Below are 52,626 nucleotides of genomic sequence, written 5' to 3'. Positions count from 1 at the left end.
GGCGCTCGGCGCGGCGCACCGGGCGGGCGACCGCGGCGGCGGTCCGGTGGGCCGGGGCGGCCGCGGGCTCGGCGGTCACCGCGCAGCGCACCAGCCAGGCGGTGACCGGCAGCAGCAGACCGGCGCTCCAGGCGTGGCCGCCGAGCGGGTCGTCCCCGCCGGACAGCCCGAGCACCATCAGCACCCCGTAGCAGAGCGCGGGCGGCATCAGGCGGTGGGAGCGCAGCAGCAGCTCAAGTTGATAGCGGATCAGGGCGGTCACCGGGCCTCCTCCGGAACGGCCTGCACGTCCTGGGCGTCCTGTCCGGCATCGCCCCGCGCGTCGTGGGCGTGCCCGTCGGCGGCCGGCCCGGGGACGGCCACCAGACTGCGCACGTGCACGCCGCGGTCGCCCGCGAGCAGGGCGCGCAGCAGGGCGTCCGAGTGCGCCCCGGCCACCTCCAGCCGGACGGCCCCGCCGGGCAGGCCGGTGCGGCGGGGTGCGCCGGGCAGCCGCTGGGGCAGCGGGCCCGGCCCGGCGGTCTCCACCTCGACCAGCACGGTCGCACCACCGGCCGGCCCGGTGCCGACGGGCCGCAGGGCGCCGTCGTCGAGCTCGTACGCGGCGGTGGTGAGCCCGGCGAGCCGGGCCGGGTCGTGGTCCACGAAGAGCACCCGTCCGCCGCGGGCGGCCCGGTCGGCGGCCGCCTCGTCGAGCCGGGCGCGGGCGGCGGGGTCGAGTCCCGTCCAGGCCTCGTCGAGCACCAGCAGGTCGGCGTCGGCGAGCAGGGCCTGGGCGACGGCGACCTTCTGGCAGGTGCCCTTGGAGAGTTCGGCGAGCGGGGTGCCGGCCCGGTCCGCGATGCCGAAGGCGTCCAGCCAGTGCTCGGCCCTGCGGTCGGCCTCCGCGGCGTCCATCCCGCGGACGCGGCCGAGGTGCCGCAGGTAGCCGCGGGCGTCGAAGGGCAGTGCGGGTGGGAAGCGTTCGGGCACGTAGGCCCGTCGGGCGGGCAGCTCGGCGGTGCCCTCCGTGGGGCGCTCCACCCCGGCCGCGATCCGCAGCAGGGTGGACTTGCCGCTGCCGTTCGGGCCGCCGATCCGCACCAGCGCACCCGCCTCCACCGCGAGCGCCACCCCGCGCAGGATCCACGGCCCGCGCCTGCCGTACCGCCGTCCAACCCCGTCGAGCCGCATGCGCCCCCTCCCTCCGCGGAAGCCTAGACGGTGCTCCGACCCGGTGGGCCGCGGTGCTCCGATCCGCACAATCCGCTTGGTTCGCACAGGCCCTGCACATTGGGAGAACCGAATTGATGATCCATAGGATGCGCGCGTGACGACTACCCGACGACGAACGGCGACCCGCGCGGCGGGGCTGCTGTCAGCACTGGCGATATCCGCCGGCATGCTGCTCGGCACCCTCCCGGCGTACGCCGACGAACCCAGCGGCACCGCGGCCGCCACCACCGAGGCACCCAAGGTCGACCTCGTCCTCGACGTCAGCGGCTCCATGCGGGCCACCGACATCGAGGGCCGGAGCCGGATCTCGGTCGCCCAGCAGTCCATCGGCGAGGTGATCGACGCCCTGCCCGCGGAGACCGAGTTCGGCATCCGCACGCTGGGCGCCACCTACCCGGGCAACGACAAGGCGGAGGGCTGCAAGGACACCAAGCAGCTCTACCCGGTCGGGAAGACGAACAAGGTGGAGGCCAAGACGGCCGTCGCCACCCTGCGTCCGACCGGCTGGACGCCGATCGGCCTGGCGCTGCGCGGCGCGGCCCAGGACCTCGGCAACGGCCCGACCACCCGCCGGGTGGTGCTGATCACCGACGGCGAGGACTCCTGCGCCCCGCCGGACCCGTGCGAGGTGGCCCGCGAACTGGCCTCGCAGGGCATCAACCTGGTGGTCGACACGCTGGGCCTCGCCCACGACGACAAGACCCGCCAGCAGCTGCTGTGCATCGCCAACGCCACCGGCGGCACCTACACCGACGTGCGGACGAAGGAACAGCTGACCGACAAGGTCAAGCAGTTGGTCAACCGGGCCGGCGAGACCTACCGGGTGACGCCCGCCAAGGTGGCCGGCGCCGACGCCTGCCCGAACGCGCCGGTGCTGCGGCCCGGCGTCTACAGCGACCGCGAGAAGTTCTCCGAGCACCGCGTCTACCGGGTGCCGGTGAAGGCGGGCGAGGAGCTGCGCGCCTCGGTCAGCGTCACCCCGGACCGGGCGGTCGCCCGTGACTACGGCGTGCTGCTGCTGGCCACCGACACCCGCGGCCAGGAGCTGGTGCGCGGCACGGACGCGGGCAGCGGCCGCACCGACGTCGCCTCCACCGGTCTGCGCTGGTCCGCCCCGGCGGCGGACGAGGACGCCACGCCCTCGCCGTCCGGCAAGGGTGCGGCCACCGACGGCGTCGTCTGCCTGGTCGTCAGCAACTCCTTCGCCGCCCAGGCCGGCGTGCAGGCCGAGCCCGGTCTGCCGGTCGAGCTGACGGTGGACGTCGCCAAGGCCTCGCCGTCACCGGACGGCCCGGCCATGGGTCTCGGCCGCGGCTGGATCCTGCTGCTGGTGCTGACCCTCGCGGGCCTGCTGGCCGGCCTGCTCTTCGGCTGGGTCGCGCGCTGGCGGATCGCTGTCTGGCGGGAGAACTGACGATGCGTGCACCGATGATGCGTTCCCTGATGCTGCGTTCGCGGGCCGCCCGTGCCGCGGCCGTGCTGCCGATCGGGCTCGGCGCCCTGCTGGCGGCCGCGCCGTCCGCCGCCGCGGCCTCCCCGTCGCCGGCGCCGTCCGGCTCGGCCGACACCGCTCCGGTGACGACCGCAGGGACGACCTTCCTGACCGCGACGCCGCTGCCCGCCGGGCGGACGGCCGCGGTGTCCGCCTCCACCGGCGACTACCTGTACTGGGCGTTCGCCGCCTCCGAGGGCCAGACCGACACCGTGCACGTCACGGTGGCGCTGCCGCCGTCCGGTGACCGGCACGGCGCGCAGACCTGGTCGGTGGAGCTGTTCGACGGCCTGCGCCGCCGGCAGTCCTGCACCGCCGGTCCGCAGAACGCCACCGCGGACACCGGCACCGCCTCGGTGTCGATGAGCTGCGCGCTGCGGCAGATCCGCTCCTGGGCCGAGCCGTGGTCGGGCGACCCGCTGCCGGGCACCTACTACGTCCGGCTCTCCGTGGCGGACGTACCGCAGCAGGACCTCGGCCTCGCGGCCCAGGTGAAGCTGCAGGTCTCCGCCAAGGGCGGGGCGGACGACGCCCAGCCGGAGGGCGGCGAGCTGAAGGCCCCGCTGGTGCCGCCGGTCAACGCGGGCTCCACCGCGGCGCCCGACGCGACCGCGGCCACCCCGAGCGCCAAGCCCTCGGCCTCCGCCCCGGCGGCGCCGGGCACGGTCGAGGTGGCCGCGCCGGCCGAGCCGGAGTCCCACTGGTACAGCGGCCTGTTCTCCGGCTGGAACACCCGCTGGTACTGGACGGTCGCGGGCGGCGCCCTGGCCGCCCTGGCCGGCCTGTGGGGCTACACCCTCACCCGCCACCCGCGCGGGCGCCGGCCCGCCGGACCGGCCCCGGTGCCTCCGCAGGCGCCCGCGCCGCAGCACCCGCAGTACCGCAGCTGACCCTCCGGGTCGGCAGCACCGCGCAGGGCCCGGCCCCGGCGACACCCCGTCGCCGCGGCCGGGCCCTGCGCCGTTCCCGGGCCGTCCGCCCGGTCAGCCGACCGCGACCGGGACGGGCGCCGCGGCGCCGTCCTCCTGCACCGCCTGCACCGGCCGCCCGGCCTGCGCTGCCTGCGCTGCCGCCTGGGCCTGCTCCAGGCCGCGGACGGCGGCGACCAGCGGCGCGAGCTCGGGGCGGCGCCCGGCCGCGTCCAGGGCCTCGCGCAGCGCGTGGTCGTTGGTGGGCCTGGCCTGCTCCAGCAGGGCGAGCCCGGCTTCGGTGACGTCGGTGTAGATGCCCCGGCGGTCGGTCGGGCAGAGGTAGCGGGCGAGCAGGCCGCGGTCCTCCAGGCGGGTGACCAGCCGGGTGGTGGCGCTCTGGCTGAGCACGACGGCGTCCGCGAGCTGGGCCATCCGGAAGTGGCCGCCCTCGCCGTCGTGCTGGTCGCTGAGCACGTCCAGGACGGAGAACTCGCGCACGCTCAGTGCGTGCTCCGCCTGCAGGGCGCGCTCGATGTACGTCTCGATCCGGCCGTGCAGGGCCGAGAGGGCGCACCAGCCGTGGGCCAGGCCCGGTTCGGGTCGCGTCATGGGGACCACTGCTCCCTTCGCTGCGGTGTCCGTTCCAGGGTAGTCCAACTCCGAAAAAGCCCGCGTTTGCAACTATCGGCGTCTGCAATTAATGTCGAAGCCCGTAAGACCTGCACGCAACCATTCGGAGGGCCACCCATGCCTCTCGCACTCCTGGCGCTCGCCATCGGCGCCTTCGGCATCGGCACCACGGAATTCGTGGTCATGGGGCTGCTGCCGCAGGTGGCCCAGGACTTCGGCGTCTCCGTCCCCACCGCCGGGCTCCTCACCACCGGCTACGCCCTCGGCGTGGTGGTCGGCGCCCCGCTGCTCGCCGTCCTCGGCACCCGGATCAGCCGCAAGCGGATGCTCATGCTGCTGATGGGGCTGTTCGTCGCCGGCAACCTGCTCACCGCCCTCGCCCCCACCTTCGGCCTGGTGCTCGCCGGCCGGATCACCGCCTCGCTCGCGCACGGCGCCTTCTTCGGCATCGGCTCGATCGTCGCGGCGGGCCTGGTGGCCCCGGCGCGCCGGGCCGGGGCGATCGCCATGATGTTCACCGGCCTGACCGTCGCCAACGTGGTCGGCGTCCCGCTCGGCACCCTGGTCGGCCAGCAGGTCGGCTGGCGGGCCACCTTCGCCCTGGTCGCCGCGCTCGGGGTGGCCGGCCTGGCCGGCATCGCCGCCCTCGTCCCGGCCGACCCGCGGCCCGGCACGGACGGCGCGCACCGGCCGGGGATCCGCCGCGAGCTGGCCGCCTTCCGCAACGTCCAGGTCGTGCTGGCGATGCTGATGACCGTGCTGGGCTTCGGCGGGGTCTTCGCCGCGATCACCTACATCGCACCGATGATGACCGGCGCCGCCGGCTACGCGGAGTCCTCCGTCACCTGGCTGCTGGTCCTGTTCGGGCTCGGCATGGTCGCCGGCAACCTGATCGGCGGCCGGTACGCGGACCGCCGGCTGATGCCGATGCTGATGACCGCCCTCGGCGCACTCGCCGTCGTGCTCGCACTGTTCGCCTTCACCGCGCACGACAAGGTGCTGGCCGCCCTGACCGTGCCGCTGATCGGCGCGCTCGGCTTCGCCACCGTCCCGCCGCTGCAGAAGCGCGTCCTGGACCGGACGGCCGACGCCCCGACCCTCGCCTCCGCCGTCAACATCGGCGCCTTCAACCTCGGCAACGCGCTCGCCGCCTGGCTCGGCGGCGCCGTCCTCTCGGCCGGCTTCGGCGCCACCGCCCCCAACTGGGTCGGTGCGCTGATGGCCGCGGCCGCCCTCGGCCTCGCCGTCCTCTCCACCGCGCTGGACCGCCGGTCCACCGCGGCCCCGAACGCGGCCCCGGCCACCGTGGCCGCACCCGCCGACCCGCGGGTGCCCGTCCACCACTGACCGACCGTCCGCCCCTCCTCGCCCGCACCCGGCGCACGATCCACCCGCACCACCGAACCGAACCGGAGCACCCGATGAACCCGCTGACCACCGCCGACGCCGACCGCCTGATCACCGCCGCCCACCGGGCCGCCGGGGCCGAGGGCGTCCGGATCTCCGCCACCGTGCTGGACGCCGGCGGCCACCTGCTGGCCTTCCGCCGCGACGACCGGGCCGTGCTGATCGCCGGCGAGACCAGCACCCGCAAGGCCTACACGGCCCTCCAGCTGGACGCCCCCACCGCCGACCTGGTCGAGGCGGTGCAGCCGGGCGGCGTCTTCCACACCCTGCCGACCGCCCTGGACCGCCCGCTGCTCTTCCTCGCCGGCGGCATCCCGCTGCACCGCGACGGACGGCTCGTCGGCGCCCTCGGCATCGGCGGCGGCGCTCCCGCCCAGGACCACGGCTTCGCCCTCGCCGCCGCGGCGGAGGCCGGCCTCGGCTGACCCTCGCTCAGTTCGGGCCCGACCGCAGAAAACAGAAATCCCGTCCGGTCGACGACCGGACGGGATTTCGTTGGTGGAGCTGAGGGGATTCGAACCCCTGACCCCCTCGATGCGAACTACCGGCAGAGCGGTCGCTGGGGTCTCCGGCCAGGATCACGCGGCTGTTGCGTTGGCCAGCAGTCTCCTACGGTCGCCCTGGTTGCTGTATCCCTCTGCTGTACAGAACCCGCTCCGGCCAAGTCTGCGTCCGCTTCGTCCCGAAGCAACCGGACACCTCCTCAACCTGGTGTCAGACCGTCGCTCACCCACGCACACAGTTCCCAGACGTCCGCTATTGCCACCGAAATGTGGTGCCGGCGGAGCACAGAACAGTTTGTAGCCGTACAGTACGCATAGAGGCTAGTCCACAAGACCTTCAATATCCCTAAGGAGTGACGTCATCTCAGGGTCGAGTTCGACTTCGGTTGCTGCGCTCGCGATAGCCAGAAATGAAACGGCCTTATACTTCCGCGACTGCAATTCCGAATTTACACCAGCAAGAATCTCCTTGGGTGGGCAGGTGGCAAGCCTATAGTCTTCATTGCCCCACTTCCGCGCAACCTCATTCAAGACGTCTTCATTGATAGTTGCAACGCTTTTCCCGCTGGACCTCTCCGACGTGAGACGCTCCGCGATCAATCGAGACGTAATTTTAGTGCGCATTCCCTCCATTACCTGAACCAGGATGGAATGAACCTCACCTGCCGGGCACCCGGAAAGACGGGCGATCACTTCGGGGAGAATTAGGTAGCTCTCAAGCTCCTTCTTGCCCCAGATGTGCGCCCGCAGGTTGACTGCGGAAAACTGCTTAACCACTTCAGCAACCTGCGAATCTGCCCTGTAGTCGCGATCAAGCAGAACCATTGCCTTTACCGACGCTCCGAGAAACTCCTTAAGGAACCAGCCAAAAGCCTCTGCGTGATCCCTATTTGAGTAGCCATTCATTGGAACAATGGCCAGCGACGTCTCGGCAGAAAGCTGCGTGAGTGAGAGCGAGTTTGCGAGACGCTTGAGGATTTTCACATCCTTACCCTCTACAAAAAGCACTCCTTTTGCCCTCAGCGCTTTCGCCATAGCCAAATTGAAGGACGTCCCAAGGGCGGAGTTGAGTCCGCTCAGATTCTCATCCTGGGGGGCTCGAATGGCTTTTTCCTGAGACTTGTCAATCCAGACAATTGACCTTGGGTCAGCCTCAGCAAGGACCTCGGTTGAGTGCGTCGCCAGTATGACCTGAGTATTGAGAGATTCCAGAAGCCGCACCAATCGACGCTGGAGATCTGCATGCAAAAATACTTCCGGCTCGTCGAGAACGAGAGTCGGCATCTCGGCAGATCGGTAGATATGCAGTAGAAGCTGAAGCCAGATCTGGACGCCGTCACCAGCCCAAACCAGCTCCTTCTCTACTCCACTCTCCGCCTCGGTGAAGTAGACATCAATGCTTGATGAGTCGTACTTGAGAACCGGCTTCTCCAGCCTGATTCCGGCAAGCCACGGCGAGGCAAACTTGAGGAATTCCTCCCATTTTCCCGCCTGCGTGAGCATTCGCAGCTGATTCCGGAAGTGCCTGCTACTCAGGCGCCCCGTCTGGTTTCGCTTAACGGTCTCATCTTCTAGGATTCTCTCTGCATGCTCCAGCGGAGACAGAGTTGGAATTACACCAATCGTAGAGAATCCAGCCTTTACCGCGGCGGGCGTCCTGGGCGTGCTTCTCGACTTATCCAGCAGGTAGAAGAATGGGTCCGGCTCATCCTCGCCTCGGGAAATCTCTGGCCACACCACCCGCATCTTGGAGCCATTTTTCCACGTCAGTTCGAGACTGGTTTCGTCGTCGCGAAAATTATGGCGAACGCTCTCATTGAGTGCTTCGAAGTCGCGAATTGGAACCGGATACCCCTGATACCAGGAACCTCGATGCTGAGCGGGGATTGACGGACGAGTCCGCTTTGCAACCCTGAGGCACGATTCGGCGAGTTTCAAGGCAGACAGAACAGTACTTTTACCTGCACTATTGGGGCCAACCAGCAGGGACGATTCCTGAAAGCCGATAGAGAATGACTCGAAAGCCTTGAATTTCCGAAGTCGAATTTCCCTAATCAACTTGCGCCTCGATTCTCAATTTCGTGAAGGCCTGGTCCGCACGGCGTGTTGACCGTCATACCATGAGGCCATGCCATGGCGCTAGAAAATTGCGCATCATCCTGCAGCCTGATACAGGTGGATCCTTTCGCGCTCCGACGCACAGAGGGCGGTGGAGCGGTTTTGGCCGGTGTCCTGTCTGGTCTGGGTCCGAGCATGATCGGGGGGCCGTAAGCTGTTGCGACTCGGTCAGGGCTTTTGGGGCCTGACCGCAATTTGGCCGAGTGGCCCCCCGGTCTTGCTCGGTGCGGGCCCCGGTCCGGGCAGGTGGGTAAAACCGTGGAGCCGCCCGCCCCGGCCCCGGTGGGGTTGGTTCTGGCGTGATGGTGTGCGCTGGCCTGTGCCCCGTTCCTCCGCTGTGCGGGGTGGAAGTTGGACCTGTCCGTTTATGCCCCGGTCTTAGCTTTTCGCCCCCTTTGCGGGCGCGGCCGACGACGGCGAAGCCCCAGCCGGGGCGCAGACAGGAGGCGGGGCGCGCGCCGGAGGAAGGCCGGCGCCGCCCGCGCCGTGCGCGGCACCCCGAACGTACTGTGAGGCTGCTCTTGAGTAGTTCCAGGAGACCCGGGAATCCTCGCCGGATCTCGATCCGCCCGATGATGTGCCTTCCTTGGGCTTCGCCCACCTACCCCGCCGAGCGGAGCGAGGCGCCTTGAACCCGTAGAGAAGAGTTTTACGCGCCCCTCCCCCATCGCCGCCGGCCTATGGCCCCGGGTCGAGGCGCCCGTATGCTCACGAGTACGGCTGACGCTCTTTCACATCGGCTTCGGGGGACCATGGATACGATCACGCAGCTGGTGACCATCGCTGCCGTGGTGCTGGGTGGACTGACGACCTACATGACGAACCAGCTCATGGAGCGGAGCAAGCGCAAAGACTCGCTGCGGGTCCGCTGGGACGAGAAGAAGCTAGACGCCTACGTCGAGTACGTGGGCAGCGTCCGCTCCTGCATCTACGCGGCTGTGCTGGCGTACGAGGTGACTCACGACCTCCGGGCCATGCCCCGCACCGAGCACGAGCTGCTGATGGACCTCACCGAGGCAGAGGGGCGCCGTGCTCTGGCGTTCGAGCGGCTGATGATGCTCGCGGGTGACCCAGTCATCGACGCCGCACACGCGGTGAACTCTGCGACGCTCGCGATCGACTGGCGCGCCCGCCGGCTGGTCGAGGGTCCACTGGAGGAGTGGCGGGCACTCCACACCGAGATCTTCCGCGCGATCAACGTGTTCCACGAGGTGGCTCGTGCCGACCTCGGAGTGACCGGCGGCTTCGTCGGGGACCGACACACTTCGCGTGGGCTGATCCTCCCGGAGACCCGCACCCCCTCGCCCGGCGAGTAGGGCCCCGGGCAGCAGACGACCCCGGCAGCGGAAGCCCTCCGTCACCGGGGTCGTCGTCGTTCTCAGGCCGCGTCGATCCGCCAGTGTTCCAGCGCCAGCAGCGCCTCGGCCCGGGCCTCGACCACGGCCATGCGGGCCATTCGCTCGATCTCCTGGCTGTGGGCTGCCTGGCTGGTGCTCTGCCCCGGCCACTTCCGGTAGAGCAGTCCGGTCTCGGCCGTGAACCAGCCGCGGCTTACCGCGTTGAGTGCCAGCAGCAGCCCCGTGTCCTCGGACGCTGGCAGCGCCATCCAGCCGCCGAGCGCGAGTACGAGCTCCCGCCGCGCACAGAGGGTCGCCGGGTGGACCTGAGCCCGGAAGTCGTGGGCCTGCCAGTGCCGCAGTACCTCGCCGCGCTCGATCGGCCCCTCGGGCGGGTCCTGGTCGAATCCGACCGTCGAGCCGTCCGGCAGGAGGTCGAGCACCCGGGAGGTTGTCCACGCGATGTCCGGTCGACCGGTCAGTGCCTCGAGATCCCGCGCGAGCGCGCCCGGGGTCAGCATGTCGTCCGCGTCCAGCACCCGCACGAAGCGCCCGATCGCCCGCGACATACCCATCGTCCGCGCCATGCCGGCGCGCCCATGGCGGCCCTGGCCGAAACTGATCCGCGCGTCGTCCGGGACATGCGGCCGGACGTCGTCTGTCTCGCCGTCTTCCTGGATGATCCACTGCCAGTCCCAGCCCGCCGGCAGCTCCTGCTCCAGCAGGGACTTGTACGCGTCGCCGAGGTACTCGGCCGACGGCCCGTGGACGGCCGTGATCACGCTGATGACGTTGCCCATGGTCACCACCTGTCCAGCTTGGTCGTGTAAACGATCTCGGTGCGGTCGCCTGGCAGGACGACGTCGGAGATCTCCACCACGCGGTCGGTGGTGTCGATCGAAGTCTTCCGGAGGATCACCACGGACACACCCACCGGCAGGCCGAGAGCGATGGCCTCGTTGTCCATCGGCGGGCGGGCGCGGAAAGTCTCGACGATGCGGTCGAGCTCGATGCCGAGGGTGAAGAGCTGGTTCTGGGTGCCACCGGGCCACGGTTCGAGCTCCTCGCGGAGCAAGTCCGGGTTCGCCTCGACCAGTTCGAGCGGCAGGTACGACCGGGAGATGTTGAACGGTGCCCGCTCGTTGCTGTGCCTTGTCTTGTAGGTCCGCTTCAGCAGCATCGTGCCCTCGGGCAGCTTGAACGCCGCCGCGAGATCGGGGGAGGCCGGCACCTGCTCGTACTTGGCGTCGAAGATCAGGTCGTCCACGGTGAGGCCGGTGTCGTGCTCAGTGGCTCCGGTCTTGAGTCGCTCGGACTCGGGCTCGCGCGCCCGATCCTTCTCCCACTGGTGGCGCAGGTTGCTGCGGACCGCCGGGGTGGGCTTGCGGCGGACGAAGGTGCCGCGTCCGTGCTGCTTCTCGAGCAGCCCCTCGGACTGGAGCACGCCCACGCCCTGGCGGACGGTCGGGACGCTCACGCTGTAGTGCTCCGCCAGCGCGGTCTCCGCTGGCAGCCGGTCTCCCTCGGTGAGCTCGCCCGAGTCGATCTGGCGTCGCAAATCAGCGGAAATCCGCTCGTACTGGTTGGCCATGTCGCCGGTCACCGCCCCTGTCGTGGTCTCGGACACATCTTAAGTCCTAAAGAGGAGTTGACGACTAGCTGATGCCGCGTCATAGTTCATTGCAACTCCTCAAGAGGACTTAAGGACTAGAGGAGTTGAGGACTTGCGGCACTTGCCGTGAGCAGGGTGATCCGGGGGCGGATGTCCTCCGGGGTCAGCGAAGGAGTACGCGACATGCGCTTCATCCCCGTCGACACGACCGGCGCGCTGGTGATGGTGGCCCAGGAGCCGCGCCCGAAGCTCAAGAACCGGCAGACCGGCGAGATGGCCCTGGACACCGAGACCGGCGCCCCGCTGATGACCATCGACGTGACCTTCGTAGCCAACGGGCAGGCGGACATCCTGTCCCTCACCGTGCCGCAGCCCGGCATCCCCGAGGGGCTCGCCCCGGGCACCCTGGTCGCGCTTACCAAGCTGATCGCCCGGCCGTGGGAGAACGAGTTCAACGGCCAGAAGCGGAGCGGCATCGCCTTCCGCGCCGAGGCGGTCACCGCCACCATGCCGCTCGCGTTCGCTGGCGCGCAGGGCTGATCGCGATGGACGCGCTCACGACCTCGCTGCTCGAACTCGGTCTCCCGACCGTCGCGCTCGGCGCCGGGGCCCTGTACGCCAAGGCGAGGCACCCGCGCGCGTACTGGACCACTATCGGCCTGCCGCTGACCATCAGCCGGATCCACCGCGACTACGACGCCGTGATGGAAGCCTGCGGCCTGACCGTCGAACCGTCGTTCTGGCGGGCGATGGCGGCACAGGCGGCCAACCGCGACTCGAAGCCCGAGATGCCGAAGATCCGGGGCTTCCGGGGATCGGCGACCGGCCTTCGGGTCCGGCTCCGCCTCGCCCGGGGCCAGGAAACCGCCGACGTGCTCAACGCGACCGAGCGTCTGCGGCATGCCTGGGGAGTCCACGCCGTCTACGCGTCCGAGGTGAAGCCGGGCGTCGTGGACCTCCGGATCGTCGGATACGACGTGCTGCGCACGGTGCAGATGCCCCGGCGGGCTGTGGCCAGGGCCGGTGGGCTGCTCCGGATCCCGGTCGCGCTGCGGTCGGACGGCACTCCGCACGTCCGGGATTACTGCGAGGTCCCGCACGGCATGAACCTCGGGGCGAACCAGTCCGGCAAATCGATGTACACCCGCAACCTGATCCACGGCCTGGCACCTCAGCCTGTCGCACTGGTCGGCATCGACTGCAAGGGCGGCGTCGAACAGCGCCCGTTCACCCGGCGGCTCTCCGCACTGGCCACCAACCAGGCGGACGCACTCGGTGTCCTGCTCGCCCTACTGGTCGAGATGGACGACCGGTACGACCTGATCAGGGCCTACCAGGGGCTCCCCGGTTCGGTCGCGGCCGAGAACGTCACGGCCGACATCTGGGGGCTTCCTGAGAAGGTCCGCCCGGTGCCGATCATCGTCCTGGTGGACGAGATCGCCGAGCTGTTCCTGGTCGCGTCCCGGGACGACGAACCGCGCCGCAATCAGCTCGTCACCGCGCTGATCCGCCTGTCCCAGCTCGCCCGAGCGGCCGGCATCTTTCTGGAGATCACCGGCCAGCGCTTCGGCGCCGACCTCGGCAAGGGCGCGACACTGCTCCGTTCCCAGCTCACCAGCCGTACCGTCCACCGGGTCAACGACGTCGAGAGCGCCCGCATGGGCCTGGGCGACATCTCCAACGACGCGATGGACGCCGCAACCCGGATCAGCCCGAGCATGCCCGGCACCGCCGTCACCGGCGACACCTCGGGCGTCTGGCACCAGATCCGCACCCCGTACCGGTCGCTCGCTGAGGTCGCCGCCCAGTGCGCCAAGTACGCACACCTCACGCCCGACCTGCACCGCCTGGCGGCCTTCCGCCCGGCCACCGCTCCGGCCGTCGTCCCGCCGCAGCCCTCGGCCCCGCCGATCTACGCCCCCGCCTCGGTCGCCGAATAGCGATCACCACCCGGCCGGGCGCGGCCCACAGCGCCAAGTCCGTACTCAGTCACGCCCGAAACCAGAGGAGTACCGCGATGTCCCGCAAGCCCACCCTCGCCGAGATCGGCGCCTTCCTCGCCCACGTCCGGGCTGCCTCCCCCGGCGCCGACCCCGGCCCACTCCTCTCCGAGAAGGCGGATCTGTTGGAGCGCATCGCCAACGCCAACCCGGGTGACCAGGACGCCGCCGACGTCGCCCGAGAGGCCCGCGCCGCCGCCGACCGCCACAACCGGAACGGTGGGTGACCCCGGTGCCCCGCCGAGCCCACACCTCCGCGCCCAAGGCCCTTTCCTGCACCGAGTGCTCCGGCTCCGGCCAGATCACGGTCCCCGTGTTCGCCGGCCGTGGTGCCCGCCGCCGGCAGCTCGCCAAGCAGGAAGCGACCTGCCTGGACTGCCTCGGCACCGGCATGGCGCTCGGCGAACCGGAGTGACCAGAAACGCCGCCAAGTAGGCCAGCTTCGGCCGGAGTTGGGAGCACTACGGACACCGCGCCCGCTCCGGCCCCAACCACCCGGAGGTGAACCGACATGCGCCACCTGCCCAAGCCCGACGCCATCCTGGTACAGGCTGTGATTGCCGCCGCGCTGTCCTTCGCCCACCTGCACGACCTCGCCGAAGCCTCGGGACAGACCGGCTGGAAGGCGTGGGCCTACCCGGTCTCCGTCGATCTGCTGCTCGTCGCCGCATGGCGCCGACTCCGCGCCCGGACCTCGACCGCACTGGCCTGGGTCTGGTTCGTCATCGCGCTCGCCGCATCGCTGGGCGCCAACATCGGCACCGCCGGCCTGCTCGACCTCGGCCAGACCCCGGCCTGGCTGCGCATCGTCGTCGCCGGCTGGCCCGCCGCTGCGTTCCTTGGCGGCACGCTGCTCGTGCACCAAACGGAGTCCGCCGCTTCCGACACCGAGCGGGTCCCCTTCGTGGAGGACACCGAACTGCCGCCGCTGTACGAACCGGAGCCCGAGCCGATCGAGCCCGCCGCACCGCTCCCGGCTCTGGCGCCCGCTCCCCTGCCGGAGCCCCCAGCCCCGTCGCCCCCGCCGGCCCCCGCGCAGCCGGTCACCCCGGCCGCGACGGCCGTTCCTGCACCGCTGCTCCAGCACGCCCGGAAGGTCGCTGAGGACCACCGCACACGCACCGGCGACCCGATCGACGCCGCCACGCTGCGCGCCCGGCTCGGCATCAAGGACCCGCTCGCCTCGGCCCTCGCCGCCGAGCTGATCTGAGAGGTACCGCCCGATGAACATCACGCTCCCGCTGACCCTCGTCCTGCTGATCGTCAGCTGGCTGATCGTCCGGCACCTGCGACTGCGCTGGTGGGCGGTCACCGCGCTGGTCCTGCTCGGCTTCTACCTCGCCACGTCCTCGGTCGCGCCGCTGATCGACAGCACCACGCACGACGGCGTGCAGGTCATCAACAACACCACCACCAAGTAACCGAACGGAGGTCCCGCCATGGCTGCCAGCCTGCTACTCCCCGACTCGCTGCTGCTCACCCCGGACGGCTCCACCCTCGTCGCCGAGATCGAGGCGTACCTGGCCTCTCTCCCGGCTTCCGCCCGGCTGACCGTCCCGTACGTCTGCCCGCTCGGCTCCACCGTCCAGCGCTGGAACGCCGGGCTCCCCGTGCCCCGCCCCACACTTCTGGATCGCCTGGTCCACCGCCCGGCCCGGCCGGTCGAGGTGTCCGTCTCGGACCACCTGCGGCTCGCGTCCCGGTACCTCGCGGAGGTCGGCTGGGTCCAGGGGGCCATGTGGGACTCGGCCGGCCGCGTCTGCCTACTCGGCGCGCAGGCCGCCGTCCTGGCCCACGGCTACGGCACCGCGTACACCGTCCGACGCGCCCGCGTGCAGGTGATGGAAGTCCTCCACGCCACCGGTCGGCCCGTCAGCTCTCCCGACGTCTTCAACGACCTGCCAGCGACCCGGCAGAGCGACGTCCATCAGCTCCTCGACCGGGCCAGCGCCCGGGCCCTGTCGCTCGGCATCTGATCGGCCCTCGGGGCGGCACAGCCGGCAAGCACACACCGCCCCGAGGACCACGTCCCTTCCCGAACCGAAGCCCACGAAGGAGAGCACCATCATGCCCCAGCACCGCCACGCCCGGATCCGCGTCTGCCACCACTGCGACGGCTTCGCCTCCGCCGTGATCGCCACCGGCTCCCGCCACCTCGACGGCACCCGCCGCACCATCCCCGTCGCCTGCCCGGCTTGCCGTGGCCTCGGCACCCTCGCGCGCCCCCTGGTCACCGCCAAGGCGGTCTGACCGTGGCCGTCTTCGACTGGCGCGACTCCTCGCACTGGGCCAGCAAGCCCGCCCCCTGCGGCGTCTGCGACAAGCCCACCAACCTCCGCTCGGACCGTGGCAAGCCCGCCCACAAGGTCTGCGCCGAGACCTGGACCGACCAGCACACGAAGCCCGCGTCCGACCAGCCCTGACCGCGCCGCCCCGGGGCCGTGACAACACCGCCCCGGGGCCTCCGCCACAGAGGTGAACCAGTGCTCCACCAGCTCCCCGCCCGCCCCGCCAACGGCCTGCGCGTCCTAGACCTCTTCTGCTGCCAGGGAGGCGCCGGCACGGGCTACCGACTCGCCGGGTTCGACGTCACCGGCATCGACATCACCCCGCAGCCCCGCTACCCCTTCGCCTTCCACCAGGACGACGCCCTCGCCTACGTCGCCGAGCACGGCACCGAGTACGACCTCATCCACGCCTCACCGCCCTGCCAGCGCTACACCAACGCCCAGCGCATCCAGGGCAACACCCACCCCGACCTCATCGAGCCCCTGCGCGGCCTCCTGGTGTCCACCGGCCGCCCGTACATCATCGAGAACGTCCCCGGCGCGCCCCTCCTCGACCCCGTCGAGCTGTGCGGCTCCATGTTCGGCCTGCGCACCTACCGCCACCGCCTCTTCGAGACCTCGTTCCCGGCCGGCGCACTCCACCACCCCCGCCACCTCGCCCCCAACGCCAAGATGGGCCGCCCCGTCCGCGACGGCGAGAACATGCACATCGTCGGCAACTTCTCGAACGTCCCCCTCGCCCGCGACGTGATGGGCATGCCCTGGGCCACACGCGACGGCCTCCGCGAAGCCATCCCGCCCGCCTACACCGCCCACATCGCCGCCGAATTCCTCGCTACCGTCCGTGCGGAGGTGGCCGCGTGACTACGCCGACGCTGCCACCCATCGCAGACCTCGTCGAACTGGCTTCTCAGGGCATCATGCCCGCACTGATGCGACAGCTCTCCGGCCTGGCCGGGTGCACCTCGCCGATCCGGCTCGACGGCTGGCGGACCGAGATCAATGAGACGACCGGACAGGTGCTGCACCACCTGGAGTCGTCCGAGCTGCCCGCCGGCAACCTGCTCGTCCGCTGCGGAAACCGTCGTACGACCCGCTGCGCGTCCTGCGCCGAGACGTACCGCCGGGACACCTATCACCTGATCACCGCTGGCTTGGTCGGCGGGAAAGGGACTCCCGAGACCGTGGCGTCGCACCCCCGCGTGTTCGCCACCTTCACGGCGCCGAGCTTCGGGCCCGTCCACAACCGGCCCTCCGCCGGCCGCTGCCGCTGCGGGGCCGATCACGCCCCGGACGATCCGCTGCTCGGCTCTGCACTCGACCCCGAGACGTACGACTACGAGGCGGCCGTGCTGTGGAACGCCCACGCGGGCAAGCTCTGGGCCCGGTTCTCGATCCACCTCCGTCGGGAGATCGCCAAGCGGGCCGGGCTGTCACAACGTGCCTTCCGGGACGCCGCTCGGGTGTCGTTCGGCAAGGTCGCCGAGTACCAGAAGCGCGGGGCCATCCACTTCCACGCCGTCATCCGGCTCGACGGCCCGGAAGGTGGCAGCGACTCCCCGCCGGACTGGGCCTCCGCCGAGCTGCTGACCGACGCGATTCAGGCTGCCGCCCGTCGAACGGACATCCCCGGGCCGCAGATCGGCGAGCGCTCGCACCGCTTCGCCTTCGGCCGGCAGCTCGACATCCGCACGATCCGCAGTGCGGCCTTCAACGGTCCCGTACAGATCACGGAGCGCGCCGTGGCGGCCTACATCGCCAAATACGCAACCAAGGGCGCCGAGACCGCGACGGGCACGCTCGACCGGCCGCTGAGGCTCCGCGCGCAGATCCAGCATCTCGACATCCCCGAGCACGCCCGGCGGCTGATCCGAACGGCATGGCTGCTCGACGACAACCCCGAGTGCAAGCCCCTCCGACTCCGCGCCTGGGCCCACATGCTCGGCTTCCGAGGGCACTTCTCGACCAAGACCAGGAAGTACTCGACCACCCTGGGTGCACTTCGTGGCGCCCGCACCGCCTGGCGCCGCGCACAGACCCTCCAGCTCCTCCATGGCCCCGATGCCCCGGTGGCCGACGACAGCACGCTCGTCCTCGCCCACTGGACCTACGCCGGCAACGGTCTCAACCGCGGCGAGTCCTGGTTGGCCGCAGCCGTACAACCCGCACCCGGAACGGAAGGGGAACCCACCCGATGAGCGTCACGGTGATCGAACGCAAGTGGCACACGACGGCGGAAGTCGCGGTGATGCTGAACTTCGGACTCTCGAAGACCAAGATGCTGGTGCTGACGGGCAAGATCCGCTCGGTGAAGGTCGGCAGGGACCGCCGCATCCTGCCTGTCTGGGTGGACGAGTACGTCACCCGGTGCGCCGCCGAGGCCGAGCAGGAGTGGTGCGCATGAGCGGCAAGCGCAGCAACGGCGAAGGCTCCATCTACCCCCGCAAGCAGGGCGGGTTCGCGGCGTACGTCTGGGTCACCAAGCCCGACGGCACCCGCGACCGGAAGTACGTCTACGGCAAGACCCGGGCCGAGGTGCACGAGAAGTGGCTGAAGCTGCACAGCGCCGCGAAGGCCGGCCCCGTCGCCACCAGCGCGCCGACGCTGGGCGGCTACCTCGACTACTGGCTCCGCGAAGTGGTCAACCCGAACCTCAAGCCCAAGACGGCCGAGACGTACGAGATGCACGTCCGGCTCTACATCGCGCCGGGGCTTGGCTCCAAGCGGCTCGACAAGCTGACAGTGCGTGACGTCCGCGAGTGGACCAACAAGCTGCTCGAAGGCTGCCAGTGCTGCATCCAGGGAAAGGACGCCGCACGGCCGGTCAACCACCGCGACCCGAAGCGGCGCCGCCGCTGCTGCGCGATCGGCCGGTGCTGCGATCAGCGGCTGTCCCAGCGAACGGTCCGCGATGCCCGCAACACCCTCCGGTCGGCGCTGACCAACGCGATGGCGGAGGAGCTGATCACGAAGAACCTCGCCGCGCTCGTCAAGCTCCGTGCGCCCCGGCGGGTACCTCGTCGGCCGTGGTCGGTCGAGGAAGCCAAGACCTTCCTGGAGTCCGCCCGACGGGACGGCGACCCGCTGTACCCGGCGTACGTGCTGATCCTCGTGCTCGGGCTGCGGCGAGGGGAGGTCCTCGGCCTGGGTTGGGATTCGGTGGACCTCGACACCGAATTGCTGACGGTGGAGGCGCAACTCCAGCGGATCCGGCGTCAGCTCGTCCACGACGAGACCAAGACCGACGCGTCCACCGCCGTCCTGCCGCTGCCCGACATCTGCACGGCCGCGCTGAGACTCCGACGACAGGTCCAGGCATCGGCCAAGCAGGCTGCCGGCGTGCTTTGGTCCGAGCTGGGCTTCGTCTTCACCACCCGGACCGGCTCGCCGGTCGAACCCCGCAACTTCAACCGCTCGTTCAAGCGGCGGTGCGAGCTGGCCGGCGTCAGGGTGATCCGGCTGCACGACACCCGGCACACCTGCGGGTCGCTCCTCGCCGCGCTGGACGTGCACCCACGGATCGCGATGCAGATCCTCCGGCACAGCAAGATCGCGGTCACGATGGAGATCTACACCCACGTACCGTCCGAGGCGACCCGTCGGGCGCTGAAGAAGCTCGGGCAGCACATCACCGCCGAAGCACCCGAGCAGCCCGAGTAGTTGCTGTACTTCCCTGCTGTACAAACGCTCAGAGGCCCTCCCGGATAATCCCGGGAGGGCCTCTGTGTTGGGTGGAGCTGAGGGGATTCGAACCCCTGACCCCCTCGATGCGAACGAGGTGCGCTACCGGACTGCGCCACAGCCCCAACGAGAAAGAACTCTATCACCTCTGCGGACCACCTCGTGACCATTGCCTCTGCGGGTCCCGAACCGCCCCCGACGTGCGGCGCCCCCCCCCCCCCGGGGGGGGGGGGCGGGGCGCCGGAGGTCACTCGTTGGCCGCTCGGGCCCTGGGCGGGCAGTCCGCCTCGGGCGGCGCCGCGCTCTCCGCGTACTGGTCGAACAGCGGGGTGCGGCGGGACTCGGCCGGGCGGCCGGAGTCGCGGACGCCGGGGGCCGCGAGGTCGAGGCCGCGGGTGACCCGCGGGGCGACCGGCGCGGTGACGTAGGTCGGCAGCGGGACGGGCACCGGCTCCCAGGAGTCGGCACCGGCCGGCCCGCGCTCGCGCATCCCGTCGACCCACTCCTCGTGGTCGGTGGCCTCGGCGAGCGCCGTCGCGGTCGAGGCCGTGTCGGACGGGCCGTGCGCCGGCAGGTCGGCGGCCAGCCGCAGGTGCGGCCGGGCCGGCCCGTTCGCGGCGCGCACGTCCGCCTCCGGTTCGACGGCCGGCTCGTCCGCCGCGGCCCGCTCCTGCTCGCGCGCCCGCTCGCGGGCCCGCAGCCGCTCGGCGGCCTGGGCGGCCCGGGTGCGGTCGAGCTTGACCTCGTACCGCTGTCGCTCCAGTCGGCGCAGGTGGCCGATGTAGAAGGTCAGCAGGACGGCGGGCAGGGCGGGCACCCAGATGAAGGCGAAGCCGGCGACGGCCGCGACCACCGCGCCCAGGGCGAAGGCGACGAAGAGCAGGGTGACCATCCGGCGCCGCCGGGCGAGCAACCGGGCCCGGCGCTGGGCGGTCGGGCGGTGCACCGGCCGGTCCGCGGACGGCTCGGCGCCCGGGGCCCGGATCTCGGGGACCTCGGCGACCTCGGCGCTCCCGGGGGCGTCCGGGGCGTCCGCCGGCCCGACGGCCGGGAGCTCCGGATCGGCCTGGGCGCCGTCGGCGGCCGCGGGCGCGCCGGAGGCCGGGGCGTCGCCGGGGGCGTCGTCCTCGGTCGGGGCGGGTTCGCCGCCGTCGGACTCGTCGGTGAGGGACTTCGAAGCGCGCCGCTCCAGCGCCGACCGGCCGGCCAGCAGGCGGATCGCGGTACTGAAGCGTTCCGTCGGACGCGACTCGTTGAGCTCGTCCTGCCTGCGGAGCCACATCGGCACCAGATAGGCGGCCCAGGCTCCCACGATGACCGCGTAGATAAGGCCGCTACTGCTCACGATTCACACGGTACGGGGGCATGGTGAGGCCTGGCAGCAATTTGGCGCGGCGTGTCGTGTGATCAAGCTGATTCTCCGACTATTTTGCCGGTGTTTGCCACCACTCGACCCGGGGCCCGATGCCGGATCGATATCTATTTCGAACAAATATTCAATTCACTCAGGAGCGGCCGCTCCTGACGGCACGCCAGCGCGCCAGCATGCCCTCCGGCACCTCCTCGACGGTCAGCGCGTAGACCAGGTGGTCGCGCCAGTCGCCGTCGATGTGCAGATACCGCGGACGCATTCCCTCCTCGCGGAAGCCGAGTTTCTCGACCACCCGCCGGCTCGGCCGGTTCTCCGGCCGAATGCACACCTCGATCCGGTGCAGTCCGAGCGTGCGGAAACAGTGGTCGACCGAGAGCGCGACGGCGGTCGGCATGATGCCGTGGCCCGCCACTTCCTCGTCGATCCAGTAGCCGACGTTGGCGGAGCACATCGACCCCCAGGTGATGCCGCCGACGGTGAGCTGGCCGACCAGCCGGCCCCGGTGCAGCACCACGAAGGGCAGCATCCGGCCGGCCGCCGCCTCGCCGCGCAGGTAGCGGACCATCTGCCGGTAGCTCGGCCGGGCGACCCCGCCGCGGCCGGCCGGCGGCGGGGGCACGGTGGCCTCCCAGCGCCGCAGCCAGTCCCGGTTGCGGCGGCTGACCTCCTGCCAGGCGCGCTGGTCACGGGCCCGGATCGGGCGCAGCGTCACGTCGCCCTCGGTCAGCTCGACCGGCCAGCCGGCGCTCAGCTCGTGCTCCGGACGGTGCCGTCCGGCCGCGGGTGGTCGCCGCCGCGGAGCTGGTCGACCGCGTGGGCGAGCAGCGGTTCGAGGACGGCCAGGCCGTCCTTCACGCCGCCGGTGGAGCCGGGCAGGTTGACGATCAGGGTGCGTCCGGCGAGGCCGGCGAGGCCGCGGGAGAGCACCGCGGTGGGCACCTTGTCGCGGCCGTGCGCGCGGATCGCCTCGGCGATGCCGGGGATCTGCCGGTCGATCACCCGGGCGGTCATCTCGGGGGTGAGGTCCATCGGCGAGATGCCGGTGCCGCCGGTGGTGAGGACGACGTCGTAGCCGGCCTCGACGGCCTCGCGGAGCACCGCCTCGACCGGGTCGCCGTCCGGCACGACCCGCGGGCCGTCCGCGGCGAAGCCCATCCGGCCGAGGCCCTCGACGAGCAGCGGGCCGCCCTTGTCCTCGTACACGCCGGCCGAGGCGCGGTTGGAGACGGTGACGGCGAGCGCGCGCACGGGGCGGCCGGCGGCCGGGTGGCCGTCGGCGGTCACCGGGCGTCCTCGCGGGCCCAGTCGCCGCTCTTGCCGCCGGTCTTGGTGAGCACCCGGACGTCGGTGATCGCGGCGGCCTTGTCGACCGCCTTCACCATGTCGACGACGGTCAGTCCGGCGACGGCGACGGCGGTGAGCGCCTCCATCTCGACGCCGGTGCGGTCGGCCGTCCGCACGGTGGCGGTGATCTCGACCGCGTCGTCGGTGACCGCCAGGTCGACGGTGACGCCGGAGATGGCGATCGGGTGGCAGAGCGGGATCAGGTCCGGGGTCCGCTTGGCGCCCATGATCCCGGCGATCCGGGCGACGGCGAGGGCGTCGCCCTTGGGGACGCCCTCGCCGCGGAGCAGTTCGACCACCCGCGGGGCGACGGCGACCCGCCCGGCGGCGACCGCGGTGCGGACGGTGGTGGCCTTCTCGGAGACGTCCACCATGCGGGCGGCGCCGGTGTCGTCGACGTGCGTGAGGCGGTCGCCGGGGGGTGTCTCGGTCACGGGGGCTCCAGTGGCGCGGGTCGAATACCGCGCTACCGTACAACCCCGGTGGCGTCAGTCCGTGAGAAGGACCACGTCGACGCGGCTGCCGGCCGGCAGCGCGGTGGTGTCGTCGGGGACGGCGATCAGGCAGTCGGCGTGCGCGAGCGCACCGACCAGGTGCGAGGAGGCGCCGCCGACCGGGGTGACGGTGCCGTCGGTGCCGTACCGGCCGCGCAGGAACTGGCGGCGGCCCGCGGGCGAGGAGAGGTCCGCGGTGCAGACCGCGGAGACGACCGGCCGGTGCACGTCGGGGGCGCCGAGCATGGTGCGGATCAGCGGCCGGACGAACAGCTCGAAGGAGATGTACGCGCTGACCGGGTTGCCGGGCAGGGCGAGCAGCGGCACGCCGTCCTTGCCGAGCCGGCCGAAGCCCTGCGGCTTGCCGGGCTGCATCCGCAGCCGCCGGAAGTCGACGCCGCCGAGGTCCTCGCCGCCGTGCAGCGGCTGGAGGGCCTCCTTGACCACGTCGTAGGCGCCGACGCTGACGCCGCCGCTGGTGACGATCAGGTCGGCGTGGGCGAGCTGCTCCTGCAGCACCCGGCGGAGCACGGCCGGGTCGTCCGGCACGCCGCCGATCCGCACGGCCTCGGCGCCGGCGGCGCGGGCGGCGGCGGCGAGGGCGAAGCTGTTGGAGTCGCTGATCCGGCCGGGGCCGATCGGCTCGCCGGGCTGGACGAGTTCGCTGCCGGTGGAGAGCACCGCGACCCGCGGGCGGCGGTGGACGGCGACGGTGGCGCGGCCGATCGCGGCGAGCAGGCCCAGCTGGGCGGGGCCGAGCAGGGTGCCGGCGGTGAGCACCGTGGTGCCGGCGGTGATGTCGCTGCCGCGGCGGCGGATGTGGGCGCCGGCTGCGACCGGGCGGAGCACCTGGACGGTCTCGCCGGCGACGGCGGCGGTCATCGCGTCGGCGGCCTCGCCGGTGCCGCTGCCGCCGTCGGTCCACTCGACCGGGGCGACGGCGTCGGCGCCGGGCGGCACCGGTGCGCCGGTCATGATCCGGGCGGCCCGGCCGGGCCCGACCTCGGGGAGTTCGGCGGCGCCGGCCGCGATGTCGCCGACCACGGCGAGGGCGACCGGCGCGGTGTCCGCGGCCCGCAGCGCGTAGCCGTCCATCGAGCTGTTGTCGAAGGGCGGCAGGTCGACGGCGGCGGTGACGTCGGCGGTGAGCCGGCGGCCGAGGGCGTCCAGCAGGTCGACCTCGACCGCCGGCAGCGGGGCGGCGGCGGCGAGGACGTCGGCGAGGTGCTCGTCGACGGTCCACGTCCGGGGGGCGGCCGGGGCCCCGGCGTCCTCGCAGCAGGGGTCGTTGCTGCCGTGCGCGGGGCCCGCGGTCATCGCCTCACTCGCCTTCGTGATGGGTCAGCTGTGCATCTCGGTGGCGACGAACTGCCGGAGCCAGTCCCGGAACTCGGGGCCGAGGTCCTCGCGCTCGCACGCCAGTCGGACGATAGCGCGAAGGTAGTCGGCGCGGTCGCCGGTGTCGTAGCGGCGGCCCTTGAACAGCACGCCGTGGACGGGGCCGCCGCCGGTCTCGTCGCGGGCGGCGAGCTCGCGCAGCGCGTCGGTCAGCTGGATCTCGCCGCCGCGGCCGGGCGGGGTCTTGCTGAGCACCTCGAAGACGGCCGGGTCGAGGATGTAACGGCCGATCACCGCGTAGTTGGACGGGGCGTCCTCGGTGTCGGGCTTCTCGACCAGGTCGGTGATCCGGAAGACGTCGTCGCCGAAGCCGTTCGGCTTGACGGCGGCACAGCCGTAGAGGTGGATCTGCGAGGGGTCGACCTCCATGAGGGCGACGACCGAGCCGCCGAGCTCCTGCTGGACCTCGATCATGCGGGAGAGCAGCGGGTCGCGCGGGTCGATCAGGTCGTCGCCGAGGAGGACGGCGAAGGGCTGGCCGGCGACGTGCTGCTCGGCGACGAGGACGGCGTGGCCGAGGCCCTTGGGGTCGCCCTGCCGGACGTAGTGCATGTTGGCGAGCTGCACGGACTCCTGGACGCGGCGCAGCCGGTCGTGGTCGCCCTTGCGGGTGAGCAGCTCCTCCAGCTCGTAGGCCCGGTCGAAGTGGTCCTCCAGCGCGCGCTTGTTGCGGCCGGTCACCATCAGTATGTCGGACAGGCCGGCGGCGGCGGCCTCCTCGACGACGTACTGGATGGCCGGCTTGTCGACCACCGGCAGCATCTCCTTGGGCGTCGCCTTGGTCGCCGGGAGGAAGCGGGTCCCCAGGCCGGCAGCGGGCACGACGGCCTTGGTGACGGGGGTGCGGGCGTGCGTCTTCGTCATGCGTCGACCTTACTGAGGCGTTTCAGCGCCCTGTGAGAGCGAGGTGAGTGGGGTGTTAAACCCCGTCCCGAGCAGCGGCCGTGGCGGCAGCGGTGCGGGCGTGGCCGACGGAGGTGAGGGTGGCCTCGGTGCCGGTACAGGCGGACAGACTACCCGGCTTTCCCGCCGCCTCCGTCGGCCCGTCGGACCTCCGCCGGCAGCGCACCGCAGGTGCGGGCTCGGGCGCCGCCGTGGGGACGGTCTCCACCGGGGCTCCGCGCCAGCAGTCGCCGCCCGCCCGGCGGGCCTCGGCGAGGGCCCGGTCGGCGGCCCTCAGCAGCAGGGCGGCGTGGGACCCGTCGCGCGGCAGGACGGCGATGCCGACGGCGGCGGTGAGGCCGTTGCCGCGGGCGGTGGCGGGGGCCCCGGCGGGGCCGGCCGGGGTGTCGGCGGGGCGGGGCTCGGCGCCGCTGCCGGACCAGTCCAGCAGCCGGTGCCGGCGGACCGTCCAGACGAGCCGCTCGGCGACCTGGACGGCGCCCTCGGCGCCGGTGTCGGGCAGCAGGACGAGGAACTCCTCGCCGCCGTAGCGGCCGAGGGTGTCGGAGCGGCGGATCTCGACGGCGAGGCGCTGGGCGAGGTCGCGCAGCACGGCGCCGGCCCGGCTGCGGCCGTGCTCGGCGACGACCGCGTCGAAGCCGGTGATCTCCAGCATCAGCAGGGCGAGCGGGCGCTTCTCGTCGCCGGCCGCGGCACGGCGGGCACGCTCGATCTCCTTGTCCAGGGTGATCTGCAGGTGCCGGTAGTTCCACACCCCGGTGAGCGGGTCGCAGGAGGCCGTGCGCTGCAGTTCGTCGCGCTCCTGGCGCAGCTCGGCGACGGTGCCCTGCAGGGCCGCCTCGCGCTCGGCCGCGGTGGCCGCGGCCCGGCGCAGCCGCGCGCCCAGCAGCCCGGCGCCGGCCAGCGCGGGGGCGCTCAGCGCGGCGAGTGCCTGGACCAGGAGCGGGGTGGACATGTGGCGCCTTCCGCATGTCAGGCTCGGGGCACCGATCGGTGCCGAGCTGTGGGGACCCATGACTGCCAATCCATTGCACAACGACAAGGCCGCCCTGAGGTCACGCCTGCTGGCGGGACGCCGCGCACTGTCACCCGCTCGGCGGGCATCGGCGGCCGGGGAGCTGGCCGTGCACGCCGCCGCGCTGGCCGAACCGGGCTGGACGGTGGCGGCGTACGTGTCGGTCGGCGGCGAGCCGGGCACCGGTCCGCTGCTGGACGCGCTGGCGGCCCGCGGGGTGCGGGTGCTGCTGCCGGTGCTGCTGGCCGACAACGACCTGGACTGGGCGCCGTACGAGGGGCGGGAGGCGCTCGCCCCGGCCTCCCGGGGCCTGCTGGAGCCGACCGGGCCGCGGCTGGGGCCGGAGGCGGTCTGCGGGGCGCGGCTGGTGCTGCTGCCGGGTCTGGCGGTGGACCGCCGCGGGGTGCGGCTGGGCCGCGGCGGGGGCAGCTACGACCGGGTGCTGGCCCGGCTGGCCGCGGCCGGCGCCGAGCCGCTGCTGGCGACCCTGCTGTACGAGGAGGAGCTGCTGCCCGAGGTGCCCGGCGAGGCCCACGACCTGCCGGTGGACGCGGTGGTGACGCCCTCGGGGGTGCACCGCTTCCGCGGGGGCGCCGCCGGCTGAGCGGCGGCGCCCCCGCGGCGGGTCAGCCGTTGGTGAGCGTCATGGTGTGCGCGGTCGCCTTGGTGACGGCGTCCGGCGAGTACGCCCAGGGCAGCAGTTCGCCCTTGGCCCACAGCTCGGTCTGGTCGTTGTAGTTGCTGTGGAAGGCGTGGCCGGAGGCGCCGCCGACGTTGATCCAGCGGGAGGCGTCGAAGTCGGAGAGGTCGACGACCATCCGCATCGAGGGGATCCAGTCCACCTGGTAGCCGGCGGCGGCGTTCCACCCGGCGGCGTTCACCGCGGCGCTGCCGCCGGAGAGCCGGTACGGGCCGCGGTTGAGCAGCCGGTGCACGAAGCCCGAGGCGATCGAGGAGTCGTCGCTGCCGAGCGTCGTCTCCTTGAGCGTCAGGGTGTGCAGCCGGCCCCAGCTCCAGGTGGAGATGGACTTGCCCAGGTAGGCGGTGAGGTCCTGGCGGGCGTTCTTCATCGCCTGGGCGAGCAGGTTGTTCAGGCCGTGCTGCGGCAGGTGGTCGGAGTCGATGTAGTTCCACCAGGTGCTGTCGGGCTGCGCCAGCTGGGTGCGGACGACCTCCGTCCAGCGGTCGCCGCCGTCCGGCTGGGCCTGGTCGGGCTTGCGGGTGCCGCACTCGGTGACGGGCTTCACCTCGCCGTTGACCGCGTCGTCGGGCAGCGTCGAGTTGGACTTCTGACGGACCAGCAGGCAGTCGCCCTCGGCGCGCAGCGAGGCCGGCAGCTTCTGCCCGAAGGCGAGGGTGAGCAGCGCCCGCCAGACGCCGTTGTAGTAGGCGGCGGCCGCGGAGTCGGCGTCCTGGTGGTAGTTCCAGTCCTTCAGCAGGTCCTGGGCCTCGCGGACGTACGGGTCGGAGATCTTCACCTTGAGCAGCAGCGGGACGAGGGTCCTGGCCATCACGCTGGTGTTGTCGAGCTGCATGGCCTGCATGTCGTCCGGCGAGATCTTGCCGCCGTTCTTCAGCCGGCCCTCGATCTGGTCGGTGATCTCCTTGGCGCGGGTGCCGTACTCCCAGTCGGTGGTGATGGAGAACGGGTAGCCCTTGTCGACCACGGCCTGGTTGGCGGTGACGATGTAGCCGGAGGCCGGGTTGTAGCTGTAGGGCAGCGACTTGAAGGGGACCGGGTCCTTCTTCCAGTCGTAGGCCGAGTCCCAGCCCGGGGCGGGGTAGCGGCCGTCGCCCTTGCCGCGGACGGGGATGGTGCCCGGGGTCTGGTAGCCGATGTTGTTCTCGGTGTCGGCGTAGATCAGGTTCTGGGCCGGGACGGCGAAGTCGGCGGCGGCCTTCTGGAAGCCCTTCCAGTCGGCGGCGGCGTCGAGCTCGAAGACGGCGTCCATCGTCCGGCCGGGGGTGAGGGCCGTCCACTGCAGGGCGACGCCGTAGCCGCTGGCGCGGTCCGGGGCGGCGTTGCCGGCCGGGGCGTAGGTGCCGACGTTCTGCTGCTCCGAGGACTGGTCGGAGATCAGCGGGCCGTTGACGGTGGTGCGGACGGTGATGGTGCGGTCCTCGCCGCCGGCGACCTTGATCGTCTCCTTGCGGGTCTGGAACTTCACCTCCTGGCCGTCGCGCAGGTAGGTGTCGGGGCCGGTGACCTTCTCCAGGTAGAGGTCGGTCACGTCGGCGCCGAGGTTGGTGAAGCCCCAGGAGACCTTCTTGTTGTGGCCGATGACCACGCCGGGGGTGCCGGCGAAGGTGAAGCCGGCGACGTCGAAGCCGCACTTGGGGCCGACGGTGCGGCAGTGCAGGCCCATCTGGTACCAGACGGACGGCATGCCGGGGCCCAGGTGCGGGTCGTTGGCGAGCAGCGGCTTGCCGGTGGTGGTGTGGCTGCCGGAGACGACCCAGGAGTTGGAGCCGATGCCCTGGCCCTGCGGGCCGAGCAGCTGCGGCACGGCGGCCATCTTGTCGGAGAGGTCCTTGAGGACGGCCTGGGTGGCGGCGCGGCCCTGCGTGGTGCCGGTGCCGGCCGTCGCGGCGGCGGTGCCGGGCGCGGCGCTGCCGTCGGCGGGCTTGTAGGTGCCGTCGGCGGCGAGCTTGCCGGTCTTGACGATGGTGCCGTTCCGGTCGTACGGGTACGCCGGGTACAGCTGGTCGATCTCGCTCTGCTCGAAGTTCTGCGCCAGCAGCGCGCGGTCGATCTCCTCCTGGCGGTTGCCGGAGAGGTTCCAGGCCATGGCCTTGAGCCAGGCCACCGAGTCGACCGGGGTCCACTCCTCCGGCTTGTAGTCGCCGTTCACGGCGCCGAGCAGGGCGTACTCGAGGGAGGCGCCGGCCCCGCCGGGGTGCTCGGCGAGCCAGGCGTTCACGCCGTCCGCGTAGGCCTGCAGGTACTTCTTGGTCTCGGCGGAGAGCACGGTGTCGTACTCCTGCTGCGCGACCCGGCGCCAGCCCATGGTCCGCAGGAAGGCGTCGGTCTCGACCTGGCCGGAGCCGAACATCTCGGACAGCCGCCCGGCGGTGATGTGCCGGCGGACGTCCATCTCCCAGAAGCGGTCCTGCGCCTGGACGTAGCCCTGGGCGCGGAAGAGGTCCTCGGAGGTGTCGGCGTAGAGCTGGGGCACGCCCTTGTCGTCGCGCTTCACGTCGACCGGGGCGGCGAGGCCGGCGACCCGGACGGTGCCGGTCAGCTCGGGGAAGGAGGCACGTACGGTGTGGACCGCCCAGTAACCGCTCCCGCCCAGCCCGGCGATCAGCATCACGACCAGCACGATCACGATCAGACGGGCGCGCCGGAACTTCTTCGAGCGGGGCATCTGGGTCCTTGACTGGGGGACGTGGCGGCGGAGACAGCTCACCACATTAGGTCGGCTCAGGTGGCGGACGTGCACCGGGGACGCCCACGGTTGGATCAGAGGGGACGATACCCCGGAGGGATGACCGGAAGGGAAGGCCGAGGGGCCTCGATCAAAGATCAAGTAAAATGTTAGACTGAGTAACGACTCATCAGCCCCTCCTGCCGCAGAGGTGCCCCTGCGTGACCGTCGACCACCTGAACGCGTTCCTGCTCGAGTTCTCCGTGATCCTCCTGGTCGCGGTGGTCGCCGTGCGCATCTCCACCGGCTCCGGGCTGCCCAGCCTCCTCGTCTACCTCGGCATCGGCATCGCCCTCGGCCACAACGGCCTCGGCCTCGCCTTCGACAACGTCGCCCTCGCCCAGGTCCTCGGCTACGCGGCCCTGGTGGTGATCCTCGCCGAGGGCGGGCTGAAGACCAGCTGGCGGGCGATCCGGCCGGTCATGCCCGCCGCCGGCGTGCTGGCCACCTTCGGCGTCGCGGTCAGCGTCTTCGTCACCGCCGCCGGCGCGCACTGGCTGGTCGGCCTGGACTGGCGCACCGCGCTGCTGCTCGGCGCGATCGTCTCCTCCACCGACGCCGCAGCGGTCTTCTCCGTGCTGCGCACCGTGCCGCTGCCGCGCCGGCTCACCGGCCTGCTGGAGGCCGAGTCCGGCTGCAACGACGCCCCGGTGGTCATCCTGGTCGTCGCCTTCGCCGCCACCGGACCGCTCGACCCCTGGTACGTGATGGTCGGCACCATCCTCGGTGAGCTCGCCGTGGGCGCCGCGGTCGGCTTCGCCGTCGGCCGGATCGGCGCCTGGGCGGTCAAGCACGTCGCCCTGCCGTCCTCCGGCCTCTACCCGATCGCGGTGATGGCCCTGACGGTGCTGGCCTACGCGGGCGGCTCGCTGCTGCACGGCTCCGGGTTCCTCGCCGTCTACACCGCGGCGGTGATCCTCGGGAACTCCAAGCTGCCGCACGGGCCGGCCGTCCGCGGCTTCGCCGACGGCCTCGCCTGGATCGGCCAGATCGGCATGTTCGTCGTCCTCGGCCTGCTGGTCACGCCCAGCGAGATGGGCTCGGCGATCGTCCCGGCGCTGGTCTGCGGCGCCGTGCTGGTCTTCCTGGCCAGGCCCGCCTCGGTGCTGCTCTCCCTGACGCCCTTCCGGCTGCCCTGGCGGGAGCAGGCGCTGCTCAGCTGGGCCGGCCTGCGCGGCGCGGTGCCCATCGTGCTCGCCACCATCCCGATGGTGGCGGCGGCCCCGCGGGCCCAGGAGGTCTTCAACATCGTCTTCGTGCTGGTCGTGGTCTTCACCCTGCTGCAGGGGCCGACCCTGCCGCCGGTCGCCCGCGCGCTGCGGATCGGCGAGGGCGACCTCGGCCAGGACCTCGGCATCGAGTCCGCGCCGCTGGAGAAGCTGCACGGCCACCTGCTGTCCGTCTCGCTCTCCCCGGAGTCGAGGATGTCCGGCGTCGAGGTGGGCGAGCTGCGGCTGCCCAAGGGCGCCGCGGTCACCCTGGTCGTCCGGGAGGGCAGCAGCTTCGTGCCGGAGCGCACCACCATCCTGCGGGCCGGCGACGAGCTCCTCGTCGTCACCACCGAGGAGGTCGGCGAGGCCGCCGAACGCCGGCTCCGTGCCGTCGACCGGGGCGGCAAGCTGGCGGGCTGGCTGCGCGGCCGCTGAACCGGCGGCCGCCGGGGCGGGATGTGACCTGCCTTGCATCAGCGGCCTCACAGGGCCCGGCTGCCATATAATCGATCGATACGGAAGATCTACACCTAGAAAACCCGCAACATCTGCCTGATGCAGAGTTGGCGCGACCGCTCGGCGGCCGCGGTCCGCAGCACCCTGCCTGACGCCGGCACCCGCACCACCCCACAGCCGGCAGGACCCGGTATCTACCCCGGTCGACGCGCGAGAGGACGACTCTCGGCGCCGTCGGGGCCCACCCGTTCCCCGGCGCGCTACCAGGCAGCAGGAAGGACCGACCGTGACGGCCCGCCGAACGGTCGACGACACCCTGTCCCCCGGCACGCCCGCGCCTGCCGGCCCCGATGCCGCACCCGCGTCCGCACCCGCCCGGGTCGGCTACGCGGAACTGCTGCGGACCCCCGGCGCCTGGACGTTCCTGGTCCCCGCCTTCGCCGCCCGGCTGCCCTACGCCATGCTGAGCCTGGGCATCGTGCTGCTCGTCCTGGACACCCACGGCTCGTACGGCACCGCCGGCGCGGTCGCGGCCGTCTCCGCCGTCGCCCAGGCCCTGGTCGGCCCGCAGACCGGCCGGCTCGCCGACCGCCACGGCCAGGCGGCCGTGCTGCTGCCCAGCGTCGCCGTGCACGCCGTGTCGGTGGCCGCGCTGATCGGCCTGGCACTGGGCCACGCCCCGGCCTGGGCGCTGTTCGCAGCCGCCGCCCCCGCGGGCGCCTCGGTGCCGCAGATCGGCGCCATGGTCCGGGCCCGCTGGGTCTCCCGGCTGTCGGACTCCCCGGCCACGCTGAACACCGCGTTCGCCTTCGAGTCGGTCACCGACGAGTTCACCTTCGTGGTCGGCCCGGTGCTGGCCACCGCCATCGCCACCACGGTCACCCCCTCCGCCGCACTGATCGCCGAGGCCGCGCTGACGGTCGCCGGCGGCCTGGCCTTCGCGGCCCAGCGCCGCACCGCCCCGGCCCGCCACCCGCGCACCGCCGGCGGCCGCGGCCCCTCCGCGCTCTCCTCCCCCGGTGTCCGGCTGCTGGCCGGCGCCTTCCTCGGGGTGGGCACCGTCTTCGGCGCCATGCAGGTCTCGGTGACCGCGTTCGCCGAGTCGGTCGGCCGCGCCGGCGCCAGCGGCACCGTGTACGGCATCTTCGCCGGCGGCTCGATGCTCGCCGGCGTGCTCTACGGCCTGGTCGCCTGGCGCCGCTCGGCCCGCAGCCGGATGCTCGGCTGCTACGCCCTGCTGGTGCTCGGCTGCTCGACCCTCTGGGCGATGCCGAACCTCACCGCGCTCTCCGTCGCCGGACTCCTCTGCGGCCTGGCCATCGCGCCGACCCTGATCACCGGCTACACCCTGGTCGAGACGCTCGTCTCGGACGGCGCCAAGACCGAGGCCTTCACCTGGCTGACCGGCGCCATCGGCCTCGGCCTCGCGGTCGGCTCCACCGTCGCGGGCCGACTCATCGACTCGGGCGGGCCGTCCGCCGGCTTCCTCGTGCCGGTCGTCGGCGCGGGCCTCGGCCTGGTCGCGCTGGTCGCCCTGCGGGGGCTGCTGGTCGCTCCGCGGGACGCCGCCACGGCCGCTCCGGTCCGCTCCGCGTCCGGGGCGCAGGCCGCGGACGACGGTCTCCGGGCGGGCGTGCCGGCCCCGGCCGGCACGGCCTCCCGGGACGCCGACGGCACCGGGCCGCGGCAGCTCGTGGGTGCGGGAACCGGGCACTGAGGCCCCGGGCCCGGCGGCCCGGACCCATCTCACACCCGGCATCGCTGGACTGTTCCAGCGGAATACCGCATCATTGACGATCGTTAGCACTCATCAGGCGAGAGTGCCAGGAGGAAGCAAGTGCCCACGTACCAGTACCAGTGCACCGAGTGCGGCAACGGCCTGGAGGCGGTGCAGAAGTTCACCGACGAGGCGCTGACCACGTGCCCCGACTGCCAGGGGAAGCTCCGCAAGGTCTTCTCGGCGGTCGGCGTCGTGTTCAAGGGCTCGGGCTTCTACCGCACGGACAGCCGCTCCTCCTCCAGCAGCTCGGTGAGCTCGGGGTCGTCCTCGACCTCGTCCACCGGCTCGTCCTCGGGCTCGACGTCCTCCGCGCCGGCCGCCGCGTCCTCGGGGTCGACGGCCTCGGCGCCGGCCGCGAGCTGAGTCTTCGCACCGGAGGCCCGGTGCCGCACTCCCCCGTGGAGAGCGGCACCGGGCCTTTGCGTGTGCGCCGGGGGTTCCGGCTGCGCCCCGGTGTACGGCCGGGATCCTGCCTGCGCCCGGTGTGCGACTGAGCAGGCGTGCGGCATTGATTGCGCCGTTCGGGTGAGGCGGGTTTTCCACAGGCCGGGGTTTTCCACAGGAAATCGGTCGGCAATTCCGGAGGTGCCGGGCTCGGCGCATTCTGCTGTCCGCGGGCCCGGCCGGGTCCGCGGACCGCCGACCGGAGGCCGCCGACACCGTGACCACCCACCTCGCTCCCCCGCCGCCGTGCTCCGTCCCGCCCCGCCGGAGCGTGCCCGACTTCCCGCCGATCCGCCGCGGCTCCGGCGGCCGCCACCGGCTGCAGCAAGCGGTGCGCCACCGCCCCGGGGTGCTGGCCGCCGGGCTGCTCGCCGCCGCCACCGCCCTCGCCGCCGGGCCCTTCCGGCCGGGCCCACCGCCGATGGCGGCCGCCTCCACGGCGACCACCGAACCGGGGGCGGCGCCGCGCTGCACGGGCACCGCCCCGCCCCCGCACTGAGCGGCGGGCGGCAGTGCTCCCCGAAATCCGGCGCGCCGATTTCCTGACGCGCCGATCCGCTGTGGTGTCGTTGCGGGATGAAGGGTTTCAGGGAATTCCTGCTCCGCGGAAACGTCGTCGATCTCGCGGTCGCGGTGGTGATCGGCGCGGCCTTCACGAACATCATCAATGCGTTCGTGAAAGGCATCATCAATCCGATCATCGGCCTGTTCGGCACCAAGGACCTGGCGTCCTACCGCTCCTGCCTGAAGGGCCCGTGCACACTCGCCGCGGACGGGTCCGTCTCGTCCGGCGTCTTCATCCTGTGGGGCGAGGTGCTCAGTGCGGTGGTGCAGTTCGTGATCACGGCCGCGGTGGTCTACTTCGTCTTCGTCCTTCCGATGCTGCACTTCATGGCGAAGCGGAAGACCGCGCAGGAGGAGGTCCTGGAGGCGGAGGAGAAGGAGGTCGTCCTGCTCACCGAGATCCGCGACGCCCTCGTCCGCCGGGGCTGACCGACCGCATGGCCGCCGGACGGGCCCGCGCCGGGCCGCAGCGCCCGCGGGAGCTAGTCGCCGTGGTGCGGGGGCCGCTGGCTCAGGTACCAGTCGAGCCCGCGGGCCGAACCACCGCCGGGGCGCTCGCCCCAGCCGGCGTCGGTGTCGTCGGCGGTCTGCCGGTCCAGCGGGTCGCCGAACACCAGCCGCGCCGTGGACGGCCCCTGCCGCCCCGGCTTCGTGCCGGACTTCCCGCCCGGCTGCCCGTCCTGCTCGACGGTCCGCTCGCCCATCGTCCTGCCTCCCGCTCTCTTCTCCACCAGCCTAGGTGGTGCCGGACGGCCGCGGGCCCCGGCCCGGGGCACTGCCCGGACCGGGGCCCGCGAACGCCGCTCCCGCGGTCAGGCCGCCTCGAAGCCCGCATGGTCGGCGATCTTCTTCAGCTCGGCCAGCGCGTGCTTCTCGATCTGGCGGATCCGCTCACGGGTGAGCCCGTGCTGCTTGCCGACCTCGGTCAGCGTCCGCTCCCGGCCGTCCTCCATGCCGTACCGGGACCGGATGATCGACGCCGTCCGGTCGTCCAGCCGTCCGATCAGGTCGTCCAGCTCCTCGCGCCGGAGCATCACCATGACGGCGTCCTCCGGCGAGACGGCACCGGTGTCCTCGACGAGGTCGCCGAACTGGGTCTCGCCCTCGTCGTCGACCGACATGTTCAGGCTGACCGGGTCCCGCGCCCAGTCGAGCACGTCCTTGATCCGCTCCTCGGTGGTGTCCAGCTCGGCCGCGATCTCCGCGGGATCGGCCTCACGGCCCAGCTCCTTGGACTTCTCGCGCTGCACCCGGCGGATCCTGCCGAGCTCCTCGACGAGGTGCACGGGCAGCCGGATGGTGCGCGACTGGTCGGCGATCGACCGGGTGATCGCCTGCCGGATCCACCACGTCGCGTACGTGGAGAACTTGAAGCCCTTGGCGTAGTCGAACTTCTCGACCGCCCTGACGAGGCCCGCGTTGCCCTCCTGGATGAGGTCCAGCAGGGGCAGGCCGCTGCGCGGGTACCGGCGGGCCACGGCGACGACCAACCGGAGGTTGGACCTGATGAAGACGTCCTTGGCGCGCTCCGCGTCCTCGGCTATCGCCTCCAGCTCCTCGCGCCTCGCACCCTCGGGCAGGGCGCCCTCGTCCAGCAGGTGCTGGGCGTACACCCCGGCCTCGATGCGCAACGAGAGCTGGACCTCCTCGGCGGCGTCGAGCAGCGGCGTCCTGGCGATCTCGTCGAGGTACATGCCGACGAGGTCGCGGTCGGCCTCAAGGTTGGTCGGCCGGGCCGAGCGAGTCCGGTCGGCCCTGTCGCGAACGACGGCACGAGTGGCCATGCTTGCTCCCTTGCTGGATTGCCGGGTCTGCGGCGCGGCTCGCGCGGGGCTGCGCTGCTCATACAAGTGCGGGCCTCCTGGAGGCTCACGCGTAACGATCCAACGCACAGAAATGGGACAACATTCCCAACTCACTCAGATTTTCGCGCCTCATGCAGTATCCTGCCGATTTTCACCGAGGCGATCGACGCTCCGCCATCGCGCGGCCACCGTGCGCAACAGTCGCGGGCGCTACCGCCCCTTCCAACGAACAACACCTCCCGATCGCACCTTCTCCGCACAAAAGATGCCGAATCGCGATCGCGCCGGGTCCGCTCCGCACACCGCCGCTGGGAAGGTGTCTGCCATGCACCCGTCCGCCGTTCCCGCCGCCCGTCGGCCCGTCGCCCGACACGCCCTGTGGGCGCTCGGTGGCACTCTGTTGTTCGGGGCGCTGCTCGGGCTGGTGGCGGGCGGCTGGGGGCCGCTGACCCGGCTCGACCAGCACTGGGTCGGCGCCCTGCACGGTTACGCCCGCCGCCACACCGCGTGGACGGCCTCGATGCAGACGCTGGGCGACATCGACGGGCCGGTCACCATGCGGGTGCTGCTGTTCGGCGCCGCGGCCTGGCTGTGGGCGATCAGGGCCCGCACCCTCGCCTCCTGGGCCGCCGTCCAGGGCGCCCTCGGCTGGGCACTCGCGATCGGCCTCGCGGACGTCGTGGGCCGGGACCGCCCGCACTTCGCCGACCCGGTCGCGCACGCCGACGGCGCGGCCTTCCCCTCCGGGCACGCCATGGCCTCCGGCATCACCTGCGCCGCACTGGTCGCCCTGGTCTGGCCGCTGGCCGGGCGGGCGGGCCGGATCTGGGCCGTCGGAGCGGCCGCCGTGGCGGTCCTGGCGGTCGGCTGGAGCCGGATCGCCCTGGGCGTCCACTGGCCGAGCGACGTCCTGGCCGGATGGCTCGCCGCCGCGGCCCTGCTGGGCTGGGCGACGGTCGCCGTGGAGCTGTGGCGGCCCGGTGCGCTGGCCCGGGACTTCCGCCGCGTCGACCGGCGGACCAGGCCCCGCGTGCAGCGCGTGCTCGCCCGCGGTGCGCCCACGAGTAACGCGGACGAGGCCGGCGACGAGGACGGTGACGACTCCGGCGACGGCGGCAGTGCCGGGTCGCCCCGACGTGCACGCGGCGACAGGAACAGCAGGGACGACGGGGACGAGCTCGACGACCCCGGGGACCCCGAGGGCCGGGACTACCGGAACGGACGGAACGACCAGGACGGCCGGAACGGCGCGGGCCGTGCCGACGCCCCCCGCGGCGCCGCGGACGAGGCCCCCGTGCCCCGCCGGCACAGCTGACATGCAGTGATAAAGCTCACACGATCGGGCGCCACCCCCGCGGTGAAGGGACGACGATGGCGGCCGATCACTCCGAACGGATTGCAAGCCTCGCCGACATAACCGGACATAGGGCCACAATCCATCACCCTTCACGCCACCGGGCCGTTCCGGCCCCCGATATCCTCCGTGGGCACAGGGCTGCCGCCCGCGACACCGGCCTCCCCAGGGAGTGCCGCGGTTTGGCAGACTGCTCCGGTTGGGTGCACCTGTGCGGAGGCCCCACAGCCCCACCGCCCAGGCACCGAGTGACGGGGATCCGATGACCATGAACACCACGGGTGAGTCCCCCGACTCGTACGCCCACCCGGACCCGCCCACCATGGCCCTGCGCAAGATCCCGCCGCAGCCTCCGGAGGCCGGGCGCACCGGCGATCCGTCGCAGGCCGCGGGCACCGGGTACCCGGGGGCCCCCGCCCAGCCGGGCGTGCCGCCGCAGCCGGGTGCCTTCCAGCAGCCCGGCGTGCCGCCGCAGGCCCCCGCCACCGTCCCCGCGCAGCGCCAGGCCGAGGGCGAGGCCCCGGCCGCGCCCGCCGCCTCGGTCGGCCGCAGCGGGCTGATCATGGCCCTCGGCACGCTCTCCTCGCGCGCCCTCGGCTTCGTCCGCAGCGCGATGATCATCGCCGCGCTCGGCGCGGCCGGTCTCGGCGACTCCTTCAACGTCGCCAACTCGCTGCCGAACGTCGTCTACATGATGCTCATGGGCGGCGTGCTGGCCTCCGTCTTCGTCCCCGAGCTGGTGCACGCCGCGCAGACGCACAAGGACGGCGGCGTCGCCTACACCGACCGGCTGCTCACCCTCTGCGGCGTCATCCTGGTCGTGCTGACGGTGGGCGCCTGGCTGCTGGCCCCGACGATCGTCGACCTCTACTCGAACTTCGACGGCGCGCAGCGCGACCTGACCATCGCCTTCGCCCGGTACTGCCTGCCGCAGATCTTCTTCTACGGCGTCTTCACCCTGCTCGGCCAGGTGCTCAACTCGCGCGACCGCTTCGGCGCGATGATGTGGACGCCGGTGCTGAACAACGTGGTCGCGATCGCGGTCTTCGGCCTCTACATCCTGGTCGGCAACGACGCGGACAAGGCCGAGCAGATGACGGCCGGCCAGACCATGCTGCTGGGTCTCGGCAGCACCCTGGGCATCGTCGTCCAGGCGGTCGGCCTGCTGCCCTCGCTGCGCTCCTCCGGCTTCCGCTTCCGGCCGCGCTTCGACTGGCGCGGTGCCGGTCTGACGAAGCCGATCCGCGCGGCGAGCTGGGCACTGCTGCTGGTCGTGGTCACCCAGCTGTCCTTCGCCGTGATCAGCCGGCTGAGCACGGGTGCCGGCGTCCGTGCGGCGAAGGACGGCCTGACGATGGGCCTCGGCAACTTCGCCTACACCAACGCGTACCAGCTGTTCGTCGTCCCGCAGGGCGTCATCACCATCTCCCTGGTGACGGCGCTGCTGCCCGGCATGTCCCGGGCCGCGACCCGGGGCGAGCTGACGAAGATCGGCTCGGACCTGGCCGGCATGCTGCGCTCCTCGGCCGCCATGATCGTCACGGCCACCGTGCTGTTCATCGCGCTGGCCCCGCAGATCGCCGACATCGCCTACGGGCACGGCAAGGTCACCTCGGCCGACTCGTGGGTGATCGCCCAGACGCTGATCGCCTTCGCGATCGGACTGCCGGCCTTCTGCGCCCAGTACGCGCTGTCCCGCGGCTTCTACGCGATGGGTGACGCCAAGACCCCGTTCTGGCTGACGGTGGTGTCGACCACGGTCAACTCGGGCCTGTCGGCGGTCGCGTACTGGCTGCTCAGCCCGCGCTGGATCATCATCGGCATGGCGGGTGCGCAGAGCATCGCCTGCCTGGTCGGTGTCGGCCTGACCGGCTGGGCCCTCGGCCGCCGACTGCGCAAGCCCGTTCCGTCCGCCGTCCCCGCCTCGGCCCCGGCCGGCCCGGACGCGACGATGGTGCTGGGCCTGCGCCGCAACGGCAAGCCTCGCAGCGGTCTGGACGGCGGTTCGGTCGTCGCCCTGCACCTGGCCATCACGGCTGCCTGCCTGCCGGGCGCGGCGGCCGCGGTGTGGCTGTCCGGCCGGATCTCCGACGCCACCGGCGGCGGGATGCTGAGCAGCGTCGTCGGCCTGGCCGCCGGTTCGCTGGCCGTCCTGGTCTCGCTGTTCGCCCTGGCCCGTCCGCTCGGCGCGGGCGCGGCGGTGGCCCCGTTCGCCCGCAAGCTCCGCATCCCGTACCCGGAGCCGGCCGCCGCCACGGGCAACGGCAAGCACCGCCGCTGAGGCCCTGTCGATCCCGGCGGCGCCGGGGTCCTCGTCCGGTCCGACGGCCCGGCGCAGCACTCCTGCGCCGGGCCGTCGCCGTACGCCCGTGTCCCGTTCGGAGCAGGGCGGTTCGCCCCGGCGGGTGGATGCCCGTTGCGGAGCCCCTGCCCGGCCCGTTGGACGGGTGCGGTCCCCGGTGGCCGGTGGACGGGCCACCGACCCCGGTTCCGCGTCGCCCGCCCCGCGTCGGCACCGGCGGAGTCCCGATCGGACCTCCCTGCGGGTGCTGCCGCGGCGGGCTCCGGATGGGACCGGCCCCCACGGCCGGGACGGGAACGGGAAGGCCGCTGACGCCGTTGACTGCCGCACGCAGGGCCGGTCGAGGGCCCGCATGGGCCGCACACCGCCGCAGGCACGGCCGGCGGCTGCCGCTGGCGATCACCGCGGCGGTGGCGGTCTCCGCCGCCGGCCTGGCCTTGCCGGTTGGGGCCGCAGCCGCGCAGGGCAGTGCGGATGCCGCGCCTGTCACTGCTGCCGCCGCGCCGGTCACGGCGCCAGCGGGGTCCGGCGTCCTGCAGCGCCGGTTCGCCGACGCGGCCGCCGAGTTCCGGGTGCCGCGGAGCGTCCTGCTGGCGTTGTCGTACCAGCAGACCCGTTGGGAGTCGCACCACGGCGAGCCGAGCACCACCGGCAACTACAACGTGATGGGCCTGACCCGGGTGGACCCCGCCGCGGTCACCCGGGCCCTCGCCGTCGGGCCGGGTCCCGAGGCGGACCTCCGCGGCGACGACTCCCCCGCGCGGCGGGCCGCGCCCGAGGTCCGGGTCGAGGACGGCCCGGCCCTGCACACCCTGGAACGGGCAGCGGAGCTCCTGCACGAGCCCGCGGAGCGGCTGCGGACGGAGCCGTTGCAGAGCATCCGCGGGGCGGCGGCCCTGCTGGTGGCGTACCAGCGGGAGGCCGGCAGGCCGTTGTCGGGCGATCCGGCGGCCTGGTTCGCGGCGGTGTCCCGCTTCAGCGGGTCCCCGGCCGGGCAGGGCGGCGACGACTTCGCCGACCGCGTACTCGGCACGGTGAGGGCAGGAGCCTCCCGGGTCACCTCCGACGGGCAGGTGGTCACGCTGTCCGCCGCCCCGGCCGTGGCCGCCGGTGACCCGGTCGCCGGGCGTCCCGCCGAACCTTCCACCGCGCCCTCCGCCGGGCCATCCACCGGGCAGGGCGGCGCCGGGCGCAAGGGTCCGTCGGACGAGAACGCACCCGGCCCGATCGAGTGCCCGGCCGGCCTCGGCTGCGACTTCCGGCCCGCCGCCTACGCGCTGACCAACGCCTCGGACCCGTCCTCCTTCGGCAACTACTCGGTCGCCGCCCGCCCGGCCGACGGCCAGCGGATCGACCGCATCGTCGTCCACGACACGGAGGGCGGCTTCGAGGGCTCGATCGCGGCGTTCCGGCAGCCGGCCACGCAGGCCAGCGCGCACTACATCGTGCGGTCCTCGGACGGTCACGTCACACAGCTGGTGAGCACCAGGAACGTCGCGTGGCACGCCGGCAACAAGACCGTCAACATGCACAGCATCGGCATCGAGCACGAGGGGTACGCGTTCCCGGCGGACAAGGCGACCTGGTACTCGGAGCAGCTGTACCGGTCCTCGGCCTCGCTGACCCGGTACCTGGCGGACCGGTTCGGCGTACCGCTCGACCGGCAGCACGTCATCGGGCACGACGACGTCCCGGGCCCGCGCCAGCAGGACGTCTCCGGCATGCACTGGGACCCCGGCACCTTCTGGGACTGGAACCACTACATGGACCTGGTCGGCGCACCCGTGCGGGCCGGCACCGGCGGTCCGGTCGTGGTCGGCGGCACGGTCACGATCGCCCCGGCCTTCGACTCCGGCAACACGCCCCCGGTGGACGGCGCCCCGGCCCGCCCGGAGAACTTCGTCTACCTGCGCACCGCTCCGAGCCCGACCGCCCCGCTGATCGGCGGCGGCACCACCCGGGCCTCCGACTGGCGGGCCAAGGCGGTCGCCGGCACCGGCTACGTGGTCGCGGACCGGCGGGGCGACTGGACGGCGATCTGGTACGGCGGTGTGAAGGGCTGGTTCGACAACCCGCACGGCCGGAGCGCCGCCGCGGACGACCGGCCGGGACGGACGGTCCTGGTGCCCAGGGCCGGCCGGACCTCCGTTCCGGTGTACGGCCGGGCGTACCCCGAACGCGCCGCCTACGCCCCGTACCCGGCCGTCGCCTCGGTCTTCGACCCGGCCGGCCTCGCACCGACGCCCTACACCGCGACGATCCCCGCCGGGCAGGGCTACCTCGCGGCGGCGGACCGGCCGGTGCACGGCGACTACTACTACGCGCGGAACATCGACGGCGACGCACCGGACGACCGCACCCTGGTCGTCGGCCGCGACCTCTACTACCCGATCCGGTACGACCACCGGCTGGCGTTCCTGAGGTCGACCGACGTCGTCGCGGTCACCGCGGCCAAGGCCGCGGGCGGTTCCGCCCCGGTGACGCCGAAGCGCCTGCCCGACCCCGGCACCGGCCGCACCGGCACCGCAGGCACCGTCGCCGGCGACCGCCGTGCACCCGGAGGGCCTCGGCGCCGCCGGCGGTGACCTCCGCGGCTCCGCCACCGGGGCGCCTGCTCCGGCTCCGAACGAGTGGACTCGCCGCGGCGGGTGCCGGTAGGGCGAGAGGTGCAGCGGATCGGGGTGGTGATGTTGCCGTCCGAACCCGTGATCCGGAAGAGGCGCCGTGCGACGCACCCCCCACCACCGGCTGTTCGCCGCAACGCTGTTCGCGGCGTCCGTGCTGGCCCCCATGACAGCTGCCCCCGCCACGACCGTCCACGCCACGACCCTCCACGCAGCGACCGTCCGCACTGCGACCGTCCGCGCCGCGGGCGTGGGGCGGTACGACCCGGACGACTGCCCACCGGACGGTCTCGGCCCCGAGCTGACCGCCCGTCTGGACAGCACGATCGAGGACGTCCGCCGGCAGGCGGGCATTCCGGGCGTCGTGGTCGGGCTGTGGATGCCGGGCAGGGGGAGCTACGTCCGCGCGACCGGTGTCGCCGACACCGCCACCGGCAGGCCGATGGCCGTCGACTCGTACGTCCGGATCGGCAGCGAGACCAAGACCTTCACGGTCACCGCGCTGCTCGAACTCGTCGACCAGCACCGGGTCGGCCTGGACGACCCGATCTCCGCCTACGTCGACGGCGTGCCGGACGGTGGGCGGATCACCCTGCGTCAGCTCGCCGAGATGCGCAGCGGCTTGTTCCCGTACACCTCCGACCCGGACTTCGTCCACGCCCTGCAGAGCGACCCGCACCGGCAGTTCAGCCCGCGGGAGGTGCTCGCGTACGGGTTCAAGCACGACAACACCTTCGATCCGGGTGCGGCCTTCGAGTACTCCAACACCAACCTCGTCCTGCTCGGCATGGTCGTCGAGAAGGTCAGCGGGCAGCGGCTCGCCGACTTCGTCCAGCGGCGGGTGCTCCGCCCGGCCCACCTGCGCCGCACGCTGTTCCCGCGGGGCGCCGAGTTCCCCGAGCCGCACCCGCGCGGGTACACCGACCAGACGTTGAGCGGGGCGGTCGAGGACGTCACGGACTGGAACCCCAGCTGGGCCTGGGCGGCCGGGGCGATGATCTCCGACCTGCAGGACCTGCACCGCTGGGCCGAGGTCGTCGCCACCGGACGGCTGCTCAGCCCCGGGACCCAGGCGGAACGGCTGAAGACCCTGCCGACGGGCTTCCCGGGCACCGGTTACGGCCTCGGCATCTTCGAGACGAACGGCTGGATCGGCCACAACGGTTCGATCCCCGGCTACGAGACGGTGACCGTCTACCTGCCCTCTCAGCGCGCCACCCTGGTCGTCATGATCAACACCGACGTCCTCAGCCAGGGCCAGGAACCCTCCACCCTCCTCGCCCGGGCGATCACCGCGGTCGCCACCCCGGACAACGTCTACGCCGGCGCCGTCCCGCCCCACTGACCCGCCGAGACCGACCCGCCGAGGCCGATACGCCGAGACCGACCCGCTCCCGCACCCCGTGACGCCCCTTCCGATCGGGACGTACCTGGCCCACCACATCGAGTACTTCGCCGGACCGGGGGTGGACGGGCACCCGTTCACCGGCCCGCGCAGCGGTCGGCTCCGCCGGAGCAACGGCCGGGACGGGCGGACGAGGGCCGAGCCCGGCGCCGGCGATGACGGGGCGCGGGAGGGGCACGGCAGGACCAGCGTCAGGGAACGGCGAAGGCCCAGGTCGGAGGGGTTCACCCTCTGACCTGGGCCTTTTCGTGTTCCTGGTGTTGTGCCCCAGGCAGGATTCGAACCTGCGACACCGGCTTTAGGAGAACGGGCGTTGCACTACCTGCCTGACCTGCACGCTTGTTGTGCTGCCCGGTTGATGGTTTCTCCTCCGCTGCAACTCGCGACTCCCCGCAGCTCCCCGTCCAACCTGGCACGGCTGTGGCACGCACTCACAGGTTCTGGAAGAGCTCCGGCTGTGCTTCCGGGGGCAGAGATCGAGTCAAGACCACATAGGCCGGCCCATATGGCGTCTCAGTCTTCCAGTCCTCCCATTGATCGAGCTCATGCGAGAGGTACCGCTTGAGTAGCTGTCGAAGCTGCTCGACCTCGCTGTTGCTCAGTGGCCCGCCTTGCACCGTCTCGCTCGTCATGGTCGAAACAGTAGCGAGCAGAGGTGGCTTCTTCGTCCCGAAGCAACTCGGGCGCCCGGTCGACCTGGGATCGGGCCGCCGGTGACCTGTGGAAACGTTCCCTGAGCGTCCGTGGCCGTCTGTCGAAGTCCGTGGCTGTTTTAGCGCAGTTAGACACTCAGCCTTGGGGGTACTCATCGGGCTGTGGGTCGCGCACCGAGTGCACGAACCGCTCTTCGCAAGCTCCGACGGTCTGGAAGTTCCGTCGCGCCTCCGTCAGGCTGAGCCGGCTGTTCGGGCCGCCCCGGACCCGGTCCGCGTCGTGCTCGTCCTGGCCGTCGTCCTCCCAGAAGCACACTGAGCAGATCTCGTACCCGCCGCGCTCGCCGAGGGTGACGAAGCCGCAGCACGGGCAGCGGTAAGGCCCGTCCTCGGGCTTGCCATAGACGTTCACGAACGGGGTCACCATGGCTGCATCTTGCCTGATTGGGGGCGTAGGTGCGCAGGCTTATTCCACGCAGGTGGTGAAGCTTGACGACCCGGCAAGCCGCTGGCACGCCCTCCTCCGGAAGGCGGGAGGTGCTCACGCTGGGTGACCAGCGCAGACGGCACCTCAACTGGAGTACCTGGCTTGTCTGTTGTTCAACCAGGTTGACCGCCACGTACCGCGGCATCTGGCACGGGTGTGGCACAGCTCAGAGCTACATGGTCAGCGACGCTCGGCAGCTCGACGCTCGACGTCGGCCAGGAACCAGTCAGGCACCTCGCCGGTCGAGCGCAGGTGCTGACGCTCCTCGGCTGTGAGAGCGCGTGCCGCATCGTCGACGGCAAACGTGTAGTGGGTCATCTTGCCGGCTGCTGCTTCGCGTCTCATGTCGCCACCGATCCTGGCGCCCTGACCGCCCCCCATGATCGTCCCCAAGACCTGGAGCCAGCCGAGCAGACCGGGCTTGCGGGCCTTCTTGCCGACCTGCTCACGGACGGCCAGCCAGCAAAGCCGTTCATCCGTCACGTTCGGGATCTGCTTGGGCTGTGTCACGGTCTCTCTCCTTCAGTCGCCGAGACGGAGCGTAGTGTCCCCGCCCCGGAGTTGGCACCGTCATTTGCTGGGGAAGCGGGTCGCACACGGCTGAGGCCTCCGTCGCCGAGGTAAGGTCGAAACACGGCGCTCCCTGAGCTTGGGAATCTCAACAGCTGATCAGCCTGCCATGCGCTCTGACGTGCACAGATGCCGCCAGAAGGCACTCTGTGACGCTGGTCGGCGGGTCCGCTATTGACCGCCACTGACCGCCCTTCTCCGCCCCTTGAGGCACGGATGGGACACGCCTGGGGCAACTACTCGTCGTCGTCCCGCTCCAGGATCAAGCTGACCGAGCCGTCCTCAAGCCCGTTGCTGTCTTCGAGATGCAGGTGGCTACCGTCCGGCGTGCCGTCCTCGGCGAGCGTCAGGAGGTGCCGAGCAAGAGTTCGCAACCCGGCTGCATTCGCCTCGATGACGACCTCGGCGCCAAGGTTGCGGACATTGATCCGCGCACTGTCGTCCCAGCTGAACACTCGCGGCACACCGTCACTGGTCACGGTCATGGTGCTGCTGGCGATCAGCGGCTGCTCCTGCTCGGCTGTCATGAAGAACATCCTGCCCGATTGCTTGTTCTCCGGGCTTAGGCATGGTTCATCCAGTGTCGCAGATCCGGAGAGCTACCCCATGTCCCACTTGGGCCGGAGCACTCGGCCTTGGCCGCCGCCTGTCATCGTTGGTCGGCCTCCCACGGCCCACAGACGGCCCGGCCGTGGTCTGGCTCTACGACCGGAGGTACTCCTTGAGTGCGTCCACCGCCGCCGCCACGGCCTCTTCTGGGCTCGTCGTTTCGAGCAGCACCTTGGCCGGGTCGTGCCTGTGGGCCACTGAGTAGCTACCGCCGGGGAGAAGGGCGATACACACAGGAAGGACGTCACCTTCCCCCAGCCAGTGTCGCCGACCGGTGCTGAAACACAGCCGGGCATGGCTGATGAAGGGATAGAACTGGCTGAGCGCGCTGTTCCGCGCCGCGTCCGCGAGCGCCCCCATGATCGGCGGTACCCATGTCGCAGGGTAGTCTCCGGGCCGGTTGTCCCAGTTCGCTGCGCTACGTACCAGAAAGTTCCACTCTGCTTCGATCGAGTCGTTGGATTCGCGCTCTGGACCCACGGTCTGATCCCCCTCCGAGATGCTTGCGGCACCGTACCGCGCGGGTGGTGGAGCGGTTTTGGCCGGTGTCCTGTCTGGTCTGGGTCCGAGCATGATCGGGGGGCCGTAAGCTGCTGCGACTCGGTCAGGGCTCTTTGGGCCTGACCGCAATTTGGCCGAGTGGCCCCCCGGTCTTGCTCGGTGCGGGTCCCGGTCCTGACAGGTGGGTAAAACCGTGGAGCCGCCCGCCCCCAGCCCCGGCGAGGTTCTGGGCTCAGCCCTCTTCTGCCGTCCGTCCGCCGGCGCGGCCGGGGCGCCGCCGGAGCGGGGCGAAGACAGGAGCGTCGGCGAGCGGCCAGGGCCGCGCGCTGGCGCGCTGTGCGCGCCTTGATGAAGTAGCGAAACTCGTAACAGTCCACTCCCCCACAGCCGTGTCCGGCCTCAGGCGATGCTTGGCATGTGACGGTCGCGACCGTGCCCCGTACCACCGGCAGGACCTCGCCCCGTCGATGGCCCATAGGATCGTAGGCGGCCCGGCAGACCATGCCGGTCCCGTTCGCTACTGGGGGGTTCGGATGAGGGTACGGAACGGCCTGCTGGCGGCCGCGCTGTTGACGGCGCCGCTGACCGCGTGCGGCAGTACGGGCGAGCAGCCCTCGGCCGCTGCGCCGACCAAGCTCGAAGTCCGCACCAGTACCAAGGAGTTGTCTGAGCGTCTGCCGAAGTTGGGCCGGATCGTCGAGGCGCACTGGCAGTTCGACCCGCACGACAACTCGGGTGGCCGGGTACCCGGACCGTCCGACTACTTCATCGATGCGGTGATGCGGCTCCAGCCGGGGACGGTGGCCGGTCTGCTCAAGGATCGGGAGGCCCAAAACATGGTGCTCCCTGGGACCTCCTCAGGACTCGCCGTTTTCCTGCCAAACGGCGCCGTCTGGCAGCACAGCTTGGAGCTCGACCGTGAGCTGGCCCGGGCATCCTCCGCGACGTTCTGGTTCGATCCGGCGTCCGACAGTGTCTACCTGGCCGCCAACAACCTGTCCGTGCCGGAGGCCGCCACCCCGTCCGCCGGGTGACGGTAGAAACGCCCTATAGGCGGTTCCAGATTTCCGCCATGACGCAGGCGGCGCTGCACTGAGGTTGGACAGTTTTCGTCAGAGTTCTGACGGCGCCAGGCCCGGCGTGGCCTCGTCGAGCCAGTTATGGCCGTCGTGGGTACGGATGACAGGGGCGGCTTCCTCGCGGAACGCGTCCAGCAGCCGGCGGCCGTAGACGTCGGCCATGCGGTCGGAGACCTCGGCCGGTGTGAGCCAGTCGACTGCGGTGGACTCGTCGGACAGACTCTCGGTCCCGCTCTCCGGGTGGCAACGGAAGACCAGGGCGACGACTCCACGGGTCACGTTCTTGTAGACGCCGGTCAGGCGCTCGACGCTGACCTTGAGCCCGGTCTCTTCGAAGATCTCGCGGCGTACGCCGTCCTCGACGGTTTCCGCCAGTTCGAGGACACCGCCGGGTGGCTCCCAGGTGCCGTTGTCTGCTCGCCGGATGGCCAGGACGCGCCCGTCTTCGCGCACGACGGCGCCGGCCACCGACACCGAGTGGAGAGGCGTTGTAACTGGCGATGCGGGGCTGGTACTCATGTACAGGAGAATAGGAGACCTGAAGGACTATGGCGAGCAACGAGGTGGCCTCCTCGGCCAAGGCGAAGTACCTGCAGATCGCGGACGACGTCGCCGCACAGATCAAGTCGGGCGCTCTCGCTCCGGGCTCCGCAGTGCCGAGTGAGGCCGAGCTGATGCAGCGGTACGGCGTCGCCTCCGGCACCGTGCGGAAGGCGATCGCCGAGCTGCGGACCTCGCAGCTGATCGAGACCCACCACGGTCGCGGCTCGTTCGTCCGCTCGCGCCCCCCGGTGCAGCGCAAGTCCTCCGACCGCTTCCGCCGCGCGCACAGGAAGGCCGGCAAGGCCGCGTACCTGGCTGAGGCCGAGGTGTCGGGCGGAACGCCGTCGGTGAACGTGCTGTTCGTCGGACCCACCGAGGCACCGGCCGAGATCGCCGAGCGACTGGGCGTCCCCGCCGGCACTCAGGTTCTGGCCCGCAAGCGGCGGTACTTCCGCGACGGGGTGCCGACCGAAGAGGCCACCTCCTACCTGCCCTGGGACGTGGTGAAGGACATCCCGGAGATGTTCGCCGAGAACCCTGGCGGCGGCGGGATCTACGCCCGGCTTGAAGAGCACGGCCACCAGCTCGCCGAGTTCACGGAGACCGTCCGGGCCCGGCTCGCGACCAAGCCCGAAACCGCTGCCCTGGCGCTCAGCCCGGGATCGCCGGTCATCCACCTCATCAGGGATGCGATCACCGCGGAGGAACGGGTGGTCGAGGTGTGCGACACCGTCATGGCTGCTGACCAGTTCGTTCTGGATTATCGCTTCCCCGCCAGAGACTGACGGAACCTCACCTTCCGCAACCCGTCGCGACTTTGAGTCCGCGGCGGGTTGACTCATATACAGGAGTCGGTCACTCTTCTAGCTATCCAACTCCTGTACATGAGTGCAGGAGCAAGCCTCTTCTAGAGGAGAGACAGCCATGGCTGTTTTCAAGGTCGACACGTCCACCGCCGTGGTCTTCGTGGCCGTCCCGCCGGCGCCGAAGATCGTGAACCGGCAGACGAACGAGGTCGCGATCGACCGGGAGACCGGGGCGAAGATGATGACCGTCGGGCTGACGATCGCGGACGAGGGCGAGGCGAGCCTCTACACGGTGTCGGTGCCGGAGACCGGGATCTCGGAGGGCCTGGCGGTCGGTTCGCTGGTCGTGGTGACCGGGCTCAAGGCGCGGGACTGGGAGAACGAGTTCAACGGTCAGAAGCGGCACGGGATCTCGTTCCGCGCGGCGGCGATCACCTCGCTCATGCCGTCGCCGGTGCAGGGCTGATCGCCATGTCGGGGGCTGTGGTTCTCGCTGAGACCGGTGCCGCGCTGGCGGCCGTCGCCGGTGGCGCCGCGTACACCCGGGCGAAGGCTCCGTCGGTGTTCTGGTCGGCGGTCGGTCTGCCGGTCACGGCCGCGCGGTTCAGCGCCACCTACGGCAGCACTATGGACGCCTGCGGGCTGACCGTGGCGCCGTCGCGGCTGCGGGTGCTGGTGACCCGGGCGACGACCCGCCGGGAGATCCGGCCGGTGCCGCCCCGCATCCGCCGGATCCGGCCGACCACGACCGGGCTCCGCGTCCGGCTCCGGCTGGCGCCCGGTCAGGAACCGGCGGACGTGGCTGCCTCGGCCGAACGGCTGCGGCACGCCTGGGGCGTCCACTCCGTCCACGTCGCCGAGATCAAGCCCGGTGTGGTGGAGCTGCGGATGACCGGCTTCGACGTCCTGCGCCGGGTGCGGATGCCGCGCCGGGTGCCGACCGGGGAGCTGGTGGTCCCGGTGGCCATGCGCGAGGACGGGACCGCCTTCGTCCGCGACTACCGGGCGGTCCCGCACGCGATGACGCTCGGCGCTCCGGGCAGCGGCAAATCCGTCTTCGTCCGCAACCTGGTCACCGGCCTGGCCGCTCTCCGGGTGGCAATTGTCGGGATCGACTGCAAGCGGGGAGTCGAACAGGCCCCGTTCGCCCCGCGGCTGTCGGCGCTGGCCACGGACCGAGACATGGCCCGTGACCTCCTGGACGTCCTGGTGGCGGAGCTGGAGGAACGGTACGACCTGATCCGCGACTACCAGGGCGTCCCGCGCACGGTCACGGACGAGGAGATCACCTCGGACATATGGGGCCTGCCGGCCGAACTGCGGCCGGTGCCGCTGGTCCTGGTCGTGGACGAGGTCGCGGAACTCTTCCTTGTCGCCACCCGCAAGGAGGAGGAGCGGCGGGACCACATGGTCACCCAGCTCATCCGTCTCGCCCAGCTCGGCCGCGCGGCCGGCATCTTCCTGGAGGTGTGCGGGCAGCGCTTCGGCTCAGAGCTCGGCAGGGGAGCGACCATGCTCCGCGCCCAGCTGACCGGCCGGATCGTCCACCGGGTCAACGACAAGCCCACCGCCGAAATGGGCCTGGGCGACATCTCGCCGGAGGCCGTCCTCGCCTCGACACAGATCGCCCCGGAGATGCCGGGCGTCGCGGTCGCCGGTGACACCTCCGGCGGCTGGTCCCGTATCCGCACCCCGCACCTGTCCCTCGCCCAGGCCGCCGCCGTCTGCTGGCAGACCGCGCACCTGGTTCCCGACCTGCCCGCGCTCGACCAGTTCCGGCCGTACGTCCCGCCGGTGGTCGTGATCCCGCCGAAGCCCTCGGCACCGCCACGGTTCGCCCCGAACCCGGCCACCGAGTAGCACGCAACCCCACCAGCCGGCGCGACCGTTCCCGCGCCACGTCCCTACCCCGTCACGCCTTCCGGCCCTGAGAGGACCGCCATGTCCGCGTCCATGTCCTTCAACGCCCGGCCTGCAACCCAAGTGACCTGTCACGACTACGGCACCGACCGGCCCCCGATCCTCAACCTCTGGTCCACCCCGGTCAGCCTCACCATCACCGGAGACAACGCGATCCCGATCGAGGACCACCTCGCCTTCGCTCGCAACCTCGCCGCCGAGACCGCCTCCTACCTCGCCGCTATGGAGCGCTTCGCCGCGACCGATATGGGACGGACTCCCTGATCTCAGGAAGGAGGAAGACCGATGCGCCTGCCCCGCCCGGACGCCGTCCTCATCCAGGCCGCCATCGCCGGTGCCCTGTCCTTCGCCCACCTCCACGACATCGCCGAAGCCGCCGGCCAGCACGACTGGAAGGCGTGGGCCTACCCGGTCTCCGTCGACCTGCTCCTCGTCGCCGCCTGGCGCCGGATGCGCACCCTTCGCGCCGCCGGCCGCCCGGCGGGCTCGGCTTGGACCTGGTTCGGCATCGCCCTGGCCGCCTCGCTCGGCGCGAACGTCGCCACCGCCGGACTCCTCGACCTGGTCCACGTCCCCGCGTGGCTTCGCATCCTCGTCGCCGGGTGGCCAGCTCTCGCCTTCTTCGGCGGCACCCTCCTCGCCCACAGCCCCACCCAGCACGGCGAACCGGACGCCCTGGCCCTCGACGCCGATCCCGAACTCCCGCTTTACGAAGCCGAACCGGCGCCGCCCGCCGCACCGGCCGAACCCGAACTCGAAGCGGTCACCGCGCCCGAGCCTCTGCCCGCTCTGCCGCCCACCCCGGCACCTGCACCGGCCACGGTGCCGGCCCTTGCGGTCCCGGCCGCCCTGGTGGACCACGCCCGCAAGGTCGCCGACGAACACCGCGCCCGGACCGGCGAGCCGATCGACACCAACACCCTCCGCGCCCGCCTCGGCGTCCCGCCGCACTTCGCCGACGCCATCGCCGCCCAACTCGCCTGACAGGAGCACCCGTCATGCCCCGCCCGATCCGCCCGCGCAACGTCATCCGCATCGGCCCGGTGCAGGTCGCCACCTACTACGACGGCCGCGGCCGCGAACGGCACACCGCCGCCTGCACCGCCCCGCGCTGCGGCTTCTCCGCCGACTACGACTCCCGCGCCGCCGCCGAGATCGCCGCCCGCACTCACCACTGCCCCGTCCGCTGACAGGAGAGACCCGTGACCATCACCCTGCCCCTGGTCGTCGTCCTCGGCATCCTCGCCTGGGCCGTCATCCGCTTCCTCGGCGTCCGCCTGTGGGTCGCCGTCGTGATCGGCCTCTTCGGCTTCTACCTGGCCCACACCTTCCTCGCCCCGGTCATCGACGGCACCACCCGCACCGGCGTCCAGGTCGTCAACGGCACCCAGAAGTGAGGACGCCCACCATGAACCATGCTGTCCTCACCTGGGGACCCCTGGCACTCACCCCGGAAGGCGCCGCCCTGGTCGCTGAGATACAGGCCTACCTCGCGACCCTCCCGGCTACCGCCCGGCCCACAGTGCCCGTCCGGGACTTCTACCGCTTCGGCAGCACCGTGCAGCCGTGGCACACCGGATTCCCCGACCCCCGCCCGACTCTCCTCGACCGGATCGCCCACCGCCCGGCCCGCCCGGTGCCGGTCAGCGTCGCCGACCACCTGGCCCTCGCCGACCGCTACATGACGGCCTTCGGGTGGACGCAGGGCCGCCTGTGGGACTCCACCGGCCGGGTCTGCCTCCTCGGCGCCCAGGCCGCCGTTCTCGCCCACGGCTACGGCACCCCCACCACCGTCCTCCGGGCCCGGGTCCAGGTGATGGAAGTCCTGCACGCCACCGGCCGGCCGCACGCCTCGCCGGACCGCTTCAACGACGCGCCCGGCACCCGCCAGGCCGACGTGCACCACCTGCTCGCCCGGGCGTCCGCCCGCGCACTGTCCCTCGGTATCTGACCGGTCCCCGGGGCGGCAAAGGCCGCCAAGCATCCCGCCGCCCCCGGGGCCCGCAACCCGCTCCGGAAGGACTCGCACCATGGACCTCGCCCCGATCCTCGCCGCCGCCGGCGTCCCGCTGCTCGGCTGGACCACCCACGGCACCTGGCTCGCCCGCCGCCTGGCCACCGCCCGCCGCGACCCGCTGACCGGCCTGCTCACCCGCGACGGCTTCACCGCCCGCGCCGAACGGCTCATCCGCAGCCACCCCGACCGGGCCACCGTGCTCCTGGTCGACCTGGACGACTTCAAGACGGTCAACGACACCCACGGCCACGCCGCCGGAGACGCCGTCCTCACCGCCACCGCCCACCGGCTCACCGCCTGGTGCGGACCCAGCGGCCTGGCCGCCCGCCTCGGCGGGGACGAGTTCGC

At 71.9% G+C, this 52,626-nt stretch carries 57 protein-coding genes, 1 tRNA gene and 2 pseudogenes; 37 read left to right on the top strand and 23 right to left on the bottom strand.

All coding sequences use genetic code 11. The annotated features are described in order from the left end of the window. A pseudogene (locus tag ABD353_RS25395) lies at window positions 1-262 on the bottom strand (ABC transporter); the annotation flags it as partial. Then, the gene (locus tag ABD353_RS25390; RefSeq protein ID WP_344625980.1) at window positions 259-1,173 is read right to left on the bottom strand and encodes an ATP-binding cassette domain-containing protein; all 915 of its coding nucleotides are present in this window, start codon (window positions 1,171-1,173) and stop codon (window positions 259-261) included. The gene ABD353_RS25390 and the pseudogene ABD353_RS25395, both read right to left, overlap by 4 nt. Before the next feature lie 208 nt (window positions 1,174-1,381). Between ABD353_RS25390 and ABD353_RS25385 the strand changes: the two genes are divergently transcribed. Continuing rightward, window positions 1,382-2,629 carry a VWA domain-containing protein gene (locus tag ABD353_RS25385; protein ID WP_425555246.1) on the top strand — a complete coding sequence of 416 codons (1,248 nt, stop codon included), beginning with the start codon at window positions 1,382-1,384 and terminating at the stop codon, window positions 2,627-2,629. Between the two features lie 2 nt (window positions 2,630-2,631). After that, on the top strand, window positions 2,632-3,597 hold the full coding sequence (locus tag ABD353_RS25380; RefSeq protein WP_344625978.1) for a peptidase: 966 nt from the start codon (window positions 2,632-2,634) through the stop codon (window positions 3,595-3,597). 195 nt (window positions 3,598-3,792) lie between these two features. On the opposite strand, the pseudogene ABD353_RS25375 reads toward ABD353_RS25380, so the two are convergent. Then, window positions 3,793-4,227: pseudogene (locus ABD353_RS25375) on the bottom strand (MarR family winged helix-turn-helix transcriptional regulator); the annotation flags it as partial. A gap of 138 nt (window positions 4,228-4,365) precedes the next feature. On the opposite strand from ABD353_RS25375, the gene ABD353_RS25370 reads away from it, so the two are divergent. Together ABD353_RS25370 and ABD353_RS25365 are read left to right on the top strand one after the other, a co-directional pair. After that, the gene (locus tag ABD353_RS25370; RefSeq protein ID WP_344625977.1) at window positions 4,366-5,595 is read left to right on the top strand and encodes an MFS transporter; all 1,230 of its coding nucleotides are present in this window, start codon (window positions 4,366-4,368) and stop codon (window positions 5,593-5,595) included. A 74-nt stretch (window positions 5,596-5,669) separates the two neighbouring features. Continuing rightward, window positions 5,670-6,080 carry a GlcG/HbpS family heme-binding protein gene (locus ABD353_RS25365; RefSeq protein WP_344625976.1) on the top strand — a complete coding sequence of 137 codons (411 nt, stop codon included), beginning with the start codon at window positions 5,670-5,672 and terminating at the stop codon, window positions 6,078-6,080. A 399-nt stretch (window positions 6,081-6,479) separates the two neighbouring features. On the opposite strand, the gene ABD353_RS25360 is transcribed toward ABD353_RS25365, so the two are convergent. Next, window positions 6,480-8,096, bottom strand: a complete 1,617-nt coding sequence (locus ABD353_RS25360; protein WP_344625975.1) for an ATP-dependent nuclease — start codon at window positions 8,094-8,096, stop codon at window positions 6,480-6,482. A gap of 953 nt (window positions 8,097-9,049) precedes the next feature. Here ABD353_RS25360 and ABD353_RS25355 point away from each other — a divergent pair. Next, entirely contained in the window at window positions 9,050-9,592 is a 543-nt protein-coding gene (locus ABD353_RS25355) for a hypothetical protein (RefSeq protein WP_344625974.1), read from the top strand. 62 nt (window positions 9,593-9,654) lie between these two features. Here the strand turns inward: ABD353_RS25355 and ABD353_RS25350 are convergent, their stop codons facing one another. Together ABD353_RS25350 and ABD353_RS25345 are read right to left on the bottom strand one after the other, a co-directional pair. Next, window positions 9,655-10,413, bottom strand: coding sequence for a glycosyltransferase family 2 protein (locus tag ABD353_RS25350; protein ID WP_344625973.1), 759 nt, complete (start codon window positions 10,411-10,413; stop codon window positions 9,655-9,657). A 2-nt stretch (window positions 10,414-10,415) separates the two neighbouring features. Beyond that, a complete protein-coding gene (locus ABD353_RS25345) occupies window positions 10,416-11,204 on the bottom strand; it encodes a GntR family transcriptional regulator (RefSeq protein ID WP_344625986.1) in 789 nt (262 codons plus the stop codon). Between the two features lie 204 nt (window positions 11,205-11,408). On the opposite strand from ABD353_RS25345, the gene ABD353_RS25340 reads away from it, so the two are divergent. The 12 genes from ABD353_RS25340 to ABD353_RS25285 all read left to right on the top strand — a co-directional run bounded on the left by ABD353_RS25340 (window position 11,409) and on the right by ABD353_RS25285 (window position 19,173). After that, the gene (locus tag ABD353_RS25340) at window positions 11,409-11,765 is read left to right on the top strand and encodes an SCO3933 family regulatory protein (protein ID WP_344625972.1); all 357 of its coding nucleotides are present in this window, start codon (window positions 11,409-11,411) and stop codon (window positions 11,763-11,765) included. A 5-nt stretch (window positions 11,766-11,770) separates the two neighbouring features. Beyond that, a complete protein-coding gene (locus ABD353_RS25335; RefSeq protein WP_344625971.1) occupies window positions 11,771-13,165 on the top strand; it encodes an FtsK/SpoIIIE domain-containing protein in 1,395 nt (464 codons plus the stop codon). Window positions 13,166-13,242: 77 nt separating this feature from the next. Further along, window positions 13,243-13,452, top strand: coding sequence for a hypothetical protein (locus ABD353_RS25330; RefSeq protein WP_344625970.1), 210 nt, complete (start codon window positions 13,243-13,245; stop codon window positions 13,450-13,452). Between the two features lie 284 nt (window positions 13,453-13,736). Continuing rightward, window positions 13,737-14,435 (top strand): DUF2637 domain-containing protein, encoded by a 699-nt coding sequence (locus tag ABD353_RS25325; protein ID WP_344625969.1) that lies wholly within the window; start codon window positions 13,737-13,739, stop codon window positions 14,433-14,435. A gap of 13 nt (window positions 14,436-14,448) precedes the next feature. After that, the gene (locus ABD353_RS25320) at window positions 14,449-14,646 is read left to right on the top strand and encodes a hypothetical protein (RefSeq protein WP_344625968.1); all 198 of its coding nucleotides are present in this window, start codon (window positions 14,449-14,451) and stop codon (window positions 14,644-14,646) included. 18 nt (window positions 14,647-14,664) lie between these two features. After that, window positions 14,665-15,201: a DUF6197 family protein gene (locus tag ABD353_RS25315; protein ID WP_344625967.1), complete on the top strand. Its 537-nt coding sequence runs from the start codon at window positions 14,665-14,667 to the stop codon at window positions 15,199-15,201. A 91-nt stretch (window positions 15,202-15,292) separates the two neighbouring features. Beyond that, on the top strand, window positions 15,293-15,475 hold the full coding sequence (locus ABD353_RS25310; protein ID WP_344625966.1) for a hypothetical protein: 183 nt from the start codon (window positions 15,293-15,295) through the stop codon (window positions 15,473-15,475). 2 nt (window positions 15,476-15,477) lie between these two features. Beyond that, a complete protein-coding gene (locus tag ABD353_RS25305; protein WP_344625965.1) occupies window positions 15,478-15,648 on the top strand; it encodes a hypothetical protein in 171 nt (56 codons plus the stop codon). A 60-nt stretch (window positions 15,649-15,708) separates the two neighbouring features. Continuing rightward, window positions 15,709-16,377, top strand: coding sequence for a class I SAM-dependent methyltransferase (locus ABD353_RS25300; RefSeq protein ID WP_344625964.1), 669 nt, complete (start codon window positions 15,709-15,711; stop codon window positions 16,375-16,377). Window positions 16,378-16,433: 56 nt separating this feature from the next. After that, window positions 16,434-17,711, top strand: a complete 1,278-nt coding sequence (locus ABD353_RS25295; RefSeq protein WP_344625985.1) for a replication initiator — start codon at window positions 16,434-16,436, stop codon at window positions 17,709-17,711. Beyond that, window positions 17,708-17,917, top strand: a complete 210-nt coding sequence (locus ABD353_RS25290) for an excisionase family DNA-binding protein (RefSeq protein WP_344625963.1) — start codon at window positions 17,708-17,710, stop codon at window positions 17,915-17,917. Before ABD353_RS25295 ends, ABD353_RS25290 begins: the two co-directional genes overlap by 4 nt. Next, window positions 17,914-19,173 (top strand): tyrosine-type recombinase/integrase, encoded by a 1,260-nt coding sequence (locus ABD353_RS25285; protein ID WP_344625962.1) that lies wholly within the window; start codon window positions 17,914-17,916, stop codon window positions 19,171-19,173. The genes ABD353_RS25290 and ABD353_RS25285 overlap by 4 nt, the downstream gene beginning before the upstream one ends. 72 nt (window positions 19,174-19,245) lie before the next feature. On the opposite strand, the gene ABD353_RS25280 is transcribed toward ABD353_RS25285, so the two are convergent. The 8 genes from ABD353_RS25280 to ABD353_RS25245 all read right to left on the bottom strand — a co-directional run bounded on the left by ABD353_RS25280 (window position 19,246) and on the right by ABD353_RS25245 (window position 25,660). Then, window positions 19,246-19,319, bottom strand: a tRNA-Ala gene (locus ABD353_RS25280). A gap of 122 nt (window positions 19,320-19,441) precedes the next feature. Continuing rightward, window positions 19,442-20,539, bottom strand: coding sequence for a divisome protein SepX/GlpR (gene sepX / locus ABD353_RS25275; RefSeq protein WP_344625961.1), 1,098 nt, complete (start codon window positions 20,537-20,539; stop codon window positions 19,442-19,444). 160 nt (window positions 20,540-20,699) lie between these two features. Continuing rightward, window positions 20,700-21,317, bottom strand: a complete 618-nt coding sequence (locus ABD353_RS25270) for a GNAT family N-acetyltransferase (RefSeq protein WP_344625984.1) — start codon at window positions 21,315-21,317, stop codon at window positions 20,700-20,702. Further along, window positions 21,314-21,850 carry a MogA/MoaB family molybdenum cofactor biosynthesis protein gene (locus ABD353_RS25265; RefSeq protein ID WP_344625960.1) on the bottom strand — a complete coding sequence of 179 codons (537 nt, stop codon included), beginning with the start codon at window positions 21,848-21,850 and terminating at the stop codon, window positions 21,314-21,316. The genes ABD353_RS25270 and ABD353_RS25265 overlap by 4 nt, the downstream gene beginning before the upstream one ends. Further along, the gene (moaC, locus tag ABD353_RS25260; protein WP_052390727.1) at window positions 21,847-22,284 is read right to left on the bottom strand and encodes a cyclic pyranopterin monophosphate synthase MoaC; all 438 of its coding nucleotides are present in this window, start codon (window positions 22,282-22,284) and stop codon (window positions 21,847-21,849) included. The genes ABD353_RS25265 and moaC overlap by 4 nt, the downstream gene beginning before the upstream one ends. Window positions 22,285-22,398: 114 nt before the next feature. Then, complete coding sequence (glp, locus tag ABD353_RS25255; protein ID WP_344625959.1) at window positions 22,399-23,721, bottom strand: molybdotransferase-like divisome protein Glp; 1,323 nt, start codon at window positions 23,719-23,721, stop codon at window positions 22,399-22,401. 24 nt (window positions 23,722-23,745) lie between these two features. Continuing rightward, entirely contained in the window at window positions 23,746-24,666 is a 921-nt protein-coding gene (gene galU / locus ABD353_RS25250) for a UTP--glucose-1-phosphate uridylyltransferase GalU (protein ID WP_344625958.1), read from the bottom strand. A 55-nt stretch (window positions 24,667-24,721) separates the two neighbouring features. Continuing rightward, complete coding sequence (locus ABD353_RS25245) at window positions 24,722-25,660, bottom strand: GGDEF domain-containing protein (protein ID WP_344625957.1); 939 nt, start codon at window positions 25,658-25,660, stop codon at window positions 24,722-24,724. A gap of 58 nt (window positions 25,661-25,718) precedes the next feature. Between ABD353_RS25245 and ABD353_RS25240 the strand changes: the two genes are divergently transcribed. Next, the gene (locus ABD353_RS25240) at window positions 25,719-26,324 is read left to right on the top strand and encodes a 5-formyltetrahydrofolate cyclo-ligase (RefSeq protein WP_344625956.1); all 606 of its coding nucleotides are present in this window, start codon (window positions 25,719-25,721) and stop codon (window positions 26,322-26,324) included. A gap of 22 nt (window positions 26,325-26,346) precedes the next feature. Here the strand turns inward: ABD353_RS25240 and ABD353_RS25235 are convergent, their stop codons facing one another. Further along, on the bottom strand, window positions 26,347-29,088 hold the full coding sequence (locus tag ABD353_RS25235; protein WP_344625955.1) for a penicillin acylase family protein: 2,742 nt from the start codon (window positions 29,086-29,088) through the stop codon (window positions 26,347-26,349). A 221-nt stretch (window positions 29,089-29,309) separates the two neighbouring features. Between ABD353_RS25235 and ABD353_RS25230 the strand changes: the two genes are divergently transcribed. The 5 genes from ABD353_RS25230 (at window position 29,310) to mscL (ending at window position 34,032) form a co-directional block, all read left to right on the top strand. Continuing rightward, window positions 29,310-30,794 (top strand): potassium/proton antiporter, encoded by a 1,485-nt coding sequence (locus tag ABD353_RS25230; RefSeq protein ID WP_344625954.1) that lies wholly within the window; start codon window positions 29,310-29,312, stop codon window positions 30,792-30,794. 337 nt (window positions 30,795-31,131) lie between these two features. After that, window positions 31,132-32,532: an MFS transporter gene (locus ABD353_RS25225; RefSeq protein ID WP_344625983.1), complete on the top strand. Its 1,401-nt coding sequence runs from the start codon at window positions 31,132-31,134 to the stop codon at window positions 32,530-32,532. 120 nt (window positions 32,533-32,652) lie between these two features. Beyond that, window positions 32,653-32,958, top strand: a complete 306-nt coding sequence (locus ABD353_RS25220) for an FmdB family zinc ribbon protein (protein WP_344625953.1) — start codon at window positions 32,653-32,655, stop codon at window positions 32,956-32,958. Window positions 32,959-33,256: 298 nt separating this feature from the next. Further along, the gene (locus ABD353_RS25215) at window positions 33,257-33,538 is read left to right on the top strand and encodes a hypothetical protein (RefSeq protein WP_344625952.1); all 282 of its coding nucleotides are present in this window, start codon (window positions 33,257-33,259) and stop codon (window positions 33,536-33,538) included. 77 nt (window positions 33,539-33,615) lie between these two features. Then, window positions 33,616-34,032, top strand: a complete 417-nt coding sequence (gene mscL / locus ABD353_RS25210; protein WP_344625951.1) for a large conductance mechanosensitive channel protein MscL — start codon at window positions 33,616-33,618, stop codon at window positions 34,030-34,032. A 53-nt stretch (window positions 34,033-34,085) separates the two neighbouring features. Here the strand turns inward: mscL and ABD353_RS25205 are convergent, their stop codons facing one another. Both ABD353_RS25205 and ABD353_RS25200 read right to left on the bottom strand, forming a co-directional pair. Beyond that, window positions 34,086-34,307 (bottom strand): hypothetical protein, encoded by a 222-nt coding sequence (locus ABD353_RS25205; RefSeq protein WP_344625950.1) that lies wholly within the window; start codon window positions 34,305-34,307, stop codon window positions 34,086-34,088. 108 nt (window positions 34,308-34,415) lie between these two features. Further along, window positions 34,416-35,387 (bottom strand): sigma-70 family RNA polymerase sigma factor, encoded by a 972-nt coding sequence (locus ABD353_RS25200; protein ID WP_425555244.1) that lies wholly within the window; start codon window positions 35,385-35,387, stop codon window positions 34,416-34,418. Between the two features lie 346 nt (window positions 35,388-35,733). Between ABD353_RS25200 and ABD353_RS25195 the strand changes: the two genes are divergently transcribed. The 4 genes from ABD353_RS25195 to ABD353_RS25180 all read left to right on the top strand — a co-directional run bounded on the left by ABD353_RS25195 (window position 35,734) and on the right by ABD353_RS25180 (window position 43,033). Further along, window positions 35,734-36,723, top strand: coding sequence for a phosphatase PAP2 family protein (locus ABD353_RS25195; RefSeq protein ID WP_344625949.1), 990 nt, complete (start codon window positions 35,734-35,736; stop codon window positions 36,721-36,723). Window positions 36,724-37,030: 307 nt separating this feature from the next. Further along, a complete protein-coding gene (gene murJ, locus ABD353_RS25190; protein ID WP_344625948.1) occupies window positions 37,031-39,043 on the top strand; it encodes a murein biosynthesis integral membrane protein MurJ in 2,013 nt (670 codons plus the stop codon). Window positions 39,044-39,660: 617 nt separating this feature from the next. Then, a complete protein-coding gene (locus ABD353_RS25185; protein ID WP_344625947.1) occupies window positions 39,661-41,649 on the top strand; it encodes an N-acetylmuramoyl-L-alanine amidase in 1,989 nt (662 codons plus the stop codon). A 139-nt stretch (window positions 41,650-41,788) separates the two neighbouring features. Beyond that, window positions 41,789-43,033 carry a serine hydrolase domain-containing protein gene (locus ABD353_RS25180; protein WP_344625946.1) on the top strand — a complete coding sequence of 415 codons (1,245 nt, stop codon included), beginning with the start codon at window positions 41,789-41,791 and terminating at the stop codon, window positions 43,031-43,033. 491 nt (window positions 43,034-43,524) lie between these two features. Here ABD353_RS25180 and ABD353_RS25175 read toward each other — a convergent pair whose 3' ends face one another. The 5 genes from ABD353_RS25175 to ABD353_RS25155 all read right to left on the bottom strand — a co-directional run bounded on the left by ABD353_RS25175 (window position 43,525) and on the right by ABD353_RS25155 (window position 45,892). Further along, window positions 43,525-43,725: a hypothetical protein gene (locus ABD353_RS25175; RefSeq protein ID WP_344625945.1), complete on the bottom strand. Its 201-nt coding sequence runs from the start codon at window positions 43,723-43,725 to the stop codon at window positions 43,525-43,527. A gap of 157 nt (window positions 43,726-43,882) precedes the next feature. Further along, window positions 43,883-44,173, bottom strand: coding sequence for a CPCC family cysteine-rich protein (locus tag ABD353_RS25170; RefSeq protein WP_344625944.1), 291 nt, complete (start codon window positions 44,171-44,173; stop codon window positions 43,883-43,885). A gap of 240 nt (window positions 44,174-44,413) precedes the next feature. Continuing rightward, window positions 44,414-44,743 carry a hypothetical protein gene (locus ABD353_RS25165; protein ID WP_344625943.1) on the bottom strand — a complete coding sequence of 110 codons (330 nt, stop codon included), beginning with the start codon at window positions 44,741-44,743 and terminating at the stop codon, window positions 44,414-44,416. A gap of 296 nt (window positions 44,744-45,039) precedes the next feature. Then, entirely contained in the window at window positions 45,040-45,330 is a 291-nt protein-coding gene (locus ABD353_RS25160) for an Imm32 family immunity protein (protein ID WP_344625942.1), read from the bottom strand. A gap of 175 nt (window positions 45,331-45,505) precedes the next feature. Continuing rightward, window positions 45,506-45,892 carry a DUF6193 family natural product biosynthesis protein gene (locus ABD353_RS25155; RefSeq protein ID WP_344625941.1) on the bottom strand — a complete coding sequence of 129 codons (387 nt, stop codon included), beginning with the start codon at window positions 45,890-45,892 and terminating at the stop codon, window positions 45,506-45,508. A 554-nt stretch (window positions 45,893-46,446) separates the two neighbouring features. On the opposite strand from ABD353_RS25155, the gene ABD353_RS25150 reads away from it, so the two are divergent. Further along, window positions 46,447-46,947, top strand: a complete 501-nt coding sequence (locus ABD353_RS25150) for a hypothetical protein (protein WP_344625940.1) — start codon at window positions 46,447-46,449, stop codon at window positions 46,945-46,947. A gap of 78 nt (window positions 46,948-47,025) precedes the next feature. Here the strand turns inward: ABD353_RS25150 and ABD353_RS25145 are convergent, their stop codons facing one another. Next, the gene (locus ABD353_RS25145) at window positions 47,026-47,523 is read right to left on the bottom strand and encodes an NUDIX hydrolase (RefSeq protein WP_344625981.1); all 498 of its coding nucleotides are present in this window, start codon (window positions 47,521-47,523) and stop codon (window positions 47,026-47,028) included. Between the two features lie 17 nt (window positions 47,524-47,540). Between ABD353_RS25145 and ABD353_RS25140 the strand changes: the two genes are divergently transcribed. From ABD353_RS25140 to ABD353_RS25100, 9 genes are all read left to right on the top strand, one after another. After that, window positions 47,541-48,320 (top strand): GntR family transcriptional regulator, encoded by a 780-nt coding sequence (locus ABD353_RS25140; RefSeq protein WP_344625939.1) that lies wholly within the window; start codon window positions 47,541-47,543, stop codon window positions 48,318-48,320. A 139-nt stretch (window positions 48,321-48,459) separates the two neighbouring features. Then, on the top strand, window positions 48,460-48,807 hold the full coding sequence (locus ABD353_RS25135) for an SCO3933 family regulatory protein (protein ID WP_344625938.1): 348 nt from the start codon (window positions 48,460-48,462) through the stop codon (window positions 48,805-48,807). A 5-nt stretch (window positions 48,808-48,812) separates the two neighbouring features. After that, the gene (locus tag ABD353_RS25130; protein WP_344625937.1) at window positions 48,813-50,201 is read left to right on the top strand and encodes an FtsK/SpoIIIE domain-containing protein; all 1,389 of its coding nucleotides are present in this window, start codon (window positions 48,813-48,815) and stop codon (window positions 50,199-50,201) included. 81 nt (window positions 50,202-50,282) lie between these two features. Continuing rightward, entirely contained in the window at window positions 50,283-50,525 is a 243-nt protein-coding gene (locus ABD353_RS25125; RefSeq protein ID WP_344625936.1) for a hypothetical protein, read from the top strand. A 21-nt stretch (window positions 50,526-50,546) separates the two neighbouring features. Beyond that, the gene (locus ABD353_RS25120; protein ID WP_344625935.1) at window positions 50,547-51,245 is read left to right on the top strand and encodes a DUF2637 domain-containing protein; all 699 of its coding nucleotides are present in this window, start codon (window positions 50,547-50,549) and stop codon (window positions 51,243-51,245) included. 14 nt (window positions 51,246-51,259) lie between these two features. Continuing rightward, window positions 51,260-51,451 (top strand): mobile element transfer protein, encoded by a 192-nt coding sequence (locus tag ABD353_RS25115; RefSeq protein ID WP_344625934.1) that lies wholly within the window; start codon window positions 51,260-51,262, stop codon window positions 51,449-51,451. A 12-nt stretch (window positions 51,452-51,463) separates the two neighbouring features. Beyond that, window positions 51,464-51,658: a hypothetical protein gene (locus ABD353_RS25110; RefSeq protein WP_344625933.1), complete on the top strand. Its 195-nt coding sequence runs from the start codon at window positions 51,464-51,466 to the stop codon at window positions 51,656-51,658. Between the two features lie 11 nt (window positions 51,659-51,669). Next, window positions 51,670-52,212: a DUF6197 family protein gene (locus ABD353_RS25105; RefSeq protein WP_344625932.1), complete on the top strand. Its 543-nt coding sequence runs from the start codon at window positions 51,670-51,672 to the stop codon at window positions 52,210-52,212. A 79-nt stretch (window positions 52,213-52,291) separates the two neighbouring features. Next, window positions 52,292-52,626 (top strand): GGDEF domain-containing protein (locus ABD353_RS25100; RefSeq protein ID WP_344625931.1); only part of this gene is annotated, 335 nt, incomplete at its 3' end.

The sequence above is a fragment of the Kitasatospora arboriphila genome (genome assembly GCF_039528095.1).
GTDB classification, from domain to species: Bacteria; Actinomycetota; Actinomycetes; order Streptomycetales; family Streptomycetaceae; genus Kitasatospora; species Kitasatospora arboriphila.
The sequence above is the reverse complement of the archived record's forward strand: the minus strand, read 5'-3'. Positions and strand labels throughout refer to the sequence as shown.

Excerpts from the sequence above, each read along its gene's own strand:
- ABD353_RS25365 (WP_344625976.1), top strand. The coding sequence starts at position 5,670 with ATGAACCCGCTGACCACCGCCGACGCCGACCGCCTGATCACCGCCGCC.
- murJ (WP_344625948.1), top strand. The coding sequence starts at position 37,031 with ATGAACACCACGGGTGAGTCCCCCGACTCGTACGCCCACCCGGACCCG.
- ABD353_RS25120 (WP_344625935.1), top strand. The coding sequence starts at position 50,547 with ATGCGCCTGCCCCGCCCGGACGCCGTCCTCATCCAGGCCGCCATCGCC.
- ABD353_RS25115 (WP_344625934.1), top strand. The coding sequence starts at position 51,260 with ATGCCCCGCCCGATCCGCCCGCGCAACGTCATCCGCATCGGCCCGGTG.
- ABD353_RS25380 (WP_344625978.1), top strand. The coding sequence starts at position 2,632 with ATGCGTGCACCGATGATGCGTTCCCTGATGCTGCGTTCGCGGGCCGCC.
- ABD353_RS25385 (WP_425555246.1), top strand. The coding sequence starts at position 1,382 with ATGCTGCTCGGCACCCTCCCGGCGTACGCCGACGAACCCAGCGGCACC.
- ABD353_RS25285 (WP_344625962.1), top strand. The coding sequence starts at position 17,914 with ATGAGCGGCAAGCGCAGCAACGGCGAAGGCTCCATCTACCCCCGCAAG.
- ABD353_RS25200 (WP_425555244.1), bottom strand. The coding sequence starts at position 35,387 with ATGGCCACTCGTGCCGTCGTTCGCGACAGGGCCGACCGGACTCGCTCG.
- ABD353_RS25130 (WP_344625937.1), top strand. The coding sequence starts at position 48,813 with ATGTCGGGGGCTGTGGTTCTCGCTGAGACCGGTGCCGCGCTGGCGGCC.
- ABD353_RS25235 (WP_344625955.1), bottom strand. The coding sequence starts at position 29,088 with ATGCCCCGCTCGAAGAAGTTCCGGCGCGCCCGTCTGATCGTGATCGTG.
- ABD353_RS25290 (WP_344625963.1), top strand. The coding sequence starts at position 17,708 with ATGAGCGTCACGGTGATCGAACGCAAGTGGCACACGACGGCGGAAGTC.
- ABD353_RS25335 (WP_344625971.1), top strand. The coding sequence starts at position 11,771 with ATGGACGCGCTCACGACCTCGCTGCTCGAACTCGGTCTCCCGACCGTC.
- galU (WP_344625958.1), bottom strand. The coding sequence starts at position 24,666 with ATGACGAAGACGCACGCCCGCACCCCCGTCACCAAGGCCGTCGTGCCC.
- ABD353_RS25140 (WP_344625939.1), top strand. The coding sequence starts at position 47,541 with ATGGCGAGCAACGAGGTGGCCTCCTCGGCCAAGGCGAAGTACCTGCAG.
- ABD353_RS25325 (WP_344625969.1), top strand. The coding sequence starts at position 13,737 with ATGCGCCACCTGCCCAAGCCCGACGCCATCCTGGTACAGGCTGTGATT.
- mscL (WP_344625951.1), top strand. The coding sequence starts at position 33,616 with ATGAAGGGTTTCAGGGAATTCCTGCTCCGCGGAAACGTCGTCGATCTC.
- ABD353_RS25125 (WP_344625936.1), top strand. The coding sequence starts at position 50,283 with ATGTCCGCGTCCATGTCCTTCAACGCCCGGCCTGCAACCCAAGTGACC.
- ABD353_RS25150 (WP_344625940.1), top strand. The coding sequence starts at position 46,447 with ATGAGGGTACGGAACGGCCTGCTGGCGGCCGCGCTGTTGACGGCGCCG.
- ABD353_RS25205 (WP_344625950.1), bottom strand. The coding sequence starts at position 34,307 with ATGGGCGAGCGGACCGTCGAGCAGGACGGGCAGCCGGGCGGGAAGTCC.
- ABD353_RS25320 (WP_344625968.1), top strand. The coding sequence starts at position 14,449 with ATGAACATCACGCTCCCGCTGACCCTCGTCCTGCTGATCGTCAGCTGG.
- ABD353_RS25330 (WP_344625970.1), top strand. The coding sequence starts at position 13,243 with ATGTCCCGCAAGCCCACCCTCGCCGAGATCGGCGCCTTCCTCGCCCAC.
- ABD353_RS25160 (WP_344625942.1), bottom strand. The coding sequence starts at position 45,330 with ATGACAGCCGAGCAGGAGCAGCCGCTGATCGCCAGCAGCACCATGACC.
- ABD353_RS25245 (WP_344625957.1), bottom strand. The coding sequence starts at position 25,660 with ATGTCCACCCCGCTCCTGGTCCAGGCACTCGCCGCGCTGAGCGCCCCC.
- ABD353_RS25240 (WP_344625956.1), top strand. The coding sequence starts at position 25,719 with ATGACTGCCAATCCATTGCACAACGACAAGGCCGCCCTGAGGTCACGC.
- moaC (WP_052390727.1), bottom strand. The coding sequence starts at position 22,284 with ATGGTGGACGTCTCCGAGAAGGCCACCACCGTCCGCACCGCGGTCGCC.
- ABD353_RS25175 (WP_344625945.1), bottom strand. The coding sequence starts at position 43,725 with ATGACGAGCGAGACGGTGCAAGGCGGGCCACTGAGCAACAGCGAGGTC.
- ABD353_RS25390 (WP_344625980.1), bottom strand. The coding sequence starts at position 1,173 with ATGCGGCTCGACGGGGTTGGACGGCGGTACGGCAGGCGCGGGCCGTGG.
- glp (WP_344625959.1), bottom strand. The coding sequence starts at position 23,721 with ATGACCGCGGGCCCCGCGCACGGCAGCAACGACCCCTGCTGCGAGGAC.
- ABD353_RS25105 (WP_344625932.1), top strand. The coding sequence starts at position 51,670 with ATGAACCATGCTGTCCTCACCTGGGGACCCCTGGCACTCACCCCGGAA.
- ABD353_RS25370 (WP_344625977.1), top strand. The coding sequence starts at position 4,366 with ATGCCTCTCGCACTCCTGGCGCTCGCCATCGGCGCCTTCGGCATCGGC.
- ABD353_RS25350 (WP_344625973.1), bottom strand. The coding sequence starts at position 10,413 with ATGGGCAACGTCATCAGCGTGATCACGGCCGTCCACGGGCCGTCGGCC.
- ABD353_RS25170 (WP_344625944.1), bottom strand. The coding sequence starts at position 44,173 with ATGGTGACCCCGTTCGTGAACGTCTATGGCAAGCCCGAGGACGGGCCT.
- ABD353_RS25340 (WP_344625972.1), top strand. The coding sequence starts at position 11,409 with ATGCGCTTCATCCCCGTCGACACGACCGGCGCGCTGGTGATGGTGGCC.
- ABD353_RS25295 (WP_344625985.1), top strand. The coding sequence starts at position 16,434 with ATGCCCGCACTGATGCGACAGCTCTCCGGCCTGGCCGGGTGCACCTCG.
- ABD353_RS25315 (WP_344625967.1), top strand. The coding sequence starts at position 14,665 with ATGGCTGCCAGCCTGCTACTCCCCGACTCGCTGCTGCTCACCCCGGAC.
- ABD353_RS25310 (WP_344625966.1), top strand. The coding sequence starts at position 15,293 with ATGCCCCAGCACCGCCACGCCCGGATCCGCGTCTGCCACCACTGCGAC.
- ABD353_RS25135 (WP_344625938.1), top strand. The coding sequence starts at position 48,460 with ATGGCTGTTTTCAAGGTCGACACGTCCACCGCCGTGGTCTTCGTGGCC.
- ABD353_RS25195 (WP_344625949.1), top strand. The coding sequence starts at position 35,734 with ATGCACCCGTCCGCCGTTCCCGCCGCCCGTCGGCCCGTCGCCCGACAC.
- ABD353_RS25345 (WP_344625986.1), bottom strand. The coding sequence starts at position 11,204 with ATGGCCAACCAGTACGAGCGGATTTCCGCTGATTTGCGACGCCAGATC.